Here is a 57,671-nt window from a genome sequence, read left to right as displayed (position 1 = left end):
AACCCCAAGGTCACGATCGCCAGGTAGTCACCGTGCAGACGCAGCACCGGAAAACCCAGAATGCACCCGGCCAACCCGGCAATGATTGCCGCCAGCGGCAGCACCGTCCAGAAACCCAGCCCCAGGTATTGATAACCGAGTGCCAGGCCGTAGGCACCAATGGCATAAAACGCCACATAACCCAGGTCGAGCAGGCCGGCCAGGCCGACCACGATGTTCAACCCCAGGCCCAGCAGCACATAGATCAGCCCGAGGATGACCACGCCCAGCAGGTAGGAGTTGGAGAAAAACGGGAACACCACGGCGATGACGATCATCACCGGGATGATCCAGCGCAAGCGGGATTTGTAATCGGGCGGCAGTACATGAACCCCGGAGCCAGTGCTTTCAAAGCCTTCGAGAATTCTCAGGCCCTTGGGGGTTTGCAGGAACAGGCTCAAGGCAAAGCGGCCGGCCATGACGATGGCGACAATCCATGCCACCCGAGTCGCTTCCAGGTTGAAACCGTAGCCGTCCAGAACTACGCCGACAATCGGGCCGAACACAATCAAGGCCACCAGGCCGGCAAGAATCGCGTCAACCAGGCTTCTTTTGAGATCAATGGTTTTTTTAGTGGTTGAAGACATCGCTTACACCTTCGACACAAGAGGACGGCCGAGCAGGCCTTGGGGCCGAAAGACCAGAACGAGAACGAGCAGCGAGAAGCTGAAAACGTCTTTGTAGTCCGAGTTGACCAATCCGGAGAACAGCGACTCGGAGATCCCGAGAATGATCCCGCCGAGCATTGCCCCAGGCAGCGAACCGATCCCACCGAGCACCGCGGCGGTGAACGCCTTGATGCCAATGATGAAGCCCGCGTAGAAGTCAAATGTGCCGTAGTTCATGGTGATCAGCACGCCAGCCAGGGCTGCCATCGCGGCACCGATGATGAACACGTAGGAAATGACGCGATCGGTGTTGATCCCCAGGATCGAGGCCATCTTGCGGTCTTGCTGGGTGGCGCGGCACATACGACCGAGCTTGGTGTACTTGATGACGTAGGTCAGCAGGGCCATCCCAACGAACGCGGCAACCAGAATGAAGATCTTGGTGTAGGTCAGCTGGACGAAGCCGGTCCCGACTTCAACTCGCCATGCACCGGTCAGTAACGTCGGTACGCCTTGTTGACGAGCGCCCTGGGAAATCTGTGCATAGTTTTGCAGGATCAGCGAAATACCGATGGCGCTGATCAGCGGTGCCAGTCGGGTGGAGTTGCGCAGCGGTTTGTAGGCGACGCGCTCGATGACCCAGCCATACACCGCCGTGACGATGATGGTGAAAACCAGTGTGCCAAGCATCAGCAGGGGGAAGGATTCAATACCGAAGTATGCCAGCAGAGCCAGACTGATTGCCGCGAGGTAAGCGGAAATCATGTAAACCTCGCCGTGGGCGAAGTTGATCATGCCGATGATGCCATAGACCATTGTGTAGCCGATGGCGATCAGGCCATAGACCGACCCGAGGGTCAGGCCGTTGACCAGTTGCTGCAGGAAAATACCATCCATAACGCAATCTCACGCAGTGAGAACCTGCACACCAGTGATGTGCGGTTCTTCTAGGAAAAATACAGATTTACGTCGGAGCAATGTCAGCCATGATCAGCCTGGCCCCACTGTTTCCGTGTGGGAGCGAGCCTGCTCGCGAAAACGGTTGAACGATCAACAAAGCCGCTGTCTGTCAGTCCGTCTTCGCGAGCAGGCTCGCTCCCACAGGGACTTGTGGGGTTCAACTGATCATGTCAGCCCTTACTTCTGTTTTTCCAGCTGGTGGTATTTGCCATCCTTGTCCCACTGGTAAACCACGTAGTCGGAGACTTTCAGGTCGCCCTTCTGGTCCCATTCCTTCTCGCCCATCACGGTTTTGACCTTGTTGGCTTTCAGCCATTTGGCCGCCGCTTCGCCATCATTCTTCTTGGCACCATTAAAGGCGGCAGCCAGGGCCTGGACCGAAGCATAGGCATACAGGGTGTAGCCTTCAGGCTCGGTGCCTTTCTTGCGGAACTCGTCCACGACAGTCTTGCTGTCTGGCAGCAGGCGTGGGTCGGCGCCGAAGGTCATCAGCACGCCGTCAACGAATTGCGGACCGCCAGCAGTGGTCACCAGTTCGTCGGTCACGATGCCGTCGTCGGACATGAACTTGACGTCTTTGAGGCCTTGCTCACGCAATTGACGAACCAGAGGACCGGCTTCCGGGTGCAGGCCACCGAAGTAGACAACGTCAGCGCCAGCGCCACGGATTTTGGTCACGATGGTGCTGAAGTCTTTTTCGCCACGGGTCAGGCCTTCATACAGCACCGGCGTTACACCGCGCTTGGCCAGTTGAGCCTTGGTTGCATCCGCCAGACCTTGGCCGTAGGTGTCCTTGTCGTGCAGGACCACCACTTTCTTGCCCTTGAGCACGTCGACGATGTAATCGCCGGCCACGATGCCTTGCTGGTCGTCACGCCCGCACATACGGAACATGGCACTCAGGCCGCGCTCGGTAACCGCCGGGTTGGTGGAACCTGGAGTGATCGCGATGATGCCGGCTTCGTCATAGATCTCGGAGGCCGGAATGGTCGACGAGGAGCAGAAGTGACCGACTACGCCAGCGACTTTCTGGTTGGTCAGGTCCTTGGCGACCGTCACAGCCTGTTTCGGTTCGCAGGCGTCATCGCCTTTGACCAGAACGATTTTTTCCCCGTTGACACCGCCAGCGGCGTTGACTGCATCAGCCGCTGCCTGCGCACCCTTCATGTACTGCTCGCCAAATGCCGCGTTGGCGCCCGTCATTGGACCCGCTACGCCGATCTTGATGTCAGCCTGAGCAAACGCAGAAACACCCAACGCAGTTGCCACTGCGAGGGCCAGAAAGCCTTTCTTGTAAAACGTCTGGGACATGAGGTGGTGCTCCAAGGTTTTTTTTAGTTGGCACTGCGACTTCACTGAATGCTCAGAGCAAGGGCCGTGCCATCGGTTTTTTATTCTGGGAAAAGTCGCTGCCTTATTGTTTTTTCGACTGTTTCGGGCCCATTTTCATTGGGCGTGCAACCGTCTAAACCGCGGGAGGTAAAACCATTTATTTTTAAAGGCGCAACCCGCACGCGCCATCATTGCAACCGCAGCGCCAAACGATGTGCAACCAGCCTGTAACAGCCCGCGTCACCGAACTGCACACTGCTGGTGCGGGACTGCTACAACCCGCACCATTACAGGCTAGCCGCTTCGCTGAAAAGCGCCGCTTCCAGCAACATATTTCAACAATCAGATGACGATCCGCAGGCACTGGCCCGCGTGATACAACGAAAATCCGGCCTCATACAGGCAGCTTCTCAGCCCCGCCCCCGCCAATGGCTGCATAGGTGCGAAAGGAATCGGCAGGGCCTGGGGATTTCCATTACACAGATAGTCGGCAAAGGCTTTGCCGACCACTGTACCGGTGGTCACGCCTCGACCGTTGTAGCCGGTGACGGCCACCAGCCCCGGTGCCGGTTCGAACAGGCGCATCAAATGATCCGGCGTGAAGGCGATGCAGCCGGTCCAGGTGCACTCCCACTCCACCGGTTTCAGGTACGGAAAGTAATGCTGCTGAACCCGGTCGGCCCAGGCTTTCAGAAACCAGGTCGGTTTCTGGTTGCCATTGCCGAGACTGCCGAGCAACAACCGCCCTTCGGCATCGCGACGGATACTGCTGAGCACCTGCCGGGTGTCCCAGGAACCCTGACCACCGGGCAGAATTTGCTGCGCGGCATCTTCGGTCAGCGGCACCGAAGCCACTTGATAGTAATAACCTGGGAAAAAGTTGCGCCGCAGCTCCGTCCAGTCACCTTCGGTGTAGGCGTTGGAGGCGATGACCACCTGCTCGGCCAGCACCGAACCCCGGGCGGTTTGCACCGACCAGCGCTGGCCCTGACGTTCGAGTCGGGTGACCGGGGAATGATCGAACAGCTGACCGCCAAGGCCGACGGCCGCGTTGGCCAGCCCCGTGGTGTAAGCCATCGGGTTGATCGTGCCGGCGCGCCGATCGAGCAAGGCGGCGGCGATCTTTTTGGTACCTGTGGCTTGTTCGCAGGCTTGACCGGTTAACAGTTCCACCGGTGCACCGCGACGTTTCCATTGTTCTTCGCGACTGCGCAGATCCGCTTCGCCACGCGCGTTGTGCGCCATGTGCAGCGTGCCTTCGCGGCGTAACTGGCAATCGATGTTGTATTTGTCGACCAGGCTGAACACCAGCGACGGCGCCGCCCCCAGCATGCGGTTGAGCTGACGGCCGATCGCCTCGCCGAAACCGGCTTCGATTTCATCCGGTGGAATCCACATCCCGGCATTGACCAGTCCGACGTTACGCCCCGAACCGCCATGCCCGGCGCGATGCGCTTCCAGCACACAGACACTTTTACCTTGTTCCAGCAGATGCACCGCCGCCGACAAACCGGTGAAACCGGCACCGATGACGCAGACATCCACCGTCACCTCGCCCTGGAGCGCCACATTATCGGGCCTTTGCGGCGTCAGTTTTTCCCACAGACACTCTTCGCGTAACGGCATTGCAAGCTCCTGTCGGAGCAGCTACAAGACGCAAGCTACAAGCTGCAAGCCAGTCTGCTTGAAGCTTGAAGCTTGTAGCTTGCCGCTGCTTAATCGAATGTAATCCCCTGAGCCAACGGCAACTCCAGCGAATAGTTCACGGTATTGGTCTGACGGCGCATGTACCCGCGCCATGCATCCGAACCGGACTCACGACCACCACCCGTTTCCTTCTCGCCGCCAAACGCACCGCCGATTTCCGCGCCGCTCGGGCCGATGTTGACGTTGGCGATGCCGCAATCGCTGCCCACCGCCGACATGAACCGCTCGGCTTCACGCACGTCGGTGGTGAAGATGCACGACGACAGGCCCTGTGGCACGGCGTTGTTCAGGCGCAGCGCTTCTTCAAAATCGTTGTAACCGATCACGTACAGAATCGGCGCGAAGGTTTCGCTGCACACCACATCGCTCTGTTCCGGCATTTCGACGATGGCTGGCGAAACGTAGTAAGCGTTGGGGAATTTGTCTTCCAGCTGGCGCTTGCCGCCGAACACCCGGCCGCCTTCGCTCAAGGCTTGCTCCAGCGCGTCCTGCATGTTTTCGAAGCTGTGTTTGTCGATAAGCGGCCCAATCAGATTGCCTTCCAGCGGATGGCCGATGCGTACTTTGGAATAAGCGGCTTTCAGGCGGGTGACGATTTCTTCCTTCACCGACTCATGGGCGATCAGGCGACGCAAGGTGGTGCAACGTTGCCCGGCAGTGCCGACGGCGCTGAACAGAATCGCCCGAACGGCCATGTCCAGATCGGCGCTCGGGCCGAGGATCATCGCGTTGTTGCCGCCCAGCTCCAGAATGCTGCGGGCAAAACGTGCAGCGATTTTCGGTGCAACTTCGCGGCCCATGCGGGTGCTGCCGGTAGCGCTGACCAACGCGACACGCGGGTCATCGACCAGCGCTTCGCCGGCATCGCGACCGCCGATAATCACTTGGCTGAGGTGCGGCGGGGCGTCGCTGAAATTTTTCAGTACGCGATCGAACAGTGCCTGGCAGGCCAACGCGGTCAGCGGGGTTTTCTCCGACGGCTTCCAGATCACCGGGTTACCGCAGACCAACGCCAGCGTGGCGTTCCAGGCCCAGACGGCGACCGGGAAGTTGAACGCACTGATCACGCCAACGACGCCCAGCGGGTGCCAGGTTTCGCGCATGTGGTGGCCAGGACGCTCGGAGGCGATGGTCAAACCGTACAGCTGACGGGACAGACCGACCGCGAAGTCGCAGATGTCGATCATTTCCTGAACTTCGCCAAGACCTTCCTGAGTGATCTTGCCGGCTTCCCAGGACACCAGCTCACCGAGGTCAGCCTTGTACTCGCGCAAGATGTCACCCAATTGGCGCACCAATTCGCCACGACGCGGCGCCGGAACCTTGCGCCACAGTTCGAACGCATGATCTGCGCGACTGATGTGCTGCTCGACTTCAGCGGCGCCTTCCCAGTTCACGGCAGCGATACGGCTGCCATCGATGGGCGAATGCACCGGCACTTTGCCGTTCTGGTACAGGGCCGGGTTCACACCAAGACGATCAAGCAATGCGGCAACCATGGGTCACTCCTCAAGCAAAAAACAGAAAACGTGCAGCCGGATTAACCCGGCTGATCAGACCTGTAGTTTTAGCTCCCCGGAGGTTACCCAACAAACGACCTTTAAGAGAGATATCATTCCGTTTATTCATGCTGCGAATCTGCCGGTAAAAAAGAGCACAGAGAAACAAGAAAAGGACCACCCATGCTGAATAAACGCTACTTGCCGTCGATCACCGCGCTGCAGTGCTTCGAGGCCGTGACCCGGCATTTGAGCTTCACCCGTGCCGCCGAGGAGCTGAACCTGACGCAGAGCGCCGTGAGCAAACAGGTCGCGCAACTCGAAGAGTTGTTGCAACACCTGTTGTTCCGCCGGGTGCGCCGACGCCTGCAAATGACTCCCGCTGGCGATTTGTACCTGGTGGAGGTAAGAAAAATCCTCACACAGGTCGAAATGTCGACCCATTACCTGCGCTCCTACGGCGGTGATACCGAAGTCTTGCGCGTCTCCACGCCTCCGACCTTCGGTGCACGCTGGCTGGTGCCACGCCTGAAAGGCTGGCGCCTGCGCCATCCGTCGATCCATCTGGACCTGTGCAGCGAACAGGAGGCGGATGATCTGCTGCAAGGTCGCAGTGACCTGGCGTTCTACTTTGGCCAGGGCTCACGACCCGGCACCGAATGCCTGAAGCTGTTCGGCGAGGAACTGGTGCCGGTCTGCGCGCCGGGCAGCCTGCCGGACACGCCGTTCACCGACCCTACGCAACTCACCGATCTGGTCCTGCTGCAAAACGCTTCCCGGCCTCAGGCCTGGCACGACTGGTTCGACAGCCAGGGCTACCACACCGAACACAGCTACCACGGCCCGCGTTTCGAAACCTTCTACATGTGCATACGCGCTGCCCAGGTCGGTTGCGGCGTAGCGCTGCTGCCGAAGTTTCTGGTGGAAGAGGAATTGGCCGACGGCAAACTGGTCATTCCCTGGAAGCATGCGATGCCCAGCACCGATGCCTATTACCTGGCGTATCCCGAGCATTCGGCGGAAGTGCCCAAGGTGCGGGATTTTGTGAAGTGGATGCTGGAGCAGATCGACAACCCCACATCTAACAATTAACTCCTACAGAGCAATTTGCGCTGATGCAAAAATTGCTGGCAATACCTGCCGCTGATATGCGCCACTAGCCCATTCATTGAAACAGCTGCAACGTCGCTGCCACGGGCCGCGGCCAGCCTGGAGACCCCGTTATGAGCGAGAGTGTGTTTGCCGATCGCATCGTGCAGAACCTGCTCGACACCGACTTCTACAAACTGACGATGATGCAGGCGGTGCTGCACAACTACCCGAACGTGGAAGTCGAATGGGAGTTTCGTTGCCGTAACAGCGAGGATCTGCGCCCGTACCTGGCGGAGATCCGTTTCCAGATCGAGCGTCTGGCCGAGTTGAGCCTGAGTGCCGATCAATTGAGTTTTCTGGAACGCATCAGTTTTCTGAAGCCGGATTTCCTGCGTTTTCTCGGTCTGTTCCGCTTCAATCTTCGCTACGTCCACACCGGCATTGAAAACGGTGAGTTGTTCATCCGTCTGCGCGGGCCGTGGCTGCACGTGATTTTGTTCGAAGTGCCGCTCTTGGCCATGGTCAGCGAAGTACGCAACCGTTATCGCTACCGGGAAATCATTCTGGAACAGGCTCGCGAGCAGCTCTATCGCAAGTTCGAATGGCTGAGTTCCAACGCCAGTAGCGATGAATTGTCCGAATTGCAGGTAGCCGATTTCGGTACTCGCCGTCGCTTCTCGTACCGTGTACAGGAAGAAGTGGTGAACGTGCTCAAGCATGACTTCCCCGGTCGCTTCGTCGGTACCAGCAACGTGCACCTGTCCCGGGAGCTGAACATGAAGCCGCTGGGCACCATGGCTCACGAATGGATCATGGCCCACCAGCAACTCGGTCCACGGCTGATCGACAGCCAGATTGCCGCCCTCGACTGTTGGGTCCGTGAATACCGGGGTTTGCTGGGAATCGCCTTGACCGACTGCATTACCTCCGATGCTTTCCTTAGCGATTTCGACCTGTTCTTTGCCAAGCTCTTCGACGGCTTGCGCCACGATTCCGGTGACCCGGTGCAATGGGCGGAAAAAGCCATTGCCCACTACCACAAGCTGGGTATCGACCCGATGAGCAAAACCCTGGTGTTTTCCGACAGCCTGACCCTGCCAAAATCTCTGGAGATTTTTCGGGCATTGCGCGGTCGGATCAATGTCAGCTTCGGTATAGGCACTAACCTGACGTGCGACATTGCGGGTGTCGAACCCATGAGCATCGTGCTTAAAATGACGGCCTGCAATGGCCAGCCGGTGGCCAAGATTTCTGATGAGCCGGGCAAGACTCATTGCAACGACCCGAATTTCGTCGCCTATTTGCGACATGTTTTCCAAGTACCTGCCGCCCTTTCAAGCCCATCTAGCAAGGAGTGAATTCATGCAAGCCGTACAGCGTGAGATTGCTGAACAGCTCAAGGTCCAACCGCCGTTCGCGGATCAACTCGCCCTCGAGGCTGAAGTCGCCCGGCGGATTACCTTCATTCAGGACTGTCTGGTCAATGCCGGGCTCAAGACGCTGGTGCTGGGCATCAGCGGCGGTGTCGATTCCCTGACCGCCGGCTTGCTGGCCCAACGCGCCATGCGTGAACTGCGCGAGCGCACCGGGGACGCCAGCTACAAGTTCATCGCGGTGCGCCTGCCTTATGGCATCCAGTTCGATGAGCATGATGCCCAGGCCTCGATGGACTTCATTGCACCTGATGAGCGCCACACGGTTAACATCGGTCCGGCGGTCAAATCCCTGGCCAGCGAAGTGGCGGCCTTCGAAGGTAAGGAGGCGGTGCAGAAGGATTTCGTGCTGGGCAATACCAAGGCGCGGATGCGCATGGTTGCGCAATACACCATCGCTGGCGCGGCTCATGGCCTGGTGATCGGCACCGACCATGCGGCAGAAGCGGTGATGGGTTTCTTCACCAAATTCGGTGATGGCGCCTGCGACCTCGCACCGCTGAGCGGCCTGGTGAAAAATCAGGTCCGTGCCATCGCCCGCAGCTTTGGCGCACCGGAGTCGCTGGTGGAAAAAATCCCGACCGCCGACCTCGAAGACCTGTCGCCGGGCAAACCGGACGAAGCGTCCCACGGCGTGACTTACGCCGAGATCGATGCCTTCCTGCACGGCGAGCCGGTGCGTGAAGAAGCGTTCAAGATCATTTGCGATACGTACAAAAAGACCCATCACAAGCGTGTGATGCCGTTTGCGCCTTAAGGACATCGCCACGCTCCCACAGATTTTGTGTCGCACCCCGGTAATGGGCACGACAAAAATCCTGTAGGAGCGAGGCTTGCCCGCGAAAAACGATGACTCGGTCTATCGTCAGGCACAAAAAAAGCGTCCCTCGCAGGACGCTTTTTTATGAACGCAATTTAATCACTTCAGGGTAACCGTACCTTTCATCATCGAGATGTGGCCCGGGAACGAGCAGAAGAAACCGTACTTCTCAGCCGCATTGAGCTTGGATACATCGAAAGTCACCGAGTCGGTTTCCTTCGCGCCGATGAGTTTGGTGTGAGCGATGATGCGAGCATCACCGTCTTTCAGGTAGTTCTTGTCGATACCTGCCGCCAGACCGTCGGTAGCGATCGGCTGCATGTCCGCTTCTTTGCTCAGCACCCAGTTATGGCCCATGACATTCTTTGGCAGGTTGCCGGAGTGAGTCAGTTCAACGGTGAAGGTCTTGCAGCTTTTGTCGATTTCAATGGCCTTGGTGCTGAAGGACATCTGATCGGTGGAGTCGATGGTTGTCTTGCACTCGGCAGCCATCAATTGACTGCTGGCCAGTGTCAGCAGGGATACCGCAACAAGTTTGGCAAACATGGTGAATCTCCAAGGCAGGGTTAATAAAAGTTCTAGTGGACAGAAGACTGCCTGAAATCTTCGCAAGTTCCTATGACCTGAATCAAAAATTGTATACAACTTTCGACCTATGACACTCATCGAAACAATCTACCGGCCAAGCGTCTGGCACGGCCCTATCATCAGGGCCGTCATCTCTTATCCGGAGCGCCTGTCATGTCTTTCAACAGCTTTTTGTGCAGTTTGCTCGCCGCCTACGCCTGCGGCGCCAGTGGTACCTGTGAAACACCCTAACGCGAGGTTTAACGCTTGGAACGAGGCAAGCCAACCCTTACTCTGTGGCCCTGATGACCGTGGAGTAAGGCATGTCTTTAGCGTCTGTTTGTGTATTTTGCGGTGCCAGCACCGGCATCAATCCAGCCTATCGTGAAGCCGCTGTCGCCTTGGGGCGAACATTGGCCGAGCGCAAGCTGACTCTGGTTTATGGCGGCGGCGCCGTCGGGCTGATGGGGATCGTGGCCGATGCCGCACTGGCGGCCGGCGGTGAGGTGATCGGGATCATCCCGCAGAGCCTCAAGGACAAGGAAATCGGCCACAGCGGCCTGACTCGCCTGGAAGTGGTCGACGGCATGCATGCGCGCAAGGCGCGAATGGCCGAGCTCAGCGATGCCTTCATTGCTCTGCCCGGCGGCCTGGGCACACTGGAAGAGCTGTTTGAAGTCTGGACCTGGGGCCAGCTCGGCTATCACGGAAAACCGCTGGGTTTGCTGGAAGTGAACGGTTTCTACAGCAAGTTGGCGTCTTTTCTTGATCATATCGTCGGCGAAGGCTTCGTTCGCGAAGCGCACCGTGACATGCTGCAAATGAGCGAATCGCCGCAAACCCTGCTCGATGCACTAGAAGCCTGGCAACCCTCGGTACTGCCAAAATGGACCGAGCAAAAACCCGGCTAACGGCTCGGCATCGATACAGGGCAGAATATGCGCCGCTCAACCTCACCTTCGACCCCAGAGGATCGCCCATGGCTAAACCTAATTATTCCTTCGCCAAACGTCAGAGAGACTTGGCCAAGGAGCAGAAGAAAGAGGAAAAGCTTCAGCGCAAGAAAGCTACAGCTGAAGACGCAGCAGCACTGAACCCGGATACCGAAGGCGAAGTGGCGACAGACGAAACTGAAGCACCGAAAGATCAGGCGCCCGACGTCTGAGACCCTCAGGGCCCGATGATCAGGCCCACCGGATCTGTGTCCAGGGTCAGCAACGTTGTTGCTGACCCTCACAGGCCAATCTGAAAATTCCCCGTCCAGCACTGACTTGCACATACCCATGTGGGAGCCTGCTCGCAATAGCGACAGGTCAGCCGACATCGATCATCGCGAGCAGGCTCGCACACACTGGATCTCTATTAGTCCAATGGCATCACGGTTACCCGAACCTCGGGATCATGGCTGCCACCGCCCAGGATCACTCCACGCAACGGCGACACATCGGAAAAATCCCGGCCCCAGGCCAGGGTGATGTGCTCCAGCGCCGGTTGCACATTGTTGGTCGGGTCGAAATCCACCCAGCCCAGCACCGGACAAAACACCGACACCCAGGCATGAGACGCATCGGCGCCGATCAGCCGTGGCTGGCCCGGTGGTGGCTGGGTCAGCAAGTAGCCACTGATGTACCGCGCCGCTAATCCCCGGGAGCGCACACAAGCGAGCATCAAATGTGCAAAGTCCTGACAAACCCCGCGCCGCCTCTCCAGCACTTCCACCAAAGGCGTTGCCACTTGGGTCGCTTCGGCGTCGAAGGTGAATTCGCTGAAGATTTTCTCCATCAACGCCTGAACCCCCAGCAGCAATGGCCGGCCGGGAGGAAAACAACTTTCGGAGAACTCGACGAAGCTGCGCTTCAAATGCACATAGGGCGATTCGAACCGGTAACGGCAGGCTTCGAGCAATTCAGCAGAGAGCGGCTGACTGTTGTAGGTCAGTGCATTGCAGGTCTCTTCCCAGGCCGGCGATTGATTGAAGTCCAACGAGGGTCGGCCCAGCACTTCGACCGTCAGGCTGGCATTGACCAGCAATTCATCGTGCGGCCGCTCGAATGCCAGCCGGGTCAGCGGGTTACCGAACACGTCGAGCTCATCCCGGCGTGAAGTCGGGTCGGGACTGATCTGCAATTGCTGCTCGGTGCAGCGCTGCCAAACGCAAGCCCGCGGCCACAGGTGCGCCAGCTGCTGGGCCAAGGATACCGGGCTGTCATAGTGATAATGGGTGTCGTGGAGAATCTGGTAACGGGCATTCATCAGACGGACACCGTGCGCTGGCTGACATCATCGACATGGGCGAAATGGCGCAAGGCCAGGCGATCCGATATTTGCCCGCTGGCATCGGCGATCTCCTGTAACAGATCGGCCAATCCTTCTATGGCGGCGCGAACACTGGCCTCGCCAAACAGTGAGTTTTCCAGGCAACCCAGATCGAAGCGCGCCAGCCGATCCAACAACTGTGGCAGACCGGTTTCCCGCGGCGCACCAAAGTCGTCGTTCAAGCGTTTCAACGTGCGGGTCACCAGTTTCAACTGAAACAACACCGCGTGAGGGTTCTGCTCATCGAGCAACAACAGGTCCAGCACCGGGATCAATTGTGCCACCGCCAAATACCGCGAGCGGTACGTGATGCTGCTGTTGCCCAGCTCCAGCAGCCATTCCAGGCCGGCCTGATCGAAAGCCCCCGCACCGCGCAGAAACGCCGCCAGGCTAGCGCTGAGAAATTGCAGCCGCTCGATACGGCGCCCGATCATCAGGAAACGCCAGCCTTCGTCCCGGGTCATGTCGTCAAGGGCAAAACCGGACAGCGCCGCCAGCGACATCACCAATCGGTTGAGGAAATCCAGCAACTCGCCGAAATCCGGTTCTTCGGTTTCCAGCTCCATGGCCTCACGTTGCAATTCCACCAGCGCTTGCCAGTTCTCTCGCGAGAGCTTGCCGCGTACTTGCGACGCCGCCCACTGCAAACGTTGCAGGTTGGAGCGCAGGCTGAATGGCCAATCATCGCCTAGCAACGCCGCCAGCAAGCGCTCCGGCAACTCGCCCTCTTCCGGCAACAGATTCAAGCGTTCACCCAGATCGACTGCTGCCTCCAGGGCTTGCGGATCATCGCCCTCGATATAGCGCGCCAACATAATGCGCAGTAGCCGTGCGCTGTCATCGCAGCGCTCACAATAACGACCGAACCAGAACAGGTTCTCGACCACCCGAGATGGCAGATACGGATCGCGTCGCACCAGATCATGCACGCTGATGTTGCGCTGGGCTTTCCATTGCTCACCGCTGGGCGGGCGATCGCCCAACACCCACGTGTCCTTGCTGGCACCGCCGCGTTGCATCGACACCACTTCGGCGTCGGCCTCGGCGGCAACCCGGGTCAGCCCGCCGGGCAGTACCCGATAACCCTCCCGACTGGCCACCGCATACACCCGCATGCCGATGGCCCGTGGTTGCAACTGCCCCTCTTCGGCCTGCCAGATCGGCGCCAGGGACAATTGCGCCAATTCTTGCGCAACATAGGCGTAAGGCCGTGCCTGCATCCGCTCGGCCAGGGCCTGGCGCTGCTCTTCATTCAAATCACGACCAAACACCGGGGTAAAACTTTGCGACGGGAACGCCGGCTTGATCAACAGCTCCGGCAGTTTTTCCAGGGCCTGGGCCAGCACCGGCGCTTCACCGCACCACCAGGTCGCGATGGACGGCAGTATCAACTCTTCGCCGAACAGATGCTGATTGATCTTCGGCAGGAACCCCAGCAAACCCGGCGACTCCAGCACGCCGCTGCCAAGGGCGTTGGCCACCAGCACCCGGCCCTGACGCACCGCTTCGAGCAGCCCCGGCACGCCGAGGGCCGAGTCGGTGCGTAGCTCCAGCGGGTCGCAAAAATCATCGTCGAGCCGGCGCATGATCGCGTGGACCCGACGCAGGCCGCTCAAGGTTTTGAGGTAGACCGTGGCATCCCGCACGGTCAGGTCGCCACCCTCCACCAACGGATATCCGAGCTGGCGAGCCAGATACAGGTGTTCAAAATAGCTTTCGTTGAAACGCCCCGGCGTCAGCAGTACCACCAGTGGTGCTTCGTCATCGCTCGGCGCCTGACGGGCCAGAGTTTCCTGAAGGGTACGGAAGAACCCGGCCAGGTGCTGCACCTTCAAATCGCGGTACAGCTCGGGAAAGGCCCGGGACACGATGGTGCGGTTTTCCAGAGCATAACCGGCACCGGATGGCGCTTGCGTCCGATCCGCCGTCACCCACCAGCGACCGTCAGGCGTGCGCGCCAGATCCACGGCATACAGATGCAGAAAGGCCCCGTCGGGCGGGGCAATGCCCTGACAGGGCCAGAGAAAGTTGTTGTGACCGAACACCAGCTCAGCCGGCAGCAGACCTTCGGCGATCAAGCGCTGAGGGCCGTACAAATCCGCCAGGACGGCATTGAGCAAGCGCGCCCGTTGAGCGATCCCGGCCGATAACCGTTCCCACTCATCGGCGGCCATCACATGGGGCAGCAGGTCCAGCTCCCATGGCCGGTCGGCGCCCTTGGGGTCGGCGTAGACGTTATAGGTCACGCCGTTTTCGTGGATCTGCCGGGTCAGCAGCGCCTGACGCTGCACCCGTTGCGCTGGCGTGCTGCGTTGTAATTGATCGAGCAGCCGCCGCCAGTGCGGGCGCACCGCGCCGCTGTCGTCGAGCAGTTCGTGATAAGTGCCCGCGGTGAACGGGTAATGATCAAGCAGGTCAGGCATGGAAAGCTCGGCAGACAGCAAAGTACGGTCAGACTAACGCAGGCTCATGACGCCCGGATATACGAAAAATCCGAGCGTCGCGTACGGTTTAGAAACGTCGTAAATCGAGAGTCATCGGTAGCTCGTCGTTAATTTCCAGATTGGGTACAGGAAGTTTTCCTGGCGTGTGTCCGACACGGAAGAAACGCGCCATCCGCCGGCTCTCGGCTTCATTGGCGTTCACCGGCAGGCTGTCGTAGTTGCGCCCGCCCGGGTGGGCGACGTGGTACTGACAGCCCCCCAGCGAGCGCCCCATCCAGGTGTCGAGCAGGTCGAACACCAGTGGCGCGTGGACCGGGATGGTCGGCTGCAGGCAGTTGGCCGGTTGCCAGGCCCTGAAGCGAACGCCGGCGACGAACTCACCGACGCGACCCGTGGGTTGCAGCGGCACCGCAATGCCATTGCACGTCAACAGATATCGCTGAGGCGGCAGGCCGCTGAGTTTGACCTGCAAACGCTCCAGCGACGAATCCACATAACGCACCGTCCCCCCTGCCGCACCTTCCTCGCCGAGTACATGCCAGGGCTCGAGCGCCTGCCGCAGCTCCAGTTTGATGCCGCTGACGGCATAGTCGCCGACTTTGGGAAAACGGAACTCCAGATGCGCCGCGAACCACTCGGCCCGCACGGGATAACCGGCGGCATTGAGGTCGACGATGACGTCGGCGAAATCCTGCTCGATAAAATGCGGCAACAAGAATCTGTCATGCAGCGCTGTGCCCCAGCGTGCCAGTTTCGGCGGTGCATAAGGCTCGCGCCAGAACCGTGCCACCAGCGCCCGCAGCAACAATTGCTGCGTCAGGCTCATGCGCGCATGGGGCGGCATTTCAAAGGCTCGCAGCTCCAGTAATCCGAGGCGTCCGGTGGCGCCGTCCGGCGAATAGAGTTTGTCGATGCAAAACTCGGCACGGTGGGTGTTGCCGGTCACGTCGATCAGCAAATGGCGCAGCAAGCGATCCACCAGCCATGGTGGGCACTCCTCGCCTGGCTTTGGCATCTGGGCGAAGGCGATCTCCAGTTCATACAGCGAATCGTTGCGCGCCTCATCCACCCTCGGTGCCTGAGACGTCGGGCCGATGAACAATCCGGAAAACAGATAGGACAAGGACGGGTGGTTGTGCCAGTAGCTGATCAGGCTACGCAACAGATCGGGACGCCGTAGAAACGGTGAGTCAGCCGGAGTCGCGCCACCCAGTACGAAATGATTGCCGCCGCCGGTGCCGGTGTGCCGGCCGTCGATCATGAACTTCTCGGTGGTCAGTCGCGTCTGGCGCGCCTCTTCATAAAGAAACTCGGTGCGCTCCACCAACTCATCCCAAGTGGCGGACGGCTGGACGTTGACCTCAATCACGCCCGGATCCGGTGTAATGCGGAAGTTGCTCAGGCGCGGATCGCTTGGCGGTTCATAACCTTCCAGCAACACTGGGCAGTGCAATTCCTCGGCGGTGGCTTCGATGGCGCAGACCAGCTCCAGATAGTCCTCGACCCGCTCCAGCGGCGGCATGAACAGGTACAACCGGCCTTCTCGCGCTTCGGCACAAAAGGCGGTGCGGGTCAGCCAGTCAGCGGACTCGTCGATCTTTGGCGCACGCTCGTTAGCCGTTTGTGGTTGAGCGTGATGCTGTAACTGGTCAGTGCCTGGCAGCTCAGGGAAATCCTGATTCGGGTCGACAGGGTGAATGAACGGATACTCCGCTGCCTTCACCCAGGGCTGCGAACCGAGTGGCAAGCGATACCCCAGCGGCGAATCCCCTGGCACCAATCGGCAATGTTCTTCCCGCAGATACCAGCGACCGCTTTGCCACTGATCGCCCTTGGCGGTACGCGCCAGCGGCAGGACCTGGCCGATCACCTTGTCCAGGCCCTGATTGAAGACTTTACGCAGGCGCGCCCGCTCCAACGGTTCCTCCAGCCGTGAGTCTTCGGCGCTGACGTTCTGCGGCAAAGCGCCTTCGCGCCAGAGGTAATAGAAATTGTCTTCGTAGGCCGGGAACACAAAGCGTGTCGGAATTTTCAGGCGTTCGGCGACACTCGCCAGAAAACGCCCGGCCAACTCGCCATCGGCGCCATAGTCTTCCTGCTCATCGGCGATCAGCGCGCTGTTGTGCCAGATTGGCACGCCGTCGCGACGCCAGTAGCTGTTCAGCGACCAGCGCGGCAGTTGCTCGCCGGGATACCACTTGCCCTGACCGAAATGCACCAATCCCTTGGGCGCATAACGCTTGCGCATGCGCTGGAACAGTTCGCTGGACAGGCGACGCTTGTCCGGCCCGAGCGCCGCGGTGTTCCACTCGGCGCCGTCCGGGTCATCGATGGACACGAACGTTGGCTCACCGCCCATGGTCAGGCGCACATCGCCTTCGAGCAGGTCGGCATCGATCTGCCGGCCCAATGCCTGAATGGCCAGCCATTGGTCTTCGGTGTAGGGCTTCGTGACTCGCGGCGCTTCCCAAATCCGCTCGACCGACATTTCGTGGGTGAATTCGCACTCGCACGGTTCCACCAAGCCACTGATCGGTGCCGCAGAGGATGGATCGGGACTACACGCCAACGGAATGTGTCCTTCACCGGCAAACAGCCCTGAAGTCGCATCCAGGCCGATCCAGCCAGCGCCGGGCAAATAGACTTCGCACCAGGCGTGCAGGTCGGTGAAATCCACTTCGGTGCCCGAGGGACCGTCAAGGCTTTTGACATCGGCGGTCAGCTGGATCAAGTAGCCGGACACAAAACGCGCCGCCAAACCGAGATTGCGCAATAACTGCACCAGCAGCCACGCCGAGTCGCGGCAGGAACCGGAGGCCTGTTCGAGGGTGTGTTCCGGAGTCTGTACGCCGGGCTCCATGCGAATCAGATAGCCGATGTCTTCGCTGAGGCGCTGGTTGAGCGCAACCAGGAAATCCACGCTGGGTAGCGGCGTGCGATCGATGCCCTCCAGATAGGCCTTGAATTTCGGCGTCAGGGGCAAGGTTTCCAGGTACGGCGCCAGCTCTTTGCGCTCATCCGCGGCGTAAGCGAAAGGGATCTTTTCGGCGTAGGGCTCGAGGAAGAAGTCGAACGGATTGAACACCGCCATCTCGGCCAGCAAGTCGACCTCGATCCGCAGCTCATCGGTTTTCTCCGGGAACACTAACCGCGCCAGGTAATTGCCCTGGGGGTCCTGTTGCCAGTTGATGAAGTGCTGCTCGGGCGAGACTTTCAGTGCATAGGACAGTATCCGCGTGCGGCTATGGGCAGCCGGGCGCAGGCGAACGATCTGTGGACCGAGCTCGACGGCGCGGTCGTAGCGGTAATGCGTGACATGATGCAATGCGACATGTATCGACACGGCGTGCCTCCTGCGAGCCTTAAGCGTTAAGGAAAGCGCGCAAGACTTATGCCATCCGGCAGGCTGGCGTTTTCACAGATTTGCTCAAGGCAGTACAGCACCAAAATCGGGCGGGAGGAGATTTTGCGTTGGGGCATTTGCACATAATTGTGGCGAAGATCAAAAGATCGCAGCCTTCGGCAGCTCCTACGCAGGAATATGCGTTTCCATGTAGGAGCTGCCGAAGGCTGCAATCTTTTGATCGTTCCCACGCTCTGCGTGGGAATGCAGCCCGTGACGCTCCGCGTCACTGGACGCGGAGCGTCCCTTGAGGCATTCCCACGCGGAGCGTGGGAACGATCACGCCAACCCGAAGGTTGGCGTTCTGTTCAGCTCAAAACCAGACTTAGCGCGGCACTACCGGCTTGCGCGCAGGCTTGGGTCCTTTGCCTTTGGCCGCATCCTTGCGTTCCTTGGCCGCTTGCTGGTTGCGGGCGAATGCCGCTGCCTTGGCCTGTTCACGCTTGTCCCACGGGTTACCGCCATCACTGGCGCGCGGTGGCAGGCCGGTGTGCTGGGTCAGGATTTTGGTGGTCTTTTCCCCGGCCACTTTATGGCTGCCAGCCGGTGTCGAGTTCTTGCGACGGGCGCTCTGGTAGCTGTCGGTCGCCGGCTGATGCAGCGGGATCAACTGATTCTTGCCCGGCCCGATCAGGTCGGCGCGGCCCATGCGGGTCAGCGCTTCGCGCAGCATCGGCCAGCCTTTGGGGTCGTGATAACGCAAGAACGCCTTGTGCAGACGACGCTGTTCTTCGCTCTTGACGATGGTCACGCCGTCACTCTTGTAAGTGACTTTGCGCAGCGGGTTTTTGCCCGAATGGTACATCGCGGTGGCGGTGGCCATCGGCGACGGGTAGAACGCCTGCACCTGGTCGGCACGGAAACCGTTGCCCTTGAGCCACAGGGCCAGGTTCATCATGTCTTCGTCGGTGGTACCCGGGTGAGCGGCGATGAAGTACGGAATCAGGTACTGCTCTTTCCCGGCTTCCTTGGTGTACTTCTCGAACATGCGCTTGAACTTGTCATAGCTGCCGATGCCCGGTTTCATCATCTGGTTGAGCGGACCTTCCTCGGTATGTTCCGGGGCGATCTTCAGGTAACCACCGACGTGGTGAGTCACCAGTTCCTTGACGTATTCCGGCGACTCGACCGCGAGGTCGTAACGCAGGCCGGATGCGATCAGGATCTTCTTCACACCTGGCAAGGCACGGGCGCTACGATAGAGCTGTATCAGCGACGAATGGTCGGTGTTGAGGTTTTCACAGATGCCCGGGAACACGCAGGACGGCTTGCGGCACGCGGATTCGATGACCGGGCTCTTGCAGGCGATGCGGTACATGTTCGCAGTCGGGCCGCCGAGGTCGGAAATCACTCCGGTGAAGCCTGGCACCTTGTCGCGGATCTCTTCGATTTCGCGAATGATCGACTCTTCGGAACGGTTCTGGATGATCCGGCCTTCGTGCTCGGTGATCGAGCAGAACGTACAGCCACCGAAGCAGCCACGCATGATATTCACCGAGAAGCGGATCATGTCGTAGGCAGGAATCTTTTCCTTGCCATACGCCGGGTGCGGAACCCGTGCGTAAGGCATGCCAAACACGTAGTCCATTTCTTCGGTGGTCATCGGAATCGGAGGCGGGTTGAACCAGACGTCCACTTCGCCATGCTTCTGCACCAGCGCACGGGCGTTGCCCGGGTTGGTTTCCAGGTGAAGCACGCGGTTGGCGTGGGCGTAGAGCACCGAGTCGCCGCGAACTTTTTCCATTGACGGCAAACGGATGACCGTTTTCTCCCGGGTGAGGCGCGGGTTCGGCAACAATTGCACGACCTTCGCTTCGTTCGGGTCTTCGACCGGACCTTTTTCCTGCTCGATGGCGCAGGCCTGGGTGTCCTGGGTGTTCACGTAGGGGTTGATGATCTTGTCGACCTTGCCCGGGCGGTCGATGCGCGTGGAGTCGATCTCGAACCAGTCTTTTGGCGTATCACGACGAATGAACGCGGTGCCGCGCACATCGGTGATGTCTTCGATCTTGTGACCGAACGATAGACGCTGGGCGACTTCGACGATCGCACGCTCGGCATTGCCGTAGAGCAGGATGTCGGCGCAGGCGTCGATCAGGATCGAGTTGCGCACCCGGTCCTGCCAGTAATCGTAGTGAGCGATGCGGCGCAAGGAGGCTTCGATGCCACCGAGCACGATCGGCACATGCTTGTAGGCTTCCTTGCAGCGCTGGCTGTAAACCAGGCTCGCGCGGTCCGGACGTTTGCCCGCCAGGCCACCGGGGGTGTAGGCGTCGTCCGAACGGATTTTCTTGTCGGCGGTGTAGCGGTTGATCATCGAATCCATGTTGCCGGCCGCGACACCGAAGAACAGGTTCGGCTCGCCGAGCTTCATGAAGTCGTCTTTGGACTGCCAGTTCGGCTGCGCAATGATCCCGACGCGGAAGCCCTGGGCTTCCAGCAGTCGGCCAATGATCGCCATGCCGAACGAAGGGTGGTCGACGTAGGCATCACCGGTGACGATGATGATGTCGCAGGAATCCCAGCCAAGCTGATCCATCTCCTCCCTGCTCATCGGCAGGAATGGCGCTGGCCCGAAACATTCGGCCCAGTACTTGGGATAGTCAAATAACGGCTTGGCTGCTTGCATGTCGATAACCGGTGTTGGCTTTCATTGAATTTCGCGGGCGCGGAATATAGCACAAAAAACAACCAATTCCGACCGCCATGGTCGGAAATTAGTGTCGCCCCCTTCGCGGGCAAGCCTCGCTCCTGCAGATTTTGCGTTGGATCACGATTGCGCGAACGACACATGGTCTGCAGGAGCGAGGCTTGCCCGCGAAGAGGCCCTGTCAGGCACTACACAACTTACTCGTCGTCGAAGTTGTAGCTGCCTGGCGCCAGGTTTTCAAAGCGAGTGTATTTACCGATGAACGCCAGTCGTGACGTGCCAATCGGGCCGTTCCGCTGTTTGCCGATGATGATCTCGGCAATGCCTTTATGCTCGGTTTCCGGGTGATACACCTCATCCCGGTACACGAACATGATCACGTCAGCATCCTGCTCGATCGCTCCGGATTCCCGGAGGTCGGAGTTGATCGGGCGTTTGTTCGGTCGTTGTTCCAGGGAGCGGTTGAGCTGGGACAGCGCCACCACCGGGCAGTTGAATTCCTTGGCGAGGGCTTTCAAGGAACGGGAGATCTCGGAAATCTCGTTGGTCCGGTTGTCGCCACCGGAACCTGGAATCTGCATCAACTGCAGGTAGTCGATCATGATCAGGGCGATGTCGCCGTGTTCACGCACCAGACGCCGGGTCCGTGCGCGCATCTCCGAGGGGCTGATACCGGCCGTATCGTCGATGAACAGCTTGCGATCGTTCAGCAAGTTGACCGCCGAGGTCAGGCGCGGCCAATCGTCGTCGTCCAGACGACCGGCTCGGACTTTGGTCTGGTCGATACGCCCAAGGGACGACAGCATACGCATGACCAGCGATTCGCCTGGCATCTCCAGCGAGTAAACCAGCACGCACTTGTCGCTGCGCAACACGGCGTTTTCCACCAGGTTCATTGCGAAGGTGGTTTTACCCATGGACGGACGGCCGGCGACGATGATCAGGTCGGCAGGCTGCAAGCCACTGGTCTTCTCGTCGAGGTCGGTATAACCGGTGGACAGGCCGGTAATGGCGTTGTCGGTGTTGAACAAGGTGTCGATGCGGTCGATAGCCTTGGTGAGCAGGTCATTCACACTCACCGGGCCGCCGGTTTTGGGCCGGGCCTCGGCGATCTGGAAAATCTGCCGCTCAGCTTCGTCGAGAATCTCTTCAGCCGTGCGGCCTTCCGGGTTGAAGGCGCTGTCGGCAATTTCGGTGGCGATGCCGATCAACTGCCGTAACGTCGCCCGCGCACGAACGATTTGCGCATAGGCCTTGATGTTGGCGACGGACGGTGTGTTTTTCGCCAGCTCACCCAGGTAACCGAGGCCACCGACTTGCGAGGTCTGACCTTCCTTGTCCAGTTGCTCGGCAAGGGTCACGACGTCGATCGGGGAGTTCTGGTCTGCCAGCTTGGCGATGGCCCGGAAGATCAGGCGGTGGTCATGCCGATAGAAATCGCCGTCGGAGACTTGATCGAGCACGCGTTCCCAGGCGTTGTTGTCCAGCATCAGACCACCGAGCACGGCCTGTTCGGCCTCGATGGAATGCGGCGGCACCTTCAGGGCAGCGGTTTGCAGATCGTATTGCTCGGGAGCGGAAATATCGTTCATGGCCACTTGGTTTGTCAGGAAAAGCAGGGATGATGAAAATCAGGAACGGCAGAAAGACAAAGGGCACGACCTGTAAACAGGATCGTGCCCGATGTTACCGGCAAGCACCCGAGGGTGCCAGCCGACAAGTGCTGCTTAAGCTGCTACCACGACAACGCGTACGGTGGCTTCAACTTCGGCGTGCAGGTGCACGGCTACGTCGAATTCGCCTACGTTGCGGATGGTGCCGTTCGGCAGACGAACTTCGCTTTTTGCAACTTCAACGCCAGAGGCGGTCAGTGCATCAGCGATGTCGTGGGTGCCGATCGAACCGAACAGCTTGCCTTCGTCACCAGCGGTGGCAGTGATAGTCACTTCCAGCTCAGCCAGTTGGGCGGCACGGCTTTCAGCCGAAGTTTTACGGTCTGCTGCGGCTTTTTCCAGCTCAGCGCGACGCTCTTCGAACGCAGCCAGGTTGGCAGCGGTCGCAGCGGTAGCTTTGCCGTAAGGCAGCAGGTAGTTACGACCGTAACCAGCCTTAACGTTCACTTTGTCACCCAGGTTGCCCAGGTTGGTGACTTTTTCCAGAAGGATCAGTTGCATGTGAAAATCCTCTTAACTTTTAACCTTCACCGTTCGCGCTATCGGCATCTTTGGGTGCCGAACGACCGCGAAAATCAATCAGGCTGTCGACGATGGCCAAGACCACCAGCAACGGATAGATCAGCTGCATGAACAGCAACAGCGTGACGTACAACCCCACCAGCCAGAACTTGGCCAGTCGCTTTTGCGCCACCAGCCCATGAATCAGGGCCAGCCCGGCGAACACCAACGGTACACTGCACAACGGTGTCAACATGGCCATCTGCGAGCCTAAGTTAGGCCCCAGAAGCATCAACACCAGCAGTAACATCGCCGGTAAAAGCGGGATTCGGATGGCGCGAAACTCGCGACCAAAACCACCCGGGTTGTACAACAACGCCTGCCAGTAGCGCCCGACAATCAGGCTCAGCACACTGACGATTTGCAACAAAGCCGCAATCAGGCCGGTCAGGACCGGTGCAATCAGGGACGCGAAACGCGCTTGCTCGTCTACCGACAATTGCTGGTAGGCATCACCGAGTAGCGACGGCATGACTTTTATCAAAGCCTGCGCCAGCATCTCGATCTGGGGCGCAAAAGCCGCCCCCAGCACCACTGAAAACACCAATCCCATCGCTATGCTGACCAGCAGCACGCGGTTCCAGGACTCGCTTGCGCGCAAAACCAACGCAAGGCTCGAAGACCCCAGCAGCACCAGAAGTGCCCGTGGGTCGTCGGAGTAAAGCCACCAGATCAACGCCGGCAGCAGCCCCAGAGCAAGAACGCCCATGGCGTCCTTCAATCCGCGCCGCAGGAGCACAAGGCTTCCTGCGGCAGCACCCAACCAATACAACAACGGCAACGTTGCACATCCGGCCACTACCAGAGTGGCCTGCATACGGCCGCGCATGATGAACTCAGCTAAGGCGCGCATGCATTCAATCCTTTGCTACGTGTCGACTGCCCGGTCTCAGCGGCCGTGGCTGTCGGTGTAGGCCAGCAGGGCCAGGAAGCGGGCGCGCTTGATAGCGGTGGCCAGCTGACGCTGATAACGAGCTTTGGTACCGGTGATGCGGCTTGGAACGATTTTGCCGGTCTCGGATACGTAAGCTTTCAGAGTGTTGAGATCTTTGTAATCGATCTCTTTCACGTCTTCAGCGGTGAAGCGGCAGAATTTACGACGACGGAAGAAACGTGCCATGTAATAGGCTCCTCAAAAGGTCCGTGGATTACTCGTCAGCGTTATCGCTGGCGTCGCTGTCATCACCATCAACGCTATCAGCGTCGGAGTGCTCAGGACGGTCGCGACGCTCACGGCGCTCACTGCGGTTTTCTTCAGCCTTGAGCATCTCGGATTGGCCGGTAACGGCTTCTTCGCGACGGATGACCAGGTTACGGATCACTGCATCGTTGTAGCGGAAGTTGTCTTCCAGCTCGGCCAGGGCCTTGCCAGTGCATTCAACGTTCAGCATCACGTAGTGAGCCTTGTGAACATTGTTGATTGCGTAGGCCAGTTGACGACGGCCCCAATCTTCCAGACGGTGGATTTTGCCGCCGTCTTCTTCGATCAGCTTGGTGTAACGCTCAACCATGCCGCCGACTTGCTCGCTTTGATCCGGGTGGACCAAAAAGATGATTTCGTAATGACGCATGAATGCTCCTTACGGGTTGTAGCCTGCCGCTCAAAAGCGGTCAGACAAGGAGTGAATGACACTTATGGACTTGCTTGCGATAGACACATGCGTGCCTGCCGTCACAGCAAGGGGCGCAATTGTAGAGAAGGGGCGAGAGAGGCGCAAGGCAATTGGTGATTATTTGAACAATCACGATTATTTGCCCAAAACACAAACCACTGTGGGAGCTAGCCTGCTAGCTCCCACAGGAGGGGGGTTTACCGCTGAATCAGGACTTCTTGGCAGCCGCCTTGGCCTTGGCACCACGCTGGCGCTGGGCCTCGAACAGGCAGACACCGGTTGCCACGGACACGTTGAGGCTACTGACGCTACCTGCCATCGGCAGGTTCACCAGGTAGTCGCAATGCTCGCGGGTCAGGCGACGCATGCCTTTGCCTTCAGCGCCCATGATCAGAATGGTCGGGCCGGTCAGGTCCTGGTCATAAATACTGACCTCAGCCTCACCCGCCGTACCGACAATCCACAAACCGCGCTGCTGAAGTTTTTCCAGAGTGCGCGCCAGGTTGGTCACGGCCACCAGCGGAATCACTTCCGCGGCACCACAAGCGACTTTTCGTACCACCGGGGTCAGCGTGGCTGACTTGTCCTTGGGCACGATCACTGCCAGCGCGCCGGCGGCATCGGCCGAGCGCAGGCAAGCGCCAAGGTTGTGCGGATCGGTCACGCCATCGAGCACCAGCAACAGCGGTGCGCCTTCGGTACGGTCGAGCAATTCGTCGAGCATCGCTTCGCCCCAGACCTGGCTCGGACTCACCTCCGCGACAACGCCCTGGTGCACGCCTTCCACCCACGCATCCATTTCACGACGTTCAGCCTGACCGACCGCTACGCGATTTTCGGCAGCGAGTCCGATCAGCGTCTGCACCCGCGGATCACTGCGGCCTTCAGCCAGCCAGATCTGTTTGACGCGCTTTGGGTGGTGACGCAACAACGCTTCTACAGCGTGCACGCCATAGATTTTTTCCAACTGACTCATGACTTGGCCTTAGGTTTACGCGCCCCGCCGCTTCTGGCGGCGGGTGCAGAACCCGCTTTGGGCGGGCCTTTACGGTGTTTGCTCGGTTTAGCTGGCTTGCCGCCGGAGGCCTTGTCAGGCGCCGACCGCCCGGTCTTTCCCCCAGACGCCGCTTTACCACCGCTTTTCGCTTCAGCCAGCAACGCCTGCTTCATTTCACGACTTTTACGCAACTCGGCGTTTTTTGCCGCGGCATCGCTCGGGCGATAGGCTTCGACGGCCTTTTCCTTGGCAGGACGACGGCCGGTTTTCGCCGACGCCGGTTCTGGGGTGGATTTGGTAGCCGGAGCAGCAGTTTCAGCCCCACGCTTCTTGCGTCCGATCGGCGCGCTGATGGTTTTTTCAGCCATCTCGAAGTCGATCTTGCGCTCGTCAAGGTCGACTCGCATGACGCGAACCTCAACGGTGTCGCCAAGGCGGAAGCTGCGACCGGTACGCTCACCGGCCAGGCGGTGATGTACAGGATCGAAGTGGTAGTAATCACCCGGCAGCGCGGTGACGTGCACCAGACCCTCGACGTAAATGTCAGTCAGCTCGACGAACAGACCGAAACCGGTCACGGCGGTGATCACACCCGGGAACGATTCGCCCACGCGATCCTTCATGAACTCGCACTTGAGCCAGTTCACTACGTCGCGGGTCGCTTCGTCGGCACGGCGTTCGCTCATCGAGCACTGCTCGCCGAGCTGCTCCAGGATCGCTTCGTCGTATGGATAGATGCGCGCTTTCGGAATGGTCATCGCGCCGGCACGGCGAACGTGCGGGGTGTCCATTTTCGAATGGATGACGCTGCGAATCGCCCGGTGCGTGAGCAAATCCGGGTAGCGACGAATCGGCGAAGTGAAGTGGGTATAGGCTTCGTAATTCAGGCCGAAGTGGCCCTGGTTATCAGCGCTGTACACCGCCTGACTCAACGAACGCAGCATGACAGTCTGGATCAGGTGGAAATCCGGACGGTCCTTGATGCTGGCCAGCAACGCCTGGTAATCCTTCGGCGACGGACCATCCTTGCCTTTGTGCAGGGACAGGCCGAGTTCGCCAAGGAAGGCGCGCAGTTTTTCCAGACGCTCCGGTGGCGGGCCATCGTGGACGCGATACAGCGCAGGGATTTCGTGCTTCTTGAGGAATTCTGCAGTGGCCACGTTGGCGGCCAGCATGCATTCCTCGATCAGCTTGTGGGCGTCATTGCGAACGGTCGGACGGATTTCGGCGATCTTGCGCTCGGAGCCGAAGATGATCCGGGTTTCCTGTGTTTCGAAATCGATCGCGCCGCGCACGTGACGGGCCGCGAGCAGAACCTTGTACAGCGCATACAGCTGCTTGAGATGCGGCAGGACGTCGGTGTATTCACCACGAAGCTGACGTGCTTCAGCGGCTTTCGGCGTCTCCAGCATGGCGCTGACCTTGTTGTAGGTCAGGCGCGCATGGGAGTGGATCACCGCTTCGTAGAAGCAGTAGTCGGTCATCTCGCCGGATTTGGAGATGGTCATCTCGCAGACCATGGCCAGGCGATCGACATGCGGGTTCAGCGAGCACAGGCCGTTGGACAGCTGCTCTGGCAGCATCGGCACGACGCGCTCGGGGAAGTACACCGAGTTGCCACGAACCTGGGATTCGTTATCCAGCGCCGAACCGATTTTCACGTAGCTGGAAACGTCGGCAATCGCCACGTACAACTTCCAGCCACCAGAGAACAGGCGCAGCTTGCCCGGCTTGGCTTCGCAGTAGACCGCGTCATCGAAGTCGCGCGCATCTTCACCGTCGATGGTCACGAACGGCAGATGGCGCAGGTCGATGCGCTTCTCTTTGTCTTTTTCTTCGACTTCCGGCTTGAGCTTGGCGGCTTCCTTGAGCACCGCTTCAGGCCAGACGTGCGGAATATCGTAGGTGCGCAGGGCGACATCGATTTCCATGCCCGGCGCCATGTAGTTACCCACGACTTCGACCACGTCACCTTGCGGCTGGAAGCGTGGCGTCGGCCAATGGGTGATCTTCACTTCGACGAACTGACCGATCTGGGCATTGGCGTTGCGGCCCGGCGTCACCAGCACTTCCTGCTGGATCTTCGGATTGTCCGCGACGACAAAACCGATACCGCCCTCTTCGAAGTAACGACCGACGATGCTCTCGTGGGCACGGGACACCACTTCGACGATCATGCCTTCACGGCGACCGCGACGATCCAGGCCGGAAACACGCGCCAGGGCACGATCGCCATCGAATACCAGACGCATTTGCGCCGGGCTCATGAACAGGTCGTCACTGCCGTCGTCCGGGACCAGAAAGCCGAAGCCGTCGCGGTGACCGCTGATGCGGCCCAGGATCAGGTCGAGCTTGTCTACCGGCGCATAGGTGCCGCGACGGGTATAGATGAGTTGAGCGTCGCGCTCCATGGCGCGCAGGCGGCGGCGCAGGGCTTCGATCTGGTCTTCTGTGGTCAGACCAAACTCTTCGACCAGTTGCTCGCGGTTAGCAGGCGAGCCTCGATCAGCAAGGTGCTGAAGGATCAGTTCGCGGCTAGGAATAGGGTTTTCATATTTTTCCGCTTCACGAGCGGCCTCGGGATCGAGGGACTGCCAATCGGCCATTAGAGAGTTTTCACCTTGTCTATATGCGGGTTAGTTTGGCATAGGCGTAATGAAACGGGAAATTTCAGGCTATGACAGCCCATCTAAAGCCCTTTATCGACATCGCAAAGCTGATTTGAATACCACTGGAGAAATTTTCCAGGTTTTTTCTATGCCGGGGGTTTACAGTTAAAAAGACGCTCCGTATAGTGCGCGCCATCGACGACGCACACGCGCTGCCGATACTGCCCAGATGGTGAAATTGGTAGACACGCCAGCTTCAGGTGCTGGTGACCGCAAGGTCGTGGAAGTTCGAGTCTTCTTCTGGGCACCAATTTCGAGCTTGAGATTAGATCAATTTCAAGGCTCACACAAAAACCCGCGAAAGCGGGTTTTTTTTATTTCAGGCTTCCGGTTTATTAAAATTAAATCAGGGGTTTACAGATCAAAATGCTCTCCGTATAGTGCGCCACATCAACAGCGGCAACGCTAGCGATTATGCCCAGATGGTGAAATTGGTAGACACGCCAGCTTCAGGTGCTGGTGACCGCAAGGTCGTGGAAGTTCGAGTCTTCTTCTGGGCACCAATTCAAATTCAAGGTCACGATCTTGAATTTCACAGAAACCCGCGAAAGCGGGTTTTTGCGTTTCTGGCGTTCGAAAACTTCATAAATGTCAGCACGGCCTCTGCAAGAGCTGCCGGGCTGCGCTCTTTTGATTTCAGCGATTTCAGTTGCGCCAACAATCAAGATCAAAAAATCGCAGCCTTCGGCAGCTCCTACGGGAGATCAAGCGTTATGCCGCCTCTTGCTAACAAACTCTCCCTCTGCGCAGAGTCGCTGAAAAGCTTCGCGGGCAAGCCTCGCTCCTACAGGAATTGCGTCGTGCGCACATTTCGCGAACGACACTACACCGTAGGAGCGAGGCTTGCCCGCGAAGGCGTCAGACTTGCAGACAAAAAAACCTAAGCCCGGAACTGCCCCAGGCTCGCCTTCAACTGCGCCGCCAAGCCATCCAGCACCTTGCCACTGGCCGTGGTTTCCACCACCGCCTGAGCAGCCTTCTCGGCCTGCGCATGGATGGTCTCAACCCGCCCGCGTACCGCCTGTGCACCTTGCGCCTGATGCGCCGCAGCCTGAGTCGCCAGACCGATTGCCGCATGCACCTGCTCCACCGACGCCTGCACCGACTGCTGCAACCGCGCACTGTCGCGCAATACCAGCAAACCTTCGCTGGCCTGACGCCCGGCCTGCCCGATTGCCGCAACGGCCTCACGCGCACCTTGCTGCAACGCAACGATGTGGGCCTGAATGTCGCCGGTCGAGCTTTGAGTCTTGCTCGCCAGCGCCCGCACCTCATCCGCCACCACGGCAAACCCGCGACCGGTCTCACCAGCACGCGCCGCCTCGATGGCTGCGTTCAATGCCAGCAAGTTGGTTTGCTCGGCGATCCCGTGAATCACCGTCAGCACCACTTCAATCTGCTCACTTTGCTGTGCCAGGCGTTCGATGACTTTCGCGCCCGTGTCGACCTGCCCAGCCAACGCTTCAATCAGGCTGCCGACTTTCGCCGAGGTCCGGGTGTTTTCATCCGTGGCCTGACGAATGCCCACCACCTGCTGCAAGGCGGCTTGCATGGCGTGGCTTTCAGACTGGGCTTCGTCAGCCATTTGCGACAACGCCCGCAAGCTTTCGGCCACCTCGTCGCGCTGCATACCCGCCGCCGCATCGGCGCCGGCATTGCGCAAGGTCATGGCGCCGATTTCGACGCCGGTCCGCTGGGCCACATCGCCCGCCTCCCGCACGATCGGCTGCAACTTATCCACAAAGCGATTGACCGCCGAGGCCATGTCACCAATCTCATCCTGGCTGTTGATCTGCACACGCTTGGTCAGATCACCCTCACCTGCCGCCAGGTCATCCATGGCGGCGATCAGCAGCTTCAAGCGATTGACCACTCGACGACCCAGCACCACCGCGAGCAACAGCAGCACACCAAAACCTACCAGCGCCAGGCCCATGCCGATGCGCCAGCGCAAAGTCCCGGCAGCTTCCTGCACGGCCGTGGTGGTATTGGCTTTCATTTCAGTGGCGGTGGACTGCGCCGATTGCAGACGCCCGCGCATCGCCGTCGCGCTGTCAGCCGCCGCGCCTTTGAGGCTGTCACCCACCAGTTGATCACTGCTGACGATCAGCGCCGAGAATCGCTTGTCCAGCGCCGCCACATCGGTTTCCACGGAGGCGGTCGAGACGCCCATCAATACCTTGCCGATCTCCACCCCATTGGGGTTGATCGAGGCTTCAAGGTAGTAGACCGACGGATCGTTCTTCGCCGCATCCAGCACCTTGTCCAGCGCCCGCTCGCCCTGGCCTTTTTCCAGAAGCGCCTTGTTGATCGGGTTCTCCCGGTTGAGGTAGCGCGTCAGGTGCTGGCCCGTGGCGTCGTCGTAGACCACGAACAACACATTGGGATTGCGCTGGGCGCGGCGAGCGAATTCGGAAAGGGTGGGGATGTCGCTGTCCCACATGGCGCGGGGTGCGACCGAGGCCAGAAGCTGCGCCATGTCGTTGGCCGAATCCTTCAGGTCCTTCTCCAGCGTCGCACGCAACTGCGCCTGCTCATCCTTCAGACGCGAAGACAGCCCGGCTGTCAGGCGCTGACGGGTACTGGTGGACAAGCTATCCAGGCTCGACGTGACTTCACGCCCTGCCTGCTCAAGTTCACCGGAGAGTTTTTGGCTGTCAGCGCCCAGCCGCACACCCAAATCAGCTTCCAGCGCAGTCACTGTGCTCCGGGTCAGAGCGACAGCCACCAGCACCTGCACCAAAAGGGCGATACCAAGGGTAACGAACACAGGCCGCAAGAGACGGCTTTGTAACAGTGAGAGAACGGCCGACACTGAAAATCCCTCTGCTTTGACGCCATCAAATTGATGGCACGTCAGAAACGATGCTTTTTCAATGTTCACAGCAAAGGTCATGCCGTTCGACAGGCATAAACGACAAAGGCCCCAATTAAGGGGCCTTTGTGTTTTACATCAACGACTTATTAAGCGAATGGGTGACGCAGAACGATGGTTTCGTTGCGGTCCGGGCCCGTCGAAATAATGTCGATCGGCGCACCGATCAGCTCTTCAACGCGCTTGATGTAAGCACGGGCGTTAGCTGGCAGCTCTTCCAGAGTTTTGGCACCCACGGTCGACTCTGTCCAGCCCAGCACTTCTTCGTACACCGGCTGCAGACCCATGTAGCTGTCAGCGTCAGTCGGGGCAACGTCCTTACCTTCTGCATCTTTGTAGCCGACGCAGATGTTGATGGTTTCCAGACCGTCGAGCACATCCAGCTTGGTCAGGCAGATGCCCGAGATGCTGTTCACATCGATAGCGCGACGCAGGATAACGGCGTCAAACCAGCCACAACGACGAGCACGACCGGTAGTCGCGCCGAACTCGTGACCTTGTTTAGCCAGATGCGCACCGACTTCGTCGAACAGCTCAGTCGGGAATGGACCCGAACCTACACGTGTGGTGTAAGCCTTGGTGATACCCAGGATGTAGTCCAGGAACATAGGACCAACGCCCGAACCGGTAGCAACGCCGCCAGCGGTGGTGTTAGAGCTGGTCACGTACGGGTAGGTGCCGTGGTCGATGTCCAGCAACGAACCTTGGGCGCCTTCGAACATGATGTCTTTGCCAGCACGACGCAGGTCGTGCAGCTCGGCAGTCACGTCCAGCATCAGCGGCTTGAGCAGCTCAGCGTATTCTTTGCACTCGGCCAGGGTCTTGTCGAAGTCAATGGCTGGTTCTTTGTAGAAACCGACCAACATGAAGTTGTGGTATTCCACCAGTTCACGCAGCTTGGCTTCAAAGCGCGGCATGTTGAGCAGATCACCTACGCGCAGACCGCGACGGGCAACCTTGTCTTCGTAAGCAGGGCCGATGCCGCGACCGGTAGTACCGATCTTCAGCTCGCCACGGGCCTTTTCACGGGCCTGATCCAGCGCTACGTGGTAGGACAGGATCAGCGGGCAGGACGGGCTGATACGCAGGCGCTCGCGCACCGGTACGCCTTTCTCTTCCAGCTTGATGATTTCCCGCAGCAGGGCGTCGGGGGCAACCACCACGCCGTTACCAATCAGGCACTGCACGCCTTCGCGCAGCACGCCCGAGGGGATCAGGTGCAAGACAGTTTTTTCGCCGTCGATCACCAGGGTGTGACCAGCGTTGTGGCCACCTTGGTAGCGCACTACGGCGGCAGCATGTTCGGTCAGCAGATCAACGATCTTGCCTTTGCCCTCATCACCCCATTGGGTGCCCAGGACTACGACATTCTTACCCATAACACTTGTCCTCATTCGCGCAAACTTGGTGCCGGCGGCGGCCGGCAGGAAAACTCAAGAAGCCAGCGGCAATACTTGCCAAAGCCCGTTCTGCTGAATCAATTGCCGGTCGCAGTCCGCTTCACGGGCGGCGGCCAAAAGCTGCCCAGGCAATGCCTGAACGACACGCTGACCCTCACTGCGCAACTGGCAAACCTGCTGCCAGAGTGCTGCATCCGTACTGTCAGGCATCCAGATACCGCCAGACGGTAGCTCGATGTCAGCACGCCCCAGGGTCACCAGGGTTTTCAAATCGGTAGAGAAACCGGTTGCCGGACGGGCACGACCGAAGTCAGCACCAATGTCGTCGTAACGACCGCCCTGAGCAATGGACTGGCCAACACCCGGCACAAACACGGCGAACACGACACCCGTGTGGTAGTGATAGCCGCGCAACTCGCCCAGGTCGAAATACAGCGGTAACTGCGGGAAACGCGTGGACAGACGCTCGGCAATTGCCAGCAGATCGTCCAGGGCTGCCAGCACGGGCGCCGGCGCATCGGCCAGTCGCTCGCGGGCAGCACCCAACACTTCACGGCCACCACACAGATCGACCAGCGCTCGCAGCATGCCCGACAGATCGGCAGGCAAGCCTTCGGTCAAGGTAATGACCTCATCAATGGCTTTACGTTGCAACGCATCGAACAACTGTTGCTCGACTTCGCCGGACAAACCGGCGGCGCGGGCCAGCCCGCGGTAGATGCCGACATGGCCGAGGTCCATGTGCACATCCGGCACATCGGCCAGTTGCAGCATGGCCAGCATCAGGCTGATGACTTCCACGTCGCTGCTCGGGCTGGCGTCGCCGTACAACTCGGCGCCCAGTTGAATCGGGCTACGCGAGGACGACAAGGCACGTGGCTGAGCATGCAGCACGCTGCCGGCATAACACAGACGGCTGGGGCCTTCGCGACGCAGGGTATGCGCATCGATGCGCGCCACTTGCGGCGTGATGTCGGCGCGGAAACCCATCTGCCGACCCGACTGCGGGTCGATGACCTTGAAGGTACGCAGATCGAGGTCCGAGCCCGCACCAGTCAGCAGGGATTCCAGGTACTCGATATGGGGAGTCACGACAAACTCGTAACCCCAGCTCTGGAACAGATCCAACACCTGGCGACGCGCTACTTCGATGCGCGCAGCTTCTGGTGGCAGTACTTCTTCGATGCCATCTGGCAGCAGCCAGCGGTCTACCGTTGCCATTACGCCATTCCCCTATGATCCGGGCGACAAGCCTTTGGGCGAGCCTTGAGTGAAGCAGAAAATGATCGGCCCATGCACACAAACCGCGCGCATGGACAACGGGGCGAAAAGCCTGAAACCGGCTTCGCCAACCACTTTCCTCGAAAAACCTGTCGAGTCATTCAACTCGGTTGCCTGCATAAACAGCAATCAAACGTGCAGACGCAAAAAAGCCGGGAATTTCCCGGCTGCCGCATCATACACACGTTTTCCCAAAGGATCACCCCGCCCGAGGTTTTAGCCGCCAGGCGGGGGATGATTCAGGTCAACGCCGTATCAAGGCTTGGCTTTTTCCAGGTAACGGAAGAAGTCGCTGCCCGGGTCCAGGACCATGACGTCGGATTTGTTCGCGAAGCTTTCACGGTAGGCGCGCAGGCTACGATAGAACGCGTAGAACTCCTGATCCTGACCGTAGGCCTTGGAGTAGATCGCAGCAGCCTGGGCATCACCGTCACCGCGAACCTCTTCAGATTCACGATAGGCTTCGGCCAGCAGTACGCGGCGTTGACGATCGGCGTCGGCACGGATGCCTTCAGCCAGCTCGTTACCCTTGGCGCGATGCTCGCGAGCCTCGCGTTCACGCTCGGTGCTCATACGTTCGAACACGCTGCGGTTCACTTCCTTCGGCAGGTCGATGGTTTTGACCCGGACGTCGACAACTTCGATGCCCAGCTCTTTTTCCGCCATCTTGTTCAGCGAACTGGTGATGTCAGCCATCAGCGCATCACGCTCACCGGACACTACTTCGTGCAGGGTACGCTTACCGAACTGGTCACGCAGGCCCGACTCCAGACGACGAGAGAGACGCTCGTCGGCAATCTGCTTGAGACCGGAAGTCGCGGTGTAGAAGCGCTCGGCATCTTTCACGCGCCACTTGGCGTAGGCATCGACCATTACGGCTTTCTTTTCCAGCGTCAGGAAACGTTGTGTCGGTGCATCCAGTGTCATCAGGCGCGCGTCGAACTTGCGCACCTTGTTCACGTAAGGCACTTTCACATGCAGGCCCGGCTGAACATCGGCCTGGACTACCCGACCGAACTGCAGCAGCACCGCGCGCTCGGTCTGAGCCACGATGTAGAAGCAGTTCCAGGCAACGATCGCCACCACGACGCCGACAATAAGGGCGATCAGCGATTTATTGCTCATCAGCGACTCTCCCTGGTACGTGCCTGCTGTTGCTGCAGATCAGCTGCCGCACGCGCATTCACTTCATTGCTGCTGGCTGCCGCACCCGTCACCGGAGCGCCAGGGCTGCGACCACTGTCAATCATCTTGTCCAGCGGCAAGTACAGCAGATTGTTCTGGCCATCCTTGTTGCCGGTCACGAGAACCTTGCTGGTGTTGCTGAAGATTTCCTGCATGGTGTCCAGATACAGACGCTGGCGGGTGACTTCAGGAGCCTTGCGATACTCGGCTACCAGTTTGGTGAAGCGATCAGCCTCACCCTTGGCACGGGAAACGGTCTCGTCGCGGTAACCGTTGGCATCCTCGAGGATGCGCTGGGCCTGACCACGGGCTTCCGGCACTACACCGTTGGCGTAGGTTTCAGCCTGGTTTCGCGAACGCTGCTCGTCTTCACGAGCGCGGATCACGTCATCGAAGGCTTCCTGGACTTCACGCGGTGCAGCTGCGCTCTGTACGTTGACCTGGGTAACGGTGATACCGGTGCGGTAAGTATCGAGGAAACGTTGCAGACGCTCCTTGATTTCGCTGGCCATCAACTCACGACCTTCGGTCAGCACCTGATCCATGGCGGTAGAACCCACCACGTGACGCAAGGCACTGTCGGTCGCATGCTGCAGGCTGATTTCCGGCTGATCGACGTTCAGCACGAAGTCTTGCAGGTTGCTGATCTTGTACTGCACGGTCAGCGGCACTTCGACGATGTTTTCGTCTTCGGTCAGCATCTGGCCCTGCTTGGTATAGGCACGCTCGCGCGTGACGTTTTCCATGTACTTGCGATCGATCGGCGGGAAATAGATGTTCAGGCCCGGGCCGACGGTTTCATAGTATTTGCCGAAGCGCAGCACTACGGCTTGCTCCTGTTCGTCGACCACATAGACAGCGCTGTACAGCCACACAGCCACCAGCACGAGCAGGCCGATGCCGAGCAGGCCGCCGAAGCCGCCACTCTTGCCCGGGCGACCGCCCTCGTCACCGCGTTTTCTACCACCACCGAACAACCCGTTCAGGCTTTCCTGCAGCTTTCGGAAGGCCTCGTCGAGATCCGGTGGTCCCTTGCGGTCGCCGTTATTGCGGCGCTTGCCACCCCAAGGATCCTGATTATTCGAGTTGCCACCCGGCTCATTCCAAGCCATAGCGCTCTCCATCTGATAAAGCAAAGACGCACCCACGGCGCGCCGACCAATGCTACAGAATGCCTGTCACCGCGGCACAACCGCTTTCTCAGGCTTTTATTGCAAAGTGTGTTGCTCGATGAATTCCATCGGTTGCAGACCTTCGCGGCTCACGAGTCGATTCAGTTCGATCCGTGGCAAGCGAACGGCCAGCAAGCTGATGCCTTCTTCGTCGTGTTCTTCTTTTTGCACCGCACCCAGTTCGAAAAACTGCGCACGCAGTCGAGCAAAACGTTGCGGCAAGCGCAAGGTGCCAACAAACAAATCACTGCCCAACAGTTCGGCCACGGCCTGCTTGAGCAGGCCAAGACCGGTACCGTCCTTGGCCGACAACCAGACCCGCTGCGGTTTGCCATCGGCATCGCGCTGGATCTGCGGCTCAACACCTTCGAGCAAATCGAGTTTGTTGTATACCTCAAGGATCGGCAAGTCTTGCGCCCCAATCTCCCCGAGTACCACCATGACCTGTTCGATCTGGGCCATCCGTTCAGGCTCATGCGCATCGATCACATGCAGCAGCAGGTCGGAGTTACTCGACTCTTCGAGCGTAGCCCGAAATGCCTCGACCAGTTTGTGCGGCAGGTGGCGGATGAAGCCCACGGTGTCTGCCAGCACGATCGGCCCGAGGTCGTCGAGTTCGAGCCGGCGCAAGGTCGGGTCGAGGGTAGCGAACAGCTGGTCGGCGGCGAAGACGTCGGAATCGGTGACCGAGTTGAACAGCGTCGATTTGCCGGCGTTGGTGTAACCCACCAGTGAAACCGTCGGAATATCAGCACGTTTGCGCCCGCGACGAGATTGCTCGCGCTGGCTGCGGACCTTTTCCAGGCGCCCCTTGATTTGGCGCAGGCGAATCCGCAACAGACGCCGGTCGGTTTCCAGCTGGGTTTCACCCGGGCCGCGCAGACCGATACCGCCCTTCTGCCGCTCAAGGTGAGTCCAGCCACGAACCAGCCGCGTACTCATGTGTTCAAGCTGGGCCAGTTCAACCTGGAGCTTGCCTTCATGGGTGCGGGCGCGTTGGGCAAAGATATCGAGAATCAAACCCGTGCGGTCAATCACGCGGCACTCGAAAATACGTTCGAGGTTACGTTCCTGACTGGGCGTGAGGATGTGATTGAAAATCACCAGATCGACCTGTTCGGCACTGACCAGGTCGCGTAACTCTTCGACCTTGCCGCTGCTGATCAGGGTTTTGGCGGTTGGCCGATGACGCGGCACGTTAAAAAACGCGACGGTCTCGGCGCCAGCCGAAATTGCCAACTCCTGAAACTCCTGCGGATCTTCGCGCGCCTCAGGGTCCTGACCATCCAAGTGAACGAGAATTGCCCGCTCACCACCACCGTGGCGCTCAAAGAACAAAGGAGACTCCTATCAGGCGTTACCTGGCTCAGCGTCACCTGCTTCGGATTCGGTTGCGCTAGGCAGACGAATTGGACGAACCGGCACCACTGTAGAGATAGCGTGTTTGTAAACCATTTGGCTAACGGTGTTTTTCAGCAGGATAACGAACTGGTCGAAAGACTCGATCGTGCCTTGCAGTTTGATCCCGTTGACCAGGTAGATGGAAACCCCCACTTTTTCTTTACGTAAAGTATTCAAGTAAGGGTCTTGTAGCGAATGCCCTTTTGACATGTGCCGCACTCCTTTAAGGATTCTATAAAAAATAGGTAAACAGATGGCTTGGGGCCGTCACACCCCCAAGGATAGACGGCAATTGCAAGGACTCAGCTCAATATGGAGATGGTCCCAAGGTATTTCAAGGCGCGTGGCAGATTGTCGCAATCGAGGCTGTCCAGCCAGTGTAGATCAGCCCAACTGCGTAGCCAGGTGAACTGGCGCTTTGCCAATTGGCGCGTGGCAATGATTCCACGCTCCTGCATCTCGGCTTGCGTCAGCTTGCCATCCAGGTAATCCCAGACTTGTCGATAACCTACAGCACGTATAGACGGCATCCCCGAATGAAGGTCACCTCTATCTCGCAGGGCTACGACCTCGTCGATGAATCCCTGTTCCAACATATTTGTGAATCTTTGTTTAATGCGCTCGTGCAGTACCTGACGATTTGCCGGGGCGATAGCCAAGTTCGCGACAGTATAGGGCAATTGTTGCAGTCCCGAAGCGGCTGCTTCAGTACTTTGCGCAGATTGTCGCAAGCGCAGCTCAGTCATGCTCTGACCACTGACGCGATAAACTTCCAGTGCGCGACTGAGGCGCTGCGGATCGTTCGGATGAATTCGCGCGGCCGATTGCGGATCGATCACCGCCAATTGATCGTGCAAGGCTTGCCAGCCAAGGCGCGCAGCCTCTTCTTCAATTTGCGCGCGCACCTGCGGATCGGCCGCCGGCATGTCGGCCAGACCTTCAAGCAAAGCCTTGTAATAGAGCATTGTGCCGCCTACCAGCAGCGGAATTTTGCCCCGCGCGGTGATCTCGGCCATGGCCTGGAGCGCATCTCGACGAAAATCAGCAGCCGAATAGCTGTCGGCCGGGTCCAGAATATCGATCAATCGATGGGGAAATTCGGCCAATAACTCTTTCGACGGTTTGGCGGTGCCAATGTCCATGCCACGGTAAACCAGCGCCGAATCGACGCTGATCAGCTCGCAGGGCAAAACCTTGGTGAGCTCGATGGCCAGGTCGGTCTTGCCGGCAGCCGTCGGGCCCATCAGGAAAATCGCAGGAGGAAACTGGCTCATCAACGACCGCGCAAAAACAGTTTGTCCAGATCGTCCAGGCCCAATTGGGTCCAGGTCGGTCGGCCATGGTTGCATTGACCGCTGCGTTCGGTGTTTTCCATGTCCCGCAGCAGACCGTTCATTTCCGCCACGGCCAGGCGCCGATTCGCGCGAACCGCGCCGTGGCAGGCCATGGTGCCAAGCAATTCGTTCAGGTGGGCCTGAATCCGGTCGCTGGTGCCGTATTCCATCAAATCCGCCAGAACGTCGCTGACCAGCCGATTGGCTTCTGCCTGTTTCAACAAGGCGGGAATTTGCCGGATGGCCAGGGTTTCCGGGCCCAGACGCTGCAATTCAAAGCCCAGTCGCTGGAACCAGGCGACGTGTTCCTCAGCGCAATCGGCTTCGCGCTGACTGAGGGCCAGAGATTCGGGCACCAACAGCGGCTGACCGCTCAGGCCTTCGCTGGCCATGGCGATTTTCAGGCGTTCGTACATGATCCGCTCATGGGCGGCGTGCATGTCCACCAGCACCAGGCCCTGGGCGTTTTCCGAAAGAATATAGATGCCCTTGAGTTGCGCCAATGCGTAACCCAACGGTGGAACGTCGTCCTGCCCGGCTGGCAGCGCGACCGCGTTGGCCTCGGGTAACGGCGCGAAGAATTCACGGTAGGCCGCTTGAGCTTCGGCGACGGGCACGCCGGATTGAGGCCGCGGCGAGTACTGATATTGATAACCGGCGCCAGCGCCGGAGCCAGCCGGCGTATTGAACGACGGTTGGGCCTGGGGCTGTTCCAGCAGCGCATTGGCCGCCAGACGCATTTCGCCCTGGGGGCCGAACTCACCGGCGTCGAGCCCGGTGGGCCGCACCATCGCGGTCGCGACAGGCGCGGCCAAATGGTCATCCGGACGCACATCGCCGAGGGCGCGGTGCAAAGTGCCATAGAGGAAATCGTGAACCATGCGTCCGTCACGAAAGCGTACTTCGTGCTTGGTCGGGTGCACGTTGACGTCGACGCCCGCCGGATCGACTTCGAAAAACAGCACGAACGTGGGGTGCCGACCGTTGAACAGCACGTCGCGATAAGCCTGGCGCACCGCGTGAGCCACCAGTTTGTCGCGCACGGCGCGGCCATTGACGAAGAAATACTGCAAGTCCGCCTGGCTGCGATTGAAGGTCGGCAACCCGACCCAGCCCCACAAATGCAGGCCATTGCGCTCGATCTCGATCGGCAGTGCCTGCTCCAGAAAACCCGCCCCGCAGATCGCCGCCACACGTCGGGCGCGGGCCGCGTCATCATGAGCTTCGTGCAGGCTGAGGATGGTTTTGCCGTTGTGGCGCAGATGGAACGCCACGTCGAACCGCGCCAGCGCCAGACGCTTGATCACTTCTTGCAGGTGATCGAACTCGGTTTTTTCGGTCTTGAGAAATTTGCGGCGCGCCGGGGTATTGAAGAACAAGTCGCGCACTTCCACCGAAGTGCCCACCGGATGGGCCGCCGGTTGCACGCGCGGCGCCATGTCCCGGCCTTCGGTTTCCACTTGCCAGGCCTGATCGGCATCGCGCGTGCGGGATGTCAGGGTCAGGCGCGCCACGGAGCTGATGGAAGCCAACGCCTCACCCCGAAACCCCAGGCTCATCACCTGCTCGAGGTCTTTCAGATTACGAATCTTGCTGGTGGCGTGACGGGCCAGAGCCAGGGGCAGGTCATCGGCGGAAATGCCGCTGCCATCGTCGCGAACCCGCAGCAGCTTGACGCCGCCCTGCTCCACATCGACATCAATGCGCTTGGCACCGGAGTCGAGGCTGTTCTCCAGCAACTCCTTGATCACCGAGGCCGGGCGTTCAACCACTTCACCGGCGGCAATCTGGTTCGCCAGCCGCGGGCTGAGCAGCTCGATGCGTGCAGCGTTGGTCAGCACCTGGTTCATTCTTTGGCCGCCAGTTCAGTGCCGGGAATGGTCAATGTCTGACCAATTTTCAGCTCATCGCTCTTGAGGTTGTTGGCGTTACGCAAGGTAGCCGGAGACACCTGATAACGCACGGCGATCATCGCCAGGGTTTCGCCAGGATTCACGCGATGGTCACGGGGGCCCTGGGCGATTTTGCCGGAATCGCGCAGCCAGGCAATGTAGGTGCCCGGCGGTGGATTCTGCTGGAAGAACTGCCGCACGCCGCTGCTGATAGAACGCGCCAGCGCTTGCTGATGGTTCGCGGCAGTAAGCTTGGACGCTTCGTTGGCATTGGAGATAAACCCGGTTTCCACCAGGATCGACGGGATGTCCGGCGACTTCAGCACCATGAACCCGGCTTGCTCCACGCGCTGTTTGTGCAGCGGCGTGACGCGACCGATGTTGCTCAAGACTTTCTGGCCTACGTTCAGGCTGGATGTCAGGGAAGCGGTCATCGACAAATCGAGCAGCACGCCGGCCAGCATGCGGTCCTTGTCGTCGAGGCTGACGTTGCCGGCACCACCGATCAAGTCGGAACGGTTTTCGCTGTCGGCCAGCCAACGGGCAGTTTCCGACGTCGCGCCACGGTCAGACAAGGCGAACACCGAGGCACCGAATGCGGCGGTCGAAGGTGCGGCGTCAGCGTGGATGGAAACGAATAGATCGGCGCCTTTCTTACGGGCGATTTCGGTACGGCCGCGCAACGGAATGAAGTAGTCGCCGGTGCGAGTCAATTCGGCGCGGAAGCCTTTCATGCCATTGACCTGACGCTGCAGTTCACGGGCGATGGCCAGCACCACATCTTTTTCACGCTGACCGCGAGAGCCCGAGGCACCCGGGTCCTCACCACCGTGGCCGGCATCGATCACCACAATGATGTCGCGCTTGCCAGCCGGGGCGGGCGGCAATTTGATCGAAGGTTCGGCGGGTGCGACAGGGACCGCAGGCAACGTCGCCACAGAAGGCGCTGGCGCAGGCGGCGGCGCGGCATCGGCCGCATTGTCGAACAGATCGACGACCAGGCGATTGCCATACTGGGCATTCGGCGCCAGGGTGAAGCTTTTTGGTGTGACGGCTTTTTTCAGGTCGATGACCACCCGCAGGTCGGTCGGCGTTCGTTGAGCCGAGCGCATTGCGGTGATCGGAGTATTCGAGGTATTGACGTTCAGCGGCGCCCCCAGGGATGCGCCATTGATGTCGATCACCAGACGATCCGGTGCGGTCAGGGTAAAGACGCTGTGCTGGACAGGCCCTGTCAGGTCAAACACCAGTCGCGTGTTGTCCGGCGCCCGCCACAGGCGAACACTGTTGACCTTCGTCTCGGCCACAGCGTCGACGGTCACCGCCAGAAACAACAATCCTACGGCAGCAACCAACGCGCGAAAGCGCATACCTAACCCCATCATCTAATTGGATTCCAATGCCAAAGCGGCACACCACAACTCGCCACGCGAGCCCTGTGGCGAAATTTTCAGCGAACGCCCGCTGTCTTGCGGGCTAATGGTAATGGTCAGGTCGGGCTTTGGCAAAAAGCCTGCACCCTTCTGGGGCCATTCGATCAGGCACAGCGCGTCGTCTTCGAAATAATCGCGGATACCAAGGAACTCCAGCTCCTCCGGATCGACCAGTCGATACAGGTCGAAATGGAAGGCACGGATCTCTCCTATCTCATAAGGCTCGACCAAGGTGAACGTCGGACTTTTTACCGCGCCTGCATGTCCCAGGCCACGGATGATGCCCCGGGACAGCGTGGTTTTCCCCGTCCCCAAATCCCCTTCGAGAAAAATCAGACCGTGCCCTCCAGTGGTTTGTGCGATGCGCGCACCCAATGCGGTCATCGCCTCTTCATCAGCCAGGTACAGGGTTACTTCAGACACGGTGCTTGCTCCTCCAACAACTGACGAATGGCTGGAATCAGATCACTGGCCGCCAGCCCACGGCCGAATTTACCTTGTTGCTCACCGGCATTGGCGTGCAGCCAGACCGCCAGGCAGGCTGCGTCATACGCCTCCATACCCTGAGCGAGCAAAGCGCCGACCAGCCCGGCCAGCACATCGCCCAAACCGGCGGACGCCATGGCTGGGTGGCCCTGATGACACAGCGCCAGACGCCCGTCGGGGCTGGCGATCAAACTGCCGGCGCCTTTGAGCACCACGACAGCTGTATATTTTTGGCTCAATGCATGGGCAGCGGCCGGACGATCGGCTTGAACTTCGGCAGTCGACAGCCCCAACAATCGCGCTGCCTCGCCAGGGTGCGGCGTGATAACACAATGGGCGGGCACATTCACGCCCCCTTCGGCCAACAGGTTCAATGCGTCGGCGTCCCAGACTTGCGGCAGCGGCGCATTGGCCGCGGCCGACAACAGACTGCGCCCCCAGGCGGCCTGCCCCAGCCCCGGGCCGACGACCAGCACCGTGACCTTCTCAAGCAGCCCCATCAATTGATTGGCCGACGAAATGCCAAGCACCATCGCTTCAGGCACTCGCGCCAATGCAGCGGGAACATGCTCACTGCGAGTGGCCAGCGACACCATGCCGGCGCCGCTGCGCAGGGCGCTTTGAGCGCTGAGCAGGATGGCCCCGCCAAAACCGCGATCACCGCCGATCAGTAATACGTGGCCAAATTTGCCTTTGTGGGATGTTGGAGCACGAGGGGGCAGACGCGGCACATTATCGGCCGTCAGGCGACGGGCACTGACCGGGGCCCCGATAAACGTCTCAGGGGCAGCTTGCAGATCATTGAAGACCAAATCGCCCACCACATCCGCAGCGTCACCGGTGAACAGGCCCAGCTTCAAACCGATGAACGTCACCGTGAGGTCCGCTCGAACCGCAACGCCGAGCTGGCGCCCCGTATCGGCACACAGCCCAGAGGGGATATCCACCGCTGCGACCGGCAGCCCACTGGCGTTGATCGCGCCAATGACACTGGCGTATGGCTCGCGCACTTCACCGGTCAGGCCGGTGCCGAGCAAGGCATCCAGCACAATGCCACGCAATTCTGAATGCGCATTCCAGTCTTGAATCGCGACGCCTTCGGCGACTGCCTCGGCGTGGGCTGATGCGGCGTCGCCCTGCAAACGCCCGGGATCACCGGCGGCCAACACCCGCACGTGCCAACCGGCACGTCGAGCCAGCACGGCCACCAGATAACCGTCGCCGGCATTATTGCCGTGGCCGGCCACCACGCTCAATTCATGCGCAGTCGGCCAATGACGGACCAGCGCGCGCCAGGTCGCTCGCGCTGCACGTTGCATCAATTCGAAGCCCGGTGTACCGGCCGCAATCAGGCTCGCATCGAGCCCTCGGACTTGCGCGGCGCTATACAGCGCGTCGGGTAATTCATCTTTAGTGTGCGGCATGCGTCTTCAGGCTCCGATGTCTGGCAGAATTATACGCACCTCAGCTCCGGTTTCTCTCGTCTCATGCCCGCTATTACCACAGACCTGCCCGCCCTCGCCCAATCCATCAAGGACTGGGGCCGCGAGCTGGGCTTTCAGCAAGTCGGCATCAGCGGCCTCGACCTGGCCGAGCATGAGCAGCACCTGGAGCGCTGGCTCGCGGCCGGCTACCACGGCGAAATGGAGTATATGGGCGCCCACGGCAGCAAACGTTCGCACCCCGAAGAACTGGTGCCGGGCACCTTGCGGGTCGTTTCCCTGCGCATGGACTACCTGCCGGGTGACACCGAAATGGCCAAACGCCTGGCCCAACCGGAAAAAGCCTACGTGTCGCGTTATGCGTTGGGCCGCGATTACCACAAATTGATCCGTAAACGCGTGCAACAACTGGCGGAAAAAATTCAGGCGGTGATCGGCCCGTTTGGCTACCGCGCCTTTGTCGACAGCGCCCCGGTGCTGGAAAAAGCCATCGCAGAGCAGGCTGGCCTGGGCTGGATCGGCAAAAACACGCTGGTCTTGAATCGCAAGGCCGGCAGTTACTTCTTCCTCAGCGAACTGTTCGTCGACCTGCCGCTGCCGGTCGACCCGCCTCACGCCACCGAACACTGCGGCCGCTGCACCGCCTGCCTGGACATTTGCCCGACCAACGCCTTCGTCGGCCCCTATGTGCTGGATGCCCGACGCTGCATTTCATACCTGACCATCGAACTGAAGAGTGCGATCCCTGAAGATTTGCGGCCGCTGATCGGCAATCGGGTATTTGGTTGCGATGACTGTCAGATCGTCTGCCCGTGGAACCGCTTTGCCCGACCTTCCGGCGAAAGCGATTTCAAACCCCGGCACAATCTGGACAACGCCGAACTGGCCGAACTGTTCATGTGGGACGAAGCAAAATTTCTCAGCAGCACCGAAGGTTCACCACTCAGGCGCGCGGGTTATGAGCGCTGGTTGCGCAACCTGGCGGTCGGGTTGGGTAATGCGCCGTCGAGCATTCCGGTGCTGGAAGCGCTGAAGGCACGGCGGGATTATCCGTCGGAGTTGGTGCGCGAGCATGTCGAATGGGCCCTGAAACAACATGGACTCCTGTAGCAGCTGCCGCAGGTTGCGTTCGGCTGCGCAGCAGTCGTCATTCCGCACGCGAGTCCTGCGGCCTCGAACGCAGCCTACGGCAGCTGCTACAGAGACGTGTCAGGCCTCGTCGTTATAAACAAACTTGGGCATTTCCCAGTGAAAACGGATCGCCAGCAAGCGCAGCAGGAAGCCGCCGAACAGGGTAATCAAAATCGCCTGTTCACCGGGTAATTGCAGGTAGATACAAAGCAGATAGCACCATGCGGCGGCAAACGAGACGCTGGCGTAGAGTTCGCGGCGGAAGATCAGCGGGATGTCGTTGCAGAAGATGTCCCGCAGGATGCCGCCAAATACGCCGGTGATCACGCCGCTGACCGAGGCCACCAGCATGCCGTGGCCCATTTCCAGGGCCGTCATGCAGCCGATCAGGGTGAACGCCACCAGCCCCACCGCGTCGAGCACCAGAAACAGCGAACGCAGATGACGCATCCAGCGGGCGATGAAGATCGTCAGCATCGCCGCGACGGAGGTCAACACCAGGTATTCCGGGTGTTTGACCCAAGTAAGCGGGTAATGGCCAAGCAGCACGTCGCGTACCGAACCGCCGCCCAGTGCCGTGACACATGCAATCAGCACCACGCCAAACCAGTCCATGCCGCGACGGCCCGCAGACAGGGCGCCCGTCATGGCTTCGGCAGTGATGGCGATCAGATAGAGCATCAGCAACATGGTGGCGGTCCTGGCAGAAAGGCGCGCAGTCTACTCACTTCACCGAAGCACCAAAAGAGGGCGCCGAAGTATTCACACAGACCTGTGGCGAGGGGGCTTGCCCCCGTTCGGCTGCGCAGCAGTCGTGAAAACCGCAAGCGCAATGTGCCTGAAGAAACGGGATTGCAGACAGAGGGGGTCGCTGCGCGACCCAACGGGGGCAAGCCCCTCGCCACAATGGCCCGCGACCACCCAATCAGAACTTGATGAAGTTCTTGCGGTAGTGCTGCAGCTCGGCGATCGATTCGCGGATGTCGTCCAGGGCCAGGTGGGTGCTGCCCTTTTTGAAGCTGTCGCGTACGTCCGGTGCCCAGCGCGCGGCCAGCTCTTTGAGGGTCGACACGTCGAGGTTGCGGTAGTGGAAGTAGCTTTCCAGCGACTTCATGTGGTTATAAAGGAAGCGACGGTCCTGGCAGATGCTGTTGCCACAGATCGGCGACTTGCCCCTCGGCACCCATTTTTCCAGGAAGGCGATGGTCTGGGCCTCAGCCTCGGCCATGCTGATACGGCTCTCGCGAACCCGCTGGGTCAGCCCCGAGCCGCCGTGCTGGCGGGTATTCCACTCGTCCATGCCGGCGAGGATTTCGTCGCTGTGATGGATGGCGATCACCGGGCCTTCGGCCAGGGTGTTCAAATCGCTGTCGGTAACGATAGTGGCCATCTCGATGATGACGTCGGTATCAGGGTTCAGACCGGTCATTTCCAGGTCGATCCAGATCAGGTTCAGCGGGTTTTGCATGAGTCGGCTCCTCGGCGTAGGTGCGCAGTTTAGCCTAGGGAGGCCACCGGGCGTGCTAAACTCGCGGCCGTTTTACCTAATCGCTGCATTCTCGATACGGAACACCCATGGCCAAACGCCAACTCAATCGTCGTCAAAACTGGCGCATCGAAAAGATTCAGGGCGAGCGCGCTGCCCGCGCCGCCAAACGCGAGTCCTCGGCTGTCGAGGCACTCGAAGGTGGCGACCTGGGCCCGGAACAGACGGGCCTGGTGATCGCACACTTCGGTGTGCAGGTCGAAGTCGAGGCCCTCGATGGCGAATTGGCCGGCCAGGTGTTCCGCTGCCATTTGCGCGCCAACCTGCCAGCGCTGGTGACCGGCGATCAGGTGGTATGGCGTGCCGGCAACCAGGGCATCGGTGTGATCGTGGCGCAACTGCCGCGTAAAACCGAACTCTGCCGTCCCGACAGCCGTGGCCAGCTCAAGCCGGTGGCGGCCAACGTCGACCTGATCGTGATCGTCTTCGCGCCGCTGCCCGAGCCTCACGCCAACCTGATCGACCGCTACCTGGTCGCCGCGGAACACGCCGGGATTCGGCCGTTGCTGCTGCTGAACAAGTTCGACCTGATCGACGAACAGAACGCCCCGGCGCTGAATGCCTTGCTGGCGGTTTACCGCACGCTGGGTTACCCGGTGCTGGAAGTGTCGGCCCACCACGGCAATGGCATGGAGCAGCTGCAGAAGCAACTGGACGGGCACATCAGCGTATTCGTCGGCCAGTCCGGTGTCGGCAAGTCGTCGCTGGTCAACAGCCTGCTGCCGGAAGTCGACACCCGTGTCGGCCCGCTGTCCGAGCTGTCGGGCCAAGGCACCCACACCACCACCACCGCGCGACTGTTCCACTTCCCCGGTGGCGGTGAGTTGATCGACTCCCCGGGTATCCGCGAATTCGGCCTGGGTCACGTCAGCCGTGCCGACGTCGAAGCCGGCTTCATCGAGTTCAACGACCTGATCGGCACCTGCCGCTTCCGCGACTGCAAGCACGACCGCGAGCCGGGTTGCGCCTTGCTCAAGGCTCTTGAAGAAGGCCGCGTGCAACAGCAGCGGATGAACAGTTATCGGTCGATCATCGCTAGCTTGCCGGAAAGCAGCTATTAAGTAGCCTGGATCATTTTCGTAATGCCACGAAAATGATCAGTAGTTTCCCGCAGACACAAAAAAGCCGCGAATATCGCGGCTTTCTGATTTCAGCGTACGGTTTTTTCCAGCTTCCAGCCCAGCGCATCCAAGGCGTCGCAGCCATCCTGAATCAATATGTGTGCAGCATTGGCGAAATGCTCCAAGTCGTGACCTTCGGCGTTTTTGATGCACAGGCAGGTGACGCTATTGAGCAGATTGCGGGCCGCTTTGATTCGGTGAGTGGCGGTTTCGAGGAGATCCGAAACTTTGGCTTCGGTGTCGATGTATAGCGTCGGGCCGACGCTGAAGTTGCCTTGCAGAGGGTGGTACTGGGTCATGTTTCTATCTCATCTGATAAGTGAAACTCCCACCCCTTTCGCGGCTAAACGAATTGGGTGGTAGCTGTACGCGGGTTAGCCGACCGGACAGATGAACCCGGCACACCCGAAGGCGTCCCACGCACAGCCACCATAGACATGCAGATGCCAGGCAGCAAAAAGCGCCGCGATTATACAGGCGCTTGTGCATCATCTGTTACGACCGGCTAAAGTCGATCACCGATTCGTCGGTGACGGACGAACTATAGGCGAGGTTCCGGCGAAATTAAAACCCGGTTTATGGGACTCGGAGCCGTCCTACACCATTCTCCGAAGAGTCCTCGTTCCTTGATTTTTATCGCCGGTGGCTCAGTCGCATTGTGGGTATTGATCAACTCGCTTCGATACGCCAACACCTTGCTCGTGCTCCAGATCAACAAGGCGTGTGATGGGGCCATTGGCCTTCAGTCGTTCAGTGACAACTTTCGGCCACAGGTTGCGAGAGCGACGTTTGGCAAGACTGTAGGTGAGTTCTTGAATTCGGTCCTGCGGATAAAGCAGTGGCTCGAGTATCAGTTTTACAACATCGCTGGCGCCTAAGTAGTTTTCCCCACCCGCATCCTTCTTCGCCTGTTTTAACTGCGCCAGTGTCTGCTTGAAGCTGTCGCTCATTTTGGGTCGCACGGATAGCTGGCTTTTTACGAATGCATCCGACTCACTGTGATTACCGTTCTCGTCGAAATAAGGGCCATTATTCATGTAAGAACGGATGTATTCCCAAAAACCTTTTTGCATCGACAATGATTTACCAAAGGGGGCACCTAGACTCACCATCACAGCCGTTTCCGGCTCTTCAAATTTCCACATGCGAATTTCCAGTGAAGCGTTTTGCATGCCACCGATTTGGGTGCCCACGAGCTGAAACTCATTGGCCACGGCTGAAATACCCTCCCATGGAGCATGGTAAAGATCGCCATCATGATCGAAATACACTTCACTGGTGCGGCGGTTAAACAAAATGGGCAGAGGTAAAGGACGAAGGGTTTCCCATAGGAATGGCAATACAACCAAAGGAATTCCGCTTCCCAAAATCATATACGCTCCTTCCCATTTCCCACCCAATATACAAATCACAGCCACACACAATATAAGTGTGAAAACCCAGCCCCCTAAACCTGTTAATTGCCCACGAATGCTCTCGTCACCTAATAGCGACAAGTAATACTCGGTGTGCTCATCGGTAATAAACAGCTCCATCGGCTGTTCACCCGTTGGTTTGTCCGCTTCAAGCATGACCGTGGGAGTAGCGCTGTAGCGCGGGTGTTCTGGTGTATTCATACCCATGCTCGCTCCTTGATTTTGACAGCTGGCAGCGTCAGTCCGTCTTGTGGGGAATAAATCAACTCGCCCTCGATACACCGCAAGTCCCGTACACCATCCTCATGGTACACACGGCGGTAAGGGGTGAGGCCAGCAGGTATAGAGATACGGGTGCCGCTATGTCGGGCAAAGTCTTTGCCCGTCCATTCGACCTTTTTGATTTGGTCGCTGTGATAGCCGAGCGTATCGCCCCAAATTTCGATGCCCTTGAAGTGAATCATTGCATCGGTCAACGGCACGTTTTCCCCCGGCAGTTTTAGCATCAGATACGTGGAAGTGACTTGGCCTTGATAAGGGTTCATCTCTGACAGTCGGAAGGCATCAAAACTTATGGGAAACAGGACGGGGTACAGCTCATCCATGGACAGGCTATAGCTGTGGGCCCAAGCGTCGTGCGGACGGATACCAAAGCGGCTGTTTTTCACCCATTTTTCCAGCGGCGAGTCGGCGGTATAAAGACGGGCGATGACCCCGCCCAAAATTACAACCGCAAGGCCTAGTATTTTCGCCCCCAAGTGAGGCACTACATTGAGTCCCCTGGCAATAGTCGCCACATCCCCGGCTATCACAGCAGCCCGGGCAACTCTTAGTGCACGGAAGGCCTGGACCTGGATTTTGATACTGGCCAGCGAAGCGCCAACCACGGTCAAGTTCGCGACCATGGTGTCGAAGTCGCCCGCCTTGTAGGCCTCAAAGGCATCTATCCCATAGAGCACGACGTCGAAGGCAAGAAAAGCACTTTGTGCCAGAGCAGCATTGGCGGCGCGACCCAACGCTTTAACCAAAAGGAGACGAGATGAAATAGAGGTACTACCGCTTTGACGAACAGCCGAAACCCAGTCAACCTCTGCGACTCGCTGAAGTACGGCTGCGGTTGCAGCAGCGACACCTACTGCACTACCAATCATCCCAGTAAGGTTTTTGGTTGTAATGTCGTCAAAAAACGTACTACTCGCCCAAACAAAATTCACCCCCGCCACCAGCGTTACAATCGACTTGATCGGCGCCTTGTTCAGCGCACTTTTCAAATCAAACACACTGCTCAATTCAACACTCGACGCCAGATTCACCGGCAACGGTGGCAGCTTGGTGCTGGCTGGGACCAAATGCATGAACGGGATACCGTCAGCCACCCCGCTGGTCAGCGGTGTAACACTCAAATGCGCAGGCATTGACTGGCGAGTCCCCATCAAATCGCTGTACCACTCGCCCACCTGACGCGGCGTGACGCCCGATGTCTGGATGCGCTGGTCGCTGCGGGCCAGCGCTGCCGCCATGTACAAACGCCCCGCCGCACCAGTGCCCTTTTCACCCTGATGCAATTGCAACCCAGCCACCGGGGCAAGAGACAGAAATAGGGCCTCAACGCTTGAGGCCGGCTTGTGTTGCTTCAGTTTGTCGGCGGTCTTGTTCAGCGCATCGGTATAACCAAAGACCCTGGCAAGTTTGCTGGCGCCTTCTTGAACAGCAGCCTGGTTATCTCGGGCCACATCGCTGAAGTCCACAAGGTATTTGATTTCGCTAACACTCAGCCGTGACGGCAACCCGAGCAATGCCCAAAGCAACCATGGCTTGCCGGCCTTGTTACCTTCAAGACTGAGGGTAATGGCCTCGGCCCCGACGCTGGTGCTGGCCGGTCCCAGGCAAGCCGCCGCGAAATGCAATTCCAGTGCCTCACGGGTAATCGGTTGGGTAATGTCGAAATGACCACAAGCCGTGTCCATGCTCGACGGACCGGTCATTTGCAGGGTGTTGAACCACGCTACCCAGAGCTGGGCCAGATGCCGCATGTCAGCGGTATATCGCTCATTCTGGATCTCTTGATCTTTCCATGTCCGCTGGAGTTCGTCATAGCGGGTAATGGACGGCAGTTGTGCGCTCAGTTGCCGGTCGCCTTCACTCAGTGACTTGATGACACTGGCTATCGCCCACTCTTCAGCGTGATGTTCCTGGTAACTGTCGAACGCTTCTTTACGCACACACAGCAGCGCGGCAAGGTCGAGTAGCACGCCCCATGCATCATCAATGACGGCGTAAGTCTGCTGTTCGCAAGCCCTCATCTGCTTGAGAGCTTTCAGCCAGTTGGGTGCGTGTTCCGTTCCAGGTTCCGTGCTCCAGCCGTAGCTCGCCGCATCGTTGTATTCGCCAATCTGCTTGGTGACGGTGTCGACCTTGCCACTGAACGGTGCGACACCTGGCACAAAACTGCGCATGATGCGCTGGCGTACGGCGGGGTCTGTTTTGGCGGCCCGATACTGCGCCTCACTCCAGCGAACGGGCGACCAGACCAATCCGGCAGGGTCGCCAGCTCTTAACACCAGATGGGGTTTGACCCGGGTGTCGATCACCCTGCCCGCACGCGGGGTCTGGGTGAGCTGAGCTTTATCGACCTGATACTCCACCAATTTGGGTGGGCTGCTCTCCCAGACGTAGAGCCAACCGTCGCGCAACAAACGCGAGGTGTAATTGAGCGCATGTCCGGTCAAGTCAGGATGACGAGGTCCCAATTCGGGAAACGAGCCGCTCAATGCCGGCAAGTCGTAGGCATCGGTATCGACAGCGGCGGTTGGGCCGAGGGCGTATCGCAGGGGTAAAACGGCAGCGAACAGCGGACATGTTCCAACACGGATTCTATTCTGGACACTCATGCTTCTTTCTCCGGGTTGGCTGGGAGGCTCAGTGCCTGCAGAAGCGGCTCAGGCAGGGTGATTTGCGCGGCCAGACCTTTATGGGCCGGTGCTGAATCATATTCAGGCGCTTCGTTCTCCCAAGCGCACACTGGCGCGTTGCCATGGCGTAGCCAGACGCTTTCCACACCAAACCAAAAGCCTGTTGGCCATTGCACGCCGGCCAACCAGGCGCGTCGCAGAACCGAGCCATCCGCCAGGCGCAGCCACAGCTCTCGCTGCTGTTCATCAAAAATGCGCAACCGACGTTGCAGGATAGGTAGCCATTGTTGGGCGCTCCGTGGAGAAGCCAGCCAAACACCCTGTTGCAAGTCAGAGCCGCCCCACCACGCGGCATACGATGCGCTACCAAGCGAGGCGTTCAGCAGAAAAGGCCCCGCGGCGCTGATCGGCTCATAAGCGGTCCCCTTGAATAGCGGCTGAGGAGAATCTGCGCCGTAGTACTCGTTAAGCCAATCGATAGCGCCTTCGTACTGGGCGCCATCAAGCAGGAGCAGTCCTTTGTTCGGGATGACCGGGGTCATGCTTCACCCCTCTCTGCTTCCTGGGATTCCTGGGCGACGTTGCATACCGGGCAAACACCGGAATCGGCTTCGCGAAAGACGAGGTTCTGTTTGAGTAGGGCTTCCATGGGAAGGGTATCGATAACCACAGTTTCAGCGATTTGAGGAGCTGCTGACAGCGCCGCCTGCCCGGGTAGGCCAGTTAGCGGTGAACCACCCACGACCATGGCCACACTGCTGAATATCCCGCTCGAGTTAATGACGATGAAGTGACCACCACATTCCCACGTCAGGCTCTGGTCAGCCTTGATAACCACATTGGCCGCAGTGACATGGGCGTGAGGCCCGGCCTGAATCACCAGCGTGCCATCCGCTGTTGTGCTGCTGTTGCCGGTGATAGAGATCACCTCGTTGCCGCCGATCAACGTGTTGCGCGCGCCTTCGGTGGTGTGCAATTCGTCGCCCTTGATCAGGCTAGTGCTGTTGTTGTCCACCTGTTCAAAGCGGTCGTTACCGATCAGGCTGTGGCTATCACGGATAATCTGTTCGCGGCGATCGTTGCCAATTTTGGTATCGCTGTCGTTGAGGATCAGCTGTTCCAGGTCGCGTTCGGCGCGCAGGTAGATTTGTTCCTGCCCGGCGCGATCTTCAATCGACAGTTCGTTGTAACCGCCCGTGTTGGGGGAGCTGTGGCTGCGTAATACGGTTTTGGTCTTGTTTTCGGGCAAGGGATAGGGCACCGCATTGACCTTGTTCGGCACGCACCCGGTAATGAGCGGGTTATCGGGATTGCCGTCCAGAAAGGTGACCATGACTTCCATGCCGATACGCGGAATGGTCACAGCTCCAAAGTTTTTACCTGCCCAGTGGGTAGATACCCGCAGCCAGCAACTGCTTTTTTCGCTGTTGAGTTCGGCCCGGTCCCAAGGGAACTCGACTTTGACGCGACCATACTCATCGCAATAGATCTCCTCGCCGGCGGGCCCGGTGACACGGGCGGTCTGGCTGACCAGCGTCGGTCTTGGCGCAGGTAGCGGCGGCCGGTAAAACACATCCCATGGAATGACGCTGAAGCGGTTGCGATAGCCTTGGGTGAAGCCGTCCTCGGGGTTAGTGTCGCTGGTGATCACCTCTTCCAGTGACTGGGGTTGCTTTCCGGCATGCGACACACTGAGCAGCAGCCACAAATCGTTGCAAGTTTTATCCGGGTGTTCCGTCAGGTCGACGAAGTGACCGCTGCGCAGGCTTGGCTGATCGCTTTTACCTTCGACCAATTGGTAATCGGTACGGTGCCGTTCCAGCGCCTGCCGGGCCAGCTGTTTGCCACGCTTTTCGTTTTCGATAAAGACCGGATAGCGGTAGTCTTCAAGCTCCGGGTGAAACTCAGCGGTGAAGCAACTTTCCAGCAATAGACTAGGGCGTTGGAAGTCATAGTACCGATAGGTGGTGGTGCTGGGGCGGGTGCTGAAACGCGTGGAGAACTGGCTGACGACCGGGTGCTCCGCCACCATGCCGGAGTCTTGCAGATAGGGGGTTGCACCCAGTTTGGGGAACCAGGTCTGATCGTCGGTGAACACCAGTACATGGCCGTCTGGTGAATGCTGATGGTGCCACGCGATGCCGTCCTCGGCGCATAGCCGCTGAATCAGTTCGAAGTCACTTTCCCCGTATTGGGTGCAGTATTCGCGCTCGGGGCTGGTGCTGACATGGAAGGTAAATGCATTAGCCTGAACGCCGTGGCCCTTGAGTACCTGAGCGATGATTTGCGGCACCGTCAGCTTCTGGAAAATCCGCTGATTGTGGCTGAACTGCAGGTAGTGCAGCGTCGGTACGAGGGTCAGGTGATAACGGGTCAGACGCTTGCCGGCATCCCCCCTGAACACATCTTCGATACGACCGTGAAGCCCGTCCCCGTTAAGGCCGAACTGGAGAAAAGCGGGCTGACTGAGCAGGCTTTCCAGATCGAAGGCAGGGTGTTCACTGACCAGTTCGATCCGGATCGCATACAAGGCACTAATGGTTTCAGTGCCTTCAAAGGTGAGGACTTTGAAATCGTTAGGAACAGTCGGGATCAGTAACGTGAAGTGAGCAGCATTGGCGGGGGCGAACATGCGCTTATCCTTTTGCTTTTCCGTGGCTCGTCCTTAAGCCGAATGAAGATACAAATCGCGATGCCCATGCCATCCCCGGCGTGAACAAACGCAAACTGCCGAGTACGTTAGCAAGGGGAAAAAGGGATTTATGTAGGATGCATCTTGATATCCCATCCGAACCTTCCGGCGTTTCAGAAAATTACGTCTGCGACCGAAGGGGCAGCGAATACTGATGTGGATGTCAGCATGCAGGCACAAAAAAGCCGACATCGCTGTCGGCTTTTTCATGGATCACTACTTAAGCGGCTCACCCGGTTTCGGCACCGGATCATCAAACAGATTCAACCGCTCCCGAAGTTCATGAGCCGGCAGCGGTTCCTTATCCGCCGGCAAGGCATTCGGGTCGGCTGGTGGCGTGGGCACTTCGCCCGGGCCACCTTGCCCTTGCGTCGGCGTTGATTCTGGAGCCGGTTCGGCACCTTGCGAACCTTCGATGGCACGCTGGGCTTTTTTGGTCAGCACGACGATGTCGATGCGGCGGTTGACCGGGTTGAACGGGTTTTCCCGATCGAACAGCGCCGACGAGGCATAACCCACGACTCGCGCTACTTGAGCGTCCGGATAGCTGCCGGCGATCAATGCCCGGCGAGCCGCGTTCGCGCGATTGGCCGAGAGTTCCCAGTTGCCGAAATCGCCGGTGCCCGAGTACGGCTTGGCATCGGTGTGGCCGCTGATGCTGATCTTGTTCGGCACCGCTTTGATGGTGTCGGCCATGGCCAGCAGAATGTCTTCGAAATATGGTTTCAGACGCGCACTGCCGGAGTCGAACATCGGGCGGTTTTCGGCGTCCACGATCTGGATGCGCAAACCATCCTGTGTGATCTCGAAGAGGATCTGATCCTTAAACTTCTGCAGTTGCGGGTTTTCTTCGACCTTGTTCTGCAACTCTTGCAGCAGCAATTCCAGGCGCTCTTTCTCGACCTGCTCGGCCATGCCTTCGACCTGTTCGGCGTCGATAGTCACCTTGTCTGGCTGAGGCTGGGATTTCACCTCGGGGTTGAGGGTGTTGTCCGGCGCCAGGGTCGGCGAGCCGCCCAGATCGATGATGTATGGCGTGCCGCTTTCGCTGAAACCGACCGGGTCCTTGAAGTAACCGGCAATGGCAATCTTCTGTTCCGGCGTTGCCGTGGACAACAGCCACAACACCAGGAAGAACGCCATCATCGCCGTCGCGAAGTCCGCGAAGGCGATTTTCCAGGAGCCCCCGTGATGCCCGCCCGCGTACTTTTTGACACGCTTGATGATGATCGGCTGGTTATTTTCCATGACTTAGCGACCGCGAACCGCTTGTTCCAGCTCAGCGAAGCTAGGACGGTGCGCGGGGTACAGAACCTTGCGACCGAATTCCACTGCCAGCGATGGCGGCATGCCGGAAGCCGAAGCCACCAGCGAGGCCTTGATGGCTTCGTAGACGTTCAGTTCTTCCTTGGCGTCGTGGCCCAGCGCATGGGCCAGCGGGCCAAAGAATCCATAGGCCGCGAGAATACCGAAGAAGGTACCTACCAGCGCCGCACCTACGTGCAAGCCAATCATTTTCTGGTCGCTTTCACCCAGCGAAGCCATGGTCACCACAATACCCAATACCGCCGCAACGATACCGAAACCCGGCATGGCATCGGCGATGCCGTTAACCGCGTGGGAGGGGTGGTCCAGGTCTTCCTTGAGGCTGGTCAGTTCCATGTCGAACAAGCCTTCCAGCTCATGGGGAGCCATGTTGCCGGAAGACATGATGCGCAGGTAATCGCAGATGTACGCGGTCATGCGGTCATCTTTCAGGACTGCCGGGTACTTGGCGAAGATCGGGCTCGCGGCAGCATCTTCGATGTCGCCTTCGATCGCCATCATGCCTTCGCGACGGCTCTTGTTGAGGATCTCGTAAATCAGCCCCAACACTTCCAGGTAAAAGGTGTGGTTGAAACGCGAACTGAACATGCCCAAGGATTTCTTGAGCACATGCATCGTCATATGACCGGGGTTGGCTTGCAGGAATGCACCAAGGGCCGCGCCACCGATAATCATCACCTCGAAAGGCTGAATGAGAGCGGCAATCTTGCCGTGGGAAAGCACGTATCCGCCGAGCACGCTCGCGAATACGACGATGATGCCGATAATTTTAGCCATAGGTAGGAGAGCACTTACTGAGTCGGGTTCAAGGTCATATTCGGAAGTTAAAAAATCTCTTCTTCTCCTTATCGGCAAAACTGCGCCAGACTATAGCCCGTTAAGGCGAAAAGCCAATTTGGCCCACGCAGGGATAGGTAAAGCAGCGTCCAGACATGGCTAACGAAACGAACGTCCCAATGCCAAAACCGACCACCCTCGAAGGCTGGGTCAAGCTGCTCGATGGTGTGCGCCTGCCGGTTCCGCAAGCCAGTCATGACCGCGTCTGCAAAGCCATCCGCGATAGCCGCAGCTCGCTGCGCGAGATTGCCGAAATGATGCAAGACAGTCCGGCCCTGGCCTTGAGTGTGATTCGCGAAGCCAATCGCCACACCCATGGCAGCATGAGTACGCCAGCTGAAAATCTTGAAGTGGCAATCAATCGCCTCGGTTTAAAACGCACCGAAGAGTTGCTCGAGCGCTTGCCC

Annotated in this window: 47 protein-coding genes and 2 tRNA genes (2 of these 49 cut by a window edge); 11 read left to right on the top strand and 38 right to left on the bottom strand. The window is 59.1% G+C overall.

The features are described from left to right. The 5 genes from livM to FHW68_RS15995 all read right to left on the bottom strand — a co-directional run. On the bottom strand, window positions 1–626 hold the 5' end (the start) of the coding sequence (gene livM, locus FHW68_RS16015; protein WP_095634033.1) for a high-affinity branched-chain amino acid ABC transporter permease LivM. 658 nt of this gene lie to the left of the window's left edge; only the first 626 of its 1,284 coding nucleotides appear in the window; the start codon lies at window positions 624–626; the stop codon falls past the left edge of the window. A 3-nt stretch (window positions 627–629) separates the two neighbouring features. Beyond that, window positions 630–1,544, bottom strand: a complete 915-nt coding sequence (locus tag FHW68_RS16010; protein ID WP_008068915.1) for an ABC transporter permease subunit — start codon at window positions 1,542–1,544, stop codon at window positions 630–632. Window positions 1,545–1,784: 240 nt separating this feature from the next. Next, on the bottom strand, window positions 1,785–2,918 hold the full coding sequence (locus FHW68_RS16005) for an ABC transporter substrate-binding protein (protein WP_095634032.1): 1,134 nt from the start codon (window positions 2,916–2,918) through the stop codon (window positions 1,785–1,787). 363 nt (window positions 2,919–3,281) lie between these two features. Further along, window positions 3,282–4,565, bottom strand: a complete 1,284-nt coding sequence (locus tag FHW68_RS16000; RefSeq protein WP_183681224.1) for an FAD-binding oxidoreductase — start codon at window positions 4,563–4,565, stop codon at window positions 3,282–3,284. A gap of 89 nt (window positions 4,566–4,654) precedes the next feature. Then, complete coding sequence (locus tag FHW68_RS15995) at window positions 4,655–6,145, bottom strand: aldehyde dehydrogenase family protein (RefSeq protein WP_095634030.1); 1,491 nt, start codon at window positions 6,143–6,145, stop codon at window positions 4,655–4,657. Between the two features lie 183 nt (window positions 6,146–6,328). Between FHW68_RS15995 and FHW68_RS15990 the strand changes: the two genes are divergently transcribed. The 3 genes from FHW68_RS15990 (at window position 6,329) to nadE (ending at window position 9,427) form a co-directional block, all read left to right on the top strand. After that, a complete protein-coding gene (locus FHW68_RS15990; protein WP_095634029.1) occupies window positions 6,329–7,237 on the top strand; it encodes a LysR family transcriptional regulator in 909 nt (302 codons plus the stop codon). 131 nt (window positions 7,238–7,368) lie between these two features. After that, window positions 7,369–8,595, top strand: a complete 1,227-nt coding sequence (pncB, locus tag FHW68_RS15985) for a nicotinate phosphoribosyltransferase (RefSeq protein ID WP_183681223.1) — start codon at window positions 7,369–7,371, stop codon at window positions 8,593–8,595. 4 nt (window positions 8,596–8,599) lie between these two features. Continuing rightward, a complete protein-coding gene (nadE, locus tag FHW68_RS15980) occupies window positions 8,600–9,427 on the top strand; it encodes an ammonia-dependent NAD(+) synthetase (protein WP_183681221.1) in 828 nt (275 codons plus the stop codon). A 162-nt stretch (window positions 9,428–9,589) separates the two neighbouring features. Here the strand turns inward: nadE and azu are convergent, their stop codons facing one another. Next, entirely contained in the window at window positions 9,590–10,036 is a 447-nt protein-coding gene (gene azu, locus FHW68_RS15975; RefSeq protein ID WP_095634026.1) for an azurin, read from the bottom strand. 344 nt (window positions 10,037–10,380) lie between these two features. Here azu and FHW68_RS15970 point away from each other — a divergent pair, with 344 nt between their 5' ends. Both FHW68_RS15970 and FHW68_RS15965 read left to right on the top strand, forming a co-directional pair. Then, window positions 10,381–10,968, top strand: a complete 588-nt coding sequence (locus FHW68_RS15970; protein ID WP_183681219.1) for a TIGR00730 family Rossman fold protein — start codon at window positions 10,381–10,383, stop codon at window positions 10,966–10,968. A 68-nt stretch (window positions 10,969–11,036) separates the two neighbouring features. Further along, complete coding sequence (locus FHW68_RS15965; RefSeq protein WP_095634024.1) at window positions 11,037–11,222, top strand: hypothetical protein; 186 nt, start codon at window positions 11,037–11,039, stop codon at window positions 11,220–11,222. A 197-nt stretch (window positions 11,223–11,419) separates the two neighbouring features. On the opposite strand, the gene FHW68_RS15960 is transcribed toward FHW68_RS15965, so the two are convergent. The 11 genes from FHW68_RS15960 to rnr all read right to left on the bottom strand — a co-directional run bounded on the left by FHW68_RS15960 (window position 11,420) and on the right by rnr (window position 28,320). Continuing rightward, the gene (locus FHW68_RS15960; RefSeq protein WP_095634023.1) at window positions 11,420–12,310 is read right to left on the bottom strand and encodes a transglutaminase family protein; all 891 of its coding nucleotides are present in this window, start codon (window positions 12,308–12,310) and stop codon (window positions 11,420–11,422) included. Then, entirely contained in the window at window positions 12,310–14,796 is a 2,487-nt protein-coding gene (locus FHW68_RS15955) for a circularly permuted type 2 ATP-grasp protein (RefSeq protein ID WP_183681217.1), read from the bottom strand. The genes FHW68_RS15960 and FHW68_RS15955 overlap by 1 nt, the downstream gene beginning before the upstream one ends. A gap of 88 nt (window positions 14,797–14,884) precedes the next feature. Then, window positions 14,885–18,160: a DUF2126 domain-containing protein gene (locus FHW68_RS15950; protein WP_183681215.1), complete on the bottom strand. Its 3,276-nt coding sequence runs from the start codon at window positions 18,158–18,160 to the stop codon at window positions 14,885–14,887. 385 nt (window positions 18,161–18,545) lie between these two features. Next, window positions 18,546–20,849 carry a YgiQ family radical SAM protein gene (locus FHW68_RS15945; protein WP_008068886.1) on the bottom strand — a complete coding sequence of 768 codons (2,304 nt, stop codon included), beginning with the start codon at window positions 20,847–20,849 and terminating at the stop codon, window positions 18,546–18,548. Between the two features lie 218 nt (window positions 20,850–21,067). Then, window positions 21,068–22,462, bottom strand: a complete 1,395-nt coding sequence (dnaB, locus tag FHW68_RS15940) for a replicative DNA helicase (protein WP_095634019.1) — start codon at window positions 22,460–22,462, stop codon at window positions 21,068–21,070. A 135-nt stretch (window positions 22,463–22,597) separates the two neighbouring features. Continuing rightward, the gene (gene rplI / locus FHW68_RS15935) at window positions 22,598–23,044 is read right to left on the bottom strand and encodes a 50S ribosomal protein L9 (RefSeq protein WP_003197251.1); all 447 of its coding nucleotides are present in this window, start codon (window positions 23,042–23,044) and stop codon (window positions 22,598–22,600) included. Between the two features lie 19 nt (window positions 23,045–23,063). After that, a complete protein-coding gene (locus tag FHW68_RS15930; RefSeq protein ID WP_095634018.1) occupies window positions 23,064–23,957 on the bottom strand; it encodes a hypothetical protein in 894 nt (297 codons plus the stop codon). 36 nt (window positions 23,958–23,993) lie between these two features. Then, a complete protein-coding gene (rpsR, locus tag FHW68_RS15925; RefSeq protein WP_002551829.1) occupies window positions 23,994–24,224 on the bottom strand; it encodes a 30S ribosomal protein S18 in 231 nt (76 codons plus the stop codon). Between the two features lie 28 nt (window positions 24,225–24,252). Beyond that, entirely contained in the window at window positions 24,253–24,675 is a 423-nt protein-coding gene (rpsF, locus tag FHW68_RS15920) for a 30S ribosomal protein S6 (RefSeq protein WP_095052890.1), read from the bottom strand. 250 nt (window positions 24,676–24,925) lie between these two features. Further along, entirely contained in the window at window positions 24,926–25,693 is a 768-nt protein-coding gene (gene rlmB, locus FHW68_RS15915) for a 23S rRNA (guanosine(2251)-2'-O)-methyltransferase RlmB (RefSeq protein ID WP_095634017.1), read from the bottom strand. Continuing rightward, the gene (rnr, locus tag FHW68_RS15910) at window positions 25,690–28,320 is read right to left on the bottom strand and encodes a ribonuclease R (RefSeq protein WP_183681213.1); all 2,631 of its coding nucleotides are present in this window, start codon (window positions 28,318–28,320) and stop codon (window positions 25,690–25,692) included. The genes rlmB and rnr overlap by 4 nt, the downstream gene beginning before the upstream one ends. A 226-nt stretch (window positions 28,321–28,546) precedes the next feature. Here rnr and FHW68_RS15905 point away from each other — a divergent pair. The 3 genes from FHW68_RS15905 to FHW68_RS15895 all read left to right on the top strand — a co-directional run bounded on the left by FHW68_RS15905 (window position 28,547) and on the right by FHW68_RS15895 (window position 29,267). Then, a tRNA-Leu gene (locus tag FHW68_RS15905) sits at window positions 28,547–28,633 on the top strand. Window positions 28,634–28,799: 166 nt separating this feature from the next. Continuing rightward, window positions 28,800–28,886: transfer RNA gene (locus tag FHW68_RS15900), tRNA-Leu, on the top strand. Next, window positions 28,857–29,267: a hypothetical protein gene (locus FHW68_RS15895; RefSeq protein WP_183681211.1), complete on the top strand. Its 411-nt coding sequence runs from the start codon at window positions 28,857–28,859 to the stop codon at window positions 29,265–29,267. Before FHW68_RS15900 ends, FHW68_RS15895 begins: the two co-directional genes overlap by 30 nt. On the opposite strand, the gene FHW68_RS15890 is transcribed toward FHW68_RS15895, so the two are convergent. From FHW68_RS15890 to FHW68_RS15835, 12 genes are all read right to left on the bottom strand, one after another. Next, window positions 29,264–31,198, bottom strand: coding sequence for a methyl-accepting chemotaxis protein (locus FHW68_RS15890; protein WP_183681209.1), 1,935 nt, complete (start codon window positions 31,196–31,198; stop codon window positions 29,264–29,266). The two genes, FHW68_RS15895 and FHW68_RS15890, sit on opposite strands and share 4 nt — an antisense overlap. Window positions 31,199–31,347: 149 nt before the next feature. After that, window positions 31,348–32,637, bottom strand: a complete 1,290-nt coding sequence (locus FHW68_RS15885; protein ID WP_007902666.1) for an adenylosuccinate synthase — start codon at window positions 32,635–32,637, stop codon at window positions 31,348–31,350. Between the two features lie 54 nt (window positions 32,638–32,691). Next, window positions 32,692–33,879, bottom strand: coding sequence for an ATP phosphoribosyltransferase regulatory subunit (locus FHW68_RS15880; protein ID WP_183681208.1), 1,188 nt, complete (start codon window positions 33,877–33,879; stop codon window positions 32,692–32,694). A gap of 315 nt (window positions 33,880–34,194) precedes the next feature. Next, entirely contained in the window at window positions 34,195–35,064 is an 870-nt protein-coding gene (gene hflC, locus FHW68_RS15875; RefSeq protein ID WP_095634783.1) for a protease modulator HflC, read from the bottom strand. Beyond that, window positions 35,064–36,236 carry an FtsH protease activity modulator HflK gene (gene hflK / locus FHW68_RS15870; protein WP_183681206.1) on the bottom strand — a complete coding sequence of 391 codons (1,173 nt, stop codon included), beginning with the start codon at window positions 36,234–36,236 and terminating at the stop codon, window positions 35,064–35,066. The genes hflC and hflK overlap by 1 nt, the downstream gene beginning before the upstream one ends. A gap of 96 nt (window positions 36,237–36,332) precedes the next feature. Next, complete coding sequence (gene hflX / locus FHW68_RS15865; protein WP_183681204.1) at window positions 36,333–37,634, bottom strand: ribosome rescue GTPase HflX; 1,302 nt, start codon at window positions 37,632–37,634, stop codon at window positions 36,333–36,335. A gap of 12 nt (window positions 37,635–37,646) precedes the next feature. Then, complete coding sequence (gene hfq / locus FHW68_RS15860; protein ID WP_007902656.1) at window positions 37,647–37,907, bottom strand: RNA chaperone Hfq; 261 nt, start codon at window positions 37,905–37,907, stop codon at window positions 37,647–37,649. A 92-nt stretch (window positions 37,908–37,999) separates the two neighbouring features. After that, the gene (gene miaA / locus FHW68_RS15855; protein ID WP_095634782.1) at window positions 38,000–38,971 is read right to left on the bottom strand and encodes a tRNA (adenosine(37)-N6)-dimethylallyltransferase MiaA; all 972 of its coding nucleotides are present in this window, start codon (window positions 38,969–38,971) and stop codon (window positions 38,000–38,002) included. Continuing rightward, window positions 38,971–40,869 carry a DNA mismatch repair endonuclease MutL gene (gene mutL, locus FHW68_RS15850; protein WP_183681459.1) on the bottom strand — a complete coding sequence of 633 codons (1,899 nt, stop codon included), beginning with the start codon at window positions 40,867–40,869 and terminating at the stop codon, window positions 38,971–38,973. Before mutL ends, miaA begins: the two co-directional genes overlap by 1 nt. 8 nt (window positions 40,870–40,877) lie before the next feature. Continuing rightward, window positions 40,878–42,308, bottom strand: a complete 1,431-nt coding sequence (locus FHW68_RS15845; protein WP_183681202.1) for an N-acetylmuramoyl-L-alanine amidase — start codon at window positions 42,306–42,308, stop codon at window positions 40,878–40,880. Then, window positions 42,309–42,779 (bottom strand): tRNA (adenosine(37)-N6)-threonylcarbamoyltransferase complex ATPase subunit type 1 TsaE, encoded by a 471-nt coding sequence (tsaE, locus tag FHW68_RS15840; RefSeq protein ID WP_183681200.1) that lies wholly within the window; start codon window positions 42,777–42,779, stop codon window positions 42,309–42,311. Next, window positions 42,767–44,266 (bottom strand): NAD(P)H-hydrate dehydratase, encoded by a 1,500-nt coding sequence (locus tag FHW68_RS15835; protein WP_183681198.1) that lies wholly within the window; start codon window positions 44,264–44,266, stop codon window positions 42,767–42,769. The genes tsaE and FHW68_RS15835 overlap by 13 nt, the downstream gene beginning before the upstream one ends. A 63-nt stretch (window positions 44,267–44,329) precedes the next feature. Here FHW68_RS15835 and queG point away from each other — a divergent pair, with 63 nt between their 5' ends. Then, complete coding sequence (gene queG / locus FHW68_RS15830) at window positions 44,330–45,394, top strand: tRNA epoxyqueuosine(34) reductase QueG (RefSeq protein ID WP_095634777.1); 1,065 nt, start codon at window positions 44,330–44,332, stop codon at window positions 45,392–45,394. A 99-nt stretch (window positions 45,395–45,493) separates the two neighbouring features. Here queG and FHW68_RS15825 read toward each other — a convergent pair whose 3' ends face one another. Then, window positions 45,494–46,105 carry a trimeric intracellular cation channel family protein gene (locus tag FHW68_RS15825; RefSeq protein WP_030128339.1) on the bottom strand — a complete coding sequence of 204 codons (612 nt, stop codon included), beginning with the start codon at window positions 46,103–46,105 and terminating at the stop codon, window positions 45,494–45,496. A 235-nt stretch (window positions 46,106–46,340) separates the two neighbouring features. Next, on the bottom strand, window positions 46,341–46,883 hold the full coding sequence (orn, locus tag FHW68_RS15820) for an oligoribonuclease (protein WP_095634776.1): 543 nt from the start codon (window positions 46,881–46,883) through the stop codon (window positions 46,341–46,343). Between the two features lie 107 nt (window positions 46,884–46,990). Between orn and rsgA the strand changes: the two genes are divergently transcribed. Next, complete coding sequence (gene rsgA, locus FHW68_RS15815) at window positions 46,991–48,022, top strand: small ribosomal subunit biogenesis GTPase RsgA (RefSeq protein ID WP_007902636.1); 1,032 nt, start codon at window positions 46,991–46,993, stop codon at window positions 48,020–48,022. A gap of 89 nt (window positions 48,023–48,111) precedes the next feature. Here the strand turns inward: rsgA and FHW68_RS15810 are convergent, their stop codons facing one another. From FHW68_RS15810 to motA, 7 genes are all read right to left on the bottom strand, one after another. Beyond that, window positions 48,112–48,381, bottom strand: coding sequence for a hypothetical protein (locus FHW68_RS15810; RefSeq protein WP_183681196.1), 270 nt, complete (start codon window positions 48,379–48,381; stop codon window positions 48,112–48,114). Between the two features lie 348 nt (window positions 48,382–48,729). After that, window positions 48,730–49,704, bottom strand: coding sequence for a hypothetical protein (locus FHW68_RS27300; protein ID WP_260296614.1), 975 nt, complete (start codon window positions 49,702–49,704; stop codon window positions 48,730–48,732). Next, window positions 49,695–52,388, bottom strand: a complete 2,694-nt coding sequence (locus FHW68_RS15800) for a toxin VasX (protein ID WP_183681194.1) — start codon at window positions 52,386–52,388, stop codon at window positions 49,695–49,697. The genes FHW68_RS27300 and FHW68_RS15800 overlap by 10 nt, the downstream gene beginning before the upstream one ends. Next, window positions 52,385–52,951: a DUF4123 domain-containing protein gene (locus FHW68_RS15795; RefSeq protein ID WP_095634772.1), complete on the bottom strand. Its 567-nt coding sequence runs from the start codon at window positions 52,949–52,951 to the stop codon at window positions 52,385–52,387. The genes FHW68_RS15800 and FHW68_RS15795 overlap by 4 nt, the downstream gene beginning before the upstream one ends. Continuing rightward, entirely contained in the window at window positions 52,948–55,041 is a 2,094-nt protein-coding gene (gene tssI, locus FHW68_RS15790) for a type VI secretion system tip protein VgrG (protein ID WP_183681192.1), read from the bottom strand. Before tssI ends, FHW68_RS15795 begins: the two co-directional genes overlap by 4 nt. 276 nt (window positions 55,042–55,317) lie before the next feature. Next, complete coding sequence (gene motB / locus FHW68_RS15785) at window positions 55,318–56,349, bottom strand: flagellar motor protein MotB (protein ID WP_183681190.1); 1,032 nt, start codon at window positions 56,347–56,349, stop codon at window positions 55,318–55,320. A 3-nt stretch (window positions 56,350–56,352) separates the two neighbouring features. Beyond that, a complete protein-coding gene (gene motA, locus FHW68_RS15780; protein WP_008009851.1) occupies window positions 56,353–57,204 on the bottom strand; it encodes a flagellar motor stator protein MotA in 852 nt (283 codons plus the stop codon). Between the two features lie 155 nt (window positions 57,205–57,359). Here motA and FHW68_RS15775 point away from each other — a divergent pair, with 155 nt between their 5' ends. Beyond that, window positions 57,360–57,671: the 5' end (the start) of an HDOD domain-containing protein gene (locus FHW68_RS15775; RefSeq protein ID WP_183681188.1), read on the top strand. The gene runs 1,221 nt beyond the window's last position; 312 of the gene's 1,533 nt are visible here — the first part of the coding sequence; it begins with the start codon at window positions 57,360–57,362; its stop codon lies beyond the right edge, outside the window.

The organism is Pseudomonas sp. Tn43, from assembly GCF_014192635.1.
Classification (GTDB): Bacteria; Pseudomonadota; Gammaproteobacteria; order Pseudomonadales; family Pseudomonadaceae; genus Aquipseudomonas.
Note: the sequence above shows the minus strand (reverse complement) of the source record. Positions and strands in the feature narration are given on the sequence as shown.

Excerpts from the sequence above, each read along its gene's own strand:
- orn (WP_095634776.1), bottom strand. The coding sequence starts at position 46,883 with ATGCAAAACCCGCTGAACCTGATCTGGATCGACCTGGAAATGACCGGT.
- FHW68_RS15955 (WP_183681217.1), bottom strand. The coding sequence starts at position 14,796 with ATGCCTGACCTGCTTGATCATTACCCGTTCACCGCGGGCACTTATCAC.
- FHW68_RS15960 (WP_095634023.1), bottom strand. The coding sequence starts at position 12,310 with ATGAATGCCCGTTACCAGATTCTCCACGACACCCATTATCACTATGAC.
- FHW68_RS16005 (WP_095634032.1), bottom strand. The coding sequence starts at position 2,918 with ATGTCCCAGACGTTTTACAAGAAAGGCTTTCTGGCCCTCGCAGTGGCA.
- FHW68_RS15995 (WP_095634030.1), bottom strand. The coding sequence starts at position 6,145 with ATGGTTGCCGCATTGCTTGATCGTCTTGGTGTGAACCCGGCCCTGTAC.
- hflC (WP_095634783.1), bottom strand. The coding sequence starts at position 35,064 with ATGAGCAATAAATCGCTGATCGCCCTTATTGTCGGCGTCGTGGTGGCG.
- FHW68_RS15845 (WP_183681202.1), bottom strand. The coding sequence starts at position 42,308 with ATGATGGGGTTAGGTATGCGCTTTCGCGCGTTGGTTGCTGCCGTAGGA.
- motB (WP_183681190.1), bottom strand. The coding sequence starts at position 56,349 with ATGGAAAATAACCAGCCGATCATCATCAAGCGTGTCAAAAAGTACGCG.
- tssI (WP_183681192.1), bottom strand. The coding sequence starts at position 55,041 with ATGTTCGCCCCCGCCAATGCTGCTCACTTCACGTTACTGATCCCGACT.
- rnr (WP_183681213.1), bottom strand. The coding sequence starts at position 28,320 with ATGGCCGATTGGCAGTCCCTCGATCCCGAGGCCGCTCGTGAAGCGGAA.
- miaA (WP_095634782.1), bottom strand. The coding sequence starts at position 38,971 with ATGAGCCAGTTTCCTCCTGCGATTTTCCTGATGGGCCCGACGGCTGCC.
- rplI (WP_003197251.1), bottom strand. The coding sequence starts at position 23,044 with ATGCAACTGATCCTTCTGGAAAAAGTCACCAACCTGGGCAACCTGGGT.
- azu (WP_095634026.1), bottom strand. The coding sequence starts at position 10,036 with ATGTTTGCCAAACTTGTTGCGGTATCCCTGCTGACACTGGCCAGCAGT.
- FHW68_RS15885 (WP_007902666.1), bottom strand. The coding sequence starts at position 32,637 with ATGGGTAAGAATGTCGTAGTCCTGGGCACCCAATGGGGTGATGAGGGC.
- nadE (WP_183681221.1), top strand. The coding sequence starts at position 8,600 with ATGCAAGCCGTACAGCGTGAGATTGCTGAACAGCTCAAGGTCCAACCG.
- rpsR (WP_002551829.1), bottom strand. The coding sequence starts at position 24,224 with ATGGCACGTTTCTTCCGTCGTCGTAAATTCTGCCGCTTCACCGCTGAA.
- pncB (WP_183681223.1), top strand. The coding sequence starts at position 7,369 with ATGAGCGAGAGTGTGTTTGCCGATCGCATCGTGCAGAACCTGCTCGAC.
- FHW68_RS15970 (WP_183681219.1), top strand. The coding sequence starts at position 10,381 with ATGTCTTTAGCGTCTGTTTGTGTATTTTGCGGTGCCAGCACCGGCATC.
- dnaB (WP_095634019.1), bottom strand. The coding sequence starts at position 22,462 with ATGAACGATATTTCCGCTCCCGAGCAATACGATCTGCAAACCGCTGCC.
- FHW68_RS15930 (WP_095634018.1), bottom strand. The coding sequence starts at position 23,957 with ATGCGCGCCTTAGCTGAGTTCATCATGCGCGGCCGTATGCAGGCCACT.
- FHW68_RS16010 (WP_008068915.1), bottom strand. The coding sequence starts at position 1,544 with ATGGATGGTATTTTCCTGCAGCAACTGGTCAACGGCCTGACCCTCGGG.
- FHW68_RS15800 (WP_183681194.1), bottom strand. The coding sequence starts at position 52,388 with ATGAGTGTCCAGAATAGAATCCGTGTTGGAACATGTCCGCTGTTCGCT.
- FHW68_RS15990 (WP_095634029.1), top strand. The coding sequence starts at position 6,329 with ATGCTGAATAAACGCTACTTGCCGTCGATCACCGCGCTGCAGTGCTTC.
- hfq (WP_007902656.1), bottom strand. The coding sequence starts at position 37,907 with ATGTCAAAAGGGCATTCGCTACAAGACCCTTACTTGAATACTTTACGT.
- FHW68_RS15965 (WP_095634024.1), top strand. The coding sequence starts at position 11,037 with ATGGCTAAACCTAATTATTCCTTCGCCAAACGTCAGAGAGACTTGGCC.
- motA (WP_008009851.1), bottom strand. The coding sequence starts at position 57,204 with ATGGCTAAAATTATCGGCATCATCGTCGTATTCGCGAGCGTGCTCGGC.
- FHW68_RS15945 (WP_008068886.1), bottom strand. The coding sequence starts at position 20,849 with ATGCAAGCAGCCAAGCCGTTATTTGACTATCCCAAGTACTGGGCCGAA.
- queG (WP_095634777.1), top strand. The coding sequence starts at position 44,330 with ATGCCCGCTATTACCACAGACCTGCCCGCCCTCGCCCAATCCATCAAG.
- hflK (WP_183681206.1), bottom strand. The coding sequence starts at position 36,236 with ATGGCTTGGAATGAGCCGGGTGGCAACTCGAATAATCAGGATCCTTGG.
- rlmB (WP_095634017.1), bottom strand. The coding sequence starts at position 25,693 with ATGAGTCAGTTGGAAAAAATCTATGGCGTGCACGCTGTAGAAGCGTTG.
- FHW68_RS15795 (WP_095634772.1), bottom strand. The coding sequence starts at position 52,951 with ATGACCCCGGTCATCCCGAACAAAGGACTGCTCCTGCTTGATGGCGCC.
- FHW68_RS15835 (WP_183681198.1), bottom strand. The coding sequence starts at position 44,266 with ATGCCGCACACTAAAGATGAATTACCCGACGCGCTGTATAGCGCCGCG.
- FHW68_RS15810 (WP_183681196.1), bottom strand. The coding sequence starts at position 48,381 with ATGACCCAGTACCACCCTCTGCAAGGCAACTTCAGCGTCGGCCCGACG.
- FHW68_RS15880 (WP_183681208.1), bottom strand. The coding sequence starts at position 33,879 with ATGGCAACGGTAGACCGCTGGCTGCTGCCAGATGGCATCGAAGAAGTA.
- FHW68_RS27300 (WP_260296614.1), bottom strand. The coding sequence starts at position 49,704 with ATGGGTATGAATACACCAGAACACCCGCGCTACAGCGCTACTCCCACG.
- rsgA (WP_007902636.1), top strand. The coding sequence starts at position 46,991 with ATGGCCAAACGCCAACTCAATCGTCGTCAAAACTGGCGCATCGAAAAG.
- FHW68_RS16000 (WP_183681224.1), bottom strand. The coding sequence starts at position 4,565 with ATGCCGTTACGCGAAGAGTGTCTGTGGGAAAAACTGACGCCGCAAAGG.
- rpsF (WP_095052890.1), bottom strand. The coding sequence starts at position 24,675 with ATGCGTCATTACGAAATCATCTTTTTGGTCCACCCGGATCAAAGCGAG.
- FHW68_RS15825 (WP_030128339.1), bottom strand. The coding sequence starts at position 46,105 with ATGTTGCTGATGCTCTATCTGATCGCCATCACTGCCGAAGCCATGACG.